This window comes from Photobacterium angustum, from assembly GCF_003026365.1.
GTDB lineage: Bacteria > Pseudomonadota > Gammaproteobacteria > Enterobacterales > Vibrionaceae > Photobacterium > Photobacterium angustum.
The window spans coordinates 1-57,671 of sequence record NZ_PYOM01000027.1 but is presented as its reverse complement, the minus strand read 5'-3'; the positions used below and the strand labels follow the sequence as shown (position 1 = coordinate 57,671).

General features: G+C 42.3%; 55 protein-coding genes and 2 tRNA genes (1 of these 57 running past the window's edge). 19 read left to right on the top strand and 38 right to left on the bottom strand.

Translation table 11 applies throughout. From position 1 onward, the window contains the following. The 4 genes in view from CTN01_RS21175 to cysG are tightly spaced (at most 13 nt apart) and all read right to left on the bottom strand, a layout consistent with a single transcriptional unit that may run on beyond the window. A protein-coding gene (locus CTN01_RS21175) for an SLC13 family permease (RefSeq protein ID WP_045150529.1) crosses the window boundary here: on the bottom strand, positions 1 to 712 show its start. It extends 1,016 nt beyond the left edge of the window; 712 of the gene's 1,728 nt are visible here — the first part of the coding sequence; the start codon lies at positions 710 to 712; its stop codon lies beyond the left edge, outside the window. A 4-nt stretch (positions 713 to 716) separates the two neighbouring features. After that, entirely contained in the window at positions 717 to 2,141 is a 1,425-nt protein-coding gene (gene cysN / locus CTN01_RS21170; RefSeq protein ID WP_045150528.1) for a sulfate adenylyltransferase subunit CysN, read from the bottom strand. Positions 2,142 to 2,151: 10 nt separating this feature from the next. After that, positions 2,152 to 3,060, bottom strand: coding sequence for a sulfate adenylyltransferase subunit CysD (cysD, locus tag CTN01_RS21165; RefSeq protein WP_005372727.1), 909 nt, complete (start codon positions 3,058 to 3,060; stop codon positions 2,152 to 2,154). A 13-nt stretch (positions 3,061 to 3,073) separates the two neighbouring features. Continuing rightward, the gene (gene cysG, locus CTN01_RS21160; protein ID WP_045150527.1) at positions 3,074 to 4,486 is read right to left on the bottom strand and encodes a siroheme synthase CysG; all 1,413 of its coding nucleotides are present in this window, start codon (positions 4,484 to 4,486) and stop codon (positions 3,074 to 3,076) included. A 417-nt stretch (positions 4,487 to 4,903) separates the two neighbouring features. On the opposite strand from cysG, the gene CTN01_RS21155 reads away from it, so the two are divergent. The 4 genes from CTN01_RS21155 to CTN01_RS21140 all read left to right on the top strand — a co-directional run bounded on the left by CTN01_RS21155 (position 4,904) and on the right by CTN01_RS21140 (position 8,947). Beyond that, positions 4,904 to 6,871 (top strand): bifunctional 2',3'-cyclic-nucleotide 2'-phosphodiesterase/3'-nucleotidase, encoded by a 1,968-nt coding sequence (locus tag CTN01_RS21155; protein WP_045150526.1) that lies wholly within the window; start codon positions 4,904 to 4,906, stop codon positions 6,869 to 6,871. A 72-nt stretch (positions 6,872 to 6,943) separates the two neighbouring features. Continuing rightward, positions 6,944 to 7,528, top strand: coding sequence for a Crp/Fnr family transcriptional regulator (locus CTN01_RS21150; protein WP_045129271.1), 585 nt, complete (start codon positions 6,944 to 6,946; stop codon positions 7,526 to 7,528). Between the two features lie 91 nt (positions 7,529 to 7,619). Further along, a complete protein-coding gene (locus CTN01_RS21145; RefSeq protein WP_039872913.1) occupies positions 7,620 to 8,081 on the top strand; it encodes a GNAT family N-acetyltransferase in 462 nt (153 codons plus the stop codon). Then, on the top strand, positions 8,081 to 8,947 hold the full coding sequence (locus tag CTN01_RS21140) for a DMT family transporter (protein ID WP_107131400.1): 867 nt from the start codon (positions 8,081 to 8,083) through the stop codon (positions 8,945 to 8,947). The genes CTN01_RS21145 and CTN01_RS21140 overlap by 1 nt, the downstream gene beginning before the upstream one ends. 95 nt (positions 8,948 to 9,042) lie before the next feature. Here CTN01_RS21140 and CTN01_RS21135 read toward each other — a convergent pair whose 3' ends face one another. After that, on the bottom strand, positions 9,043 to 9,894 hold the full coding sequence (locus CTN01_RS21135; protein ID WP_341844136.1) for a LysM-like peptidoglycan-binding domain-containing protein: 852 nt from the start codon (positions 9,892 to 9,894) through the stop codon (positions 9,043 to 9,045). Between the two features lie 136 nt (positions 9,895 to 10,030). On the opposite strand from CTN01_RS21135, the gene bamJ reads away from it, so the two are divergent. Both bamJ and CTN01_RS21125 read left to right on the top strand, forming a co-directional pair. Then, a complete protein-coding gene (gene bamJ, locus CTN01_RS21130; RefSeq protein ID WP_005372738.1) occupies positions 10,031 to 10,651 on the top strand; it encodes a BamJ family beta-barrel-assembly machinery protein in 621 nt (206 codons plus the stop codon). 187 nt (positions 10,652 to 10,838) lie between these two features. Further along, entirely contained in the window at positions 10,839 to 11,345 is a 507-nt protein-coding gene (locus CTN01_RS21125; protein WP_005372739.1) for a DUF2780 domain-containing protein, read from the top strand. A gap of 89 nt (positions 11,346 to 11,434) precedes the next feature. Here the strand turns inward: CTN01_RS21125 and CTN01_RS21120 are convergent, their stop codons facing one another. The 7 genes from CTN01_RS21120 to dusA all read right to left on the bottom strand — a co-directional run bounded on the left by CTN01_RS21120 (position 11,435) and on the right by dusA (position 18,595). Then, positions 11,435 to 12,199, bottom strand: coding sequence for a phosphoadenylyl-sulfate reductase (locus CTN01_RS21120; RefSeq protein WP_045150524.1), 765 nt, complete (start codon positions 12,197 to 12,199; stop codon positions 11,435 to 11,437). Next, positions 12,192 to 13,883, bottom strand: coding sequence for an assimilatory sulfite reductase (NADPH) hemoprotein subunit (gene cysI / locus CTN01_RS21115; RefSeq protein WP_107188525.1), 1,692 nt, complete (start codon positions 13,881 to 13,883; stop codon positions 12,192 to 12,194). Before cysI ends, CTN01_RS21120 begins: the two co-directional genes overlap by 8 nt. Beyond that, the gene (locus CTN01_RS21110; RefSeq protein WP_107188524.1) at positions 13,883 to 15,700 is read right to left on the bottom strand and encodes an assimilatory sulfite reductase (NADPH) flavoprotein subunit; all 1,818 of its coding nucleotides are present in this window, start codon (positions 15,698 to 15,700) and stop codon (positions 13,883 to 13,885) included. The genes cysI and CTN01_RS21110 overlap by 1 nt, the downstream gene beginning before the upstream one ends. Before the next feature lie 188 nt (positions 15,701 to 15,888). Next, positions 15,889 to 16,119, bottom strand: a complete 231-nt coding sequence (locus CTN01_RS21105; protein ID WP_005372743.1) for a hypothetical protein — start codon at positions 16,117 to 16,119, stop codon at positions 15,889 to 15,891. A gap of 148 nt (positions 16,120 to 16,267) precedes the next feature. Beyond that, positions 16,268 to 16,897: a TIGR04219 family outer membrane beta-barrel protein gene (locus CTN01_RS21100; RefSeq protein ID WP_045082520.1), complete on the bottom strand. Its 630-nt coding sequence runs from the start codon at positions 16,895 to 16,897 to the stop codon at positions 16,268 to 16,270. Positions 16,898 to 17,070: 173 nt separating this feature from the next. Continuing rightward, positions 17,071 to 17,313, bottom strand: a complete 243-nt coding sequence (gene pspG, locus CTN01_RS21095; RefSeq protein ID WP_045131095.1) for an envelope stress response protein PspG — start codon at positions 17,311 to 17,313, stop codon at positions 17,071 to 17,073. Positions 17,314 to 17,578: 265 nt separating this feature from the next. Continuing rightward, complete coding sequence (gene dusA, locus CTN01_RS21090) at positions 17,579 to 18,595, bottom strand: tRNA dihydrouridine(20/20a) synthase DusA (protein WP_086000659.1); 1,017 nt, start codon at positions 18,593 to 18,595, stop codon at positions 17,579 to 17,581. 574 nt (positions 18,596 to 19,169) lie between these two features. On the opposite strand from dusA, the gene cspE reads away from it, so the two are divergent. From cspE to CTN01_RS21060, 6 genes are all read left to right on the top strand, one after another. Continuing rightward, entirely contained in the window at positions 19,170 to 19,382 is a 213-nt protein-coding gene (cspE, locus tag CTN01_RS21085; RefSeq protein WP_005372751.1) for a transcription antiterminator/RNA stability regulator CspE, read from the top strand. 335 nt (positions 19,383 to 19,717) lie between these two features. Beyond that, positions 19,718 to 19,960: a hypothetical protein gene (locus CTN01_RS21080; RefSeq protein ID WP_045085049.1), complete on the top strand. Its 243-nt coding sequence runs from the start codon at positions 19,718 to 19,720 to the stop codon at positions 19,958 to 19,960. 240 nt (positions 19,961 to 20,200) lie between these two features. Next, the gene (locus CTN01_RS21075; RefSeq protein ID WP_045150649.1) at positions 20,201 to 21,352 is read left to right on the top strand and encodes an iron-containing alcohol dehydrogenase; all 1,152 of its coding nucleotides are present in this window, start codon (positions 20,201 to 20,203) and stop codon (positions 21,350 to 21,352) included. A 118-nt stretch (positions 21,353 to 21,470) separates the two neighbouring features. Continuing rightward, on the top strand, positions 21,471 to 21,734 hold the full coding sequence (locus CTN01_RS21070; protein ID WP_045084868.1) for a hypothetical protein: 264 nt from the start codon (positions 21,471 to 21,473) through the stop codon (positions 21,732 to 21,734). A gap of 216 nt (positions 21,735 to 21,950) precedes the next feature. Further along, a complete protein-coding gene (locus CTN01_RS21065) occupies positions 21,951 to 22,658 on the top strand; it encodes a S24 family peptidase (RefSeq protein ID WP_005372765.1) in 708 nt (235 codons plus the stop codon). After that, entirely contained in the window at positions 22,655 to 23,773 is a 1,119-nt protein-coding gene (locus CTN01_RS21060) for a Y-family DNA polymerase (RefSeq protein WP_249033687.1), read from the top strand. Before CTN01_RS21065 ends, CTN01_RS21060 begins: the two co-directional genes overlap by 4 nt. A 1,545-nt stretch (positions 23,774 to 25,318) precedes the next feature. On the opposite strand, the gene CTN01_RS22835 is transcribed toward CTN01_RS21060, so the two are convergent. After that, a complete protein-coding gene (locus CTN01_RS22835) occupies positions 25,319 to 25,471 on the bottom strand; it encodes a hypothetical protein (RefSeq protein ID WP_162184268.1) in 153 nt (50 codons plus the stop codon). Positions 25,472 to 25,866: 395 nt separating this feature from the next. Here CTN01_RS22835 and zur point away from each other — a divergent pair, with 395 nt between their 5' ends. The 3 genes from zur to CTN01_RS21045 all read left to right on the top strand — a co-directional run bounded on the left by zur (position 25,867) and on the right by CTN01_RS21045 (position 27,239). Then, positions 25,867 to 26,322, top strand: a complete 456-nt coding sequence (zur, locus tag CTN01_RS21055; protein WP_005372775.1) for a zinc uptake transcriptional repressor Zur — start codon at positions 25,867 to 25,869, stop codon at positions 26,320 to 26,322. Positions 26,323 to 26,346: 24 nt separating this feature from the next. Next, the gene (locus CTN01_RS21050) at positions 26,347 to 26,808 is read left to right on the top strand and encodes a chemotaxis protein CheX (RefSeq protein WP_005372777.1); all 462 of its coding nucleotides are present in this window, start codon (positions 26,347 to 26,349) and stop codon (positions 26,806 to 26,808) included. Positions 26,809 to 27,032: 224 nt separating this feature from the next. Next, positions 27,033 to 27,239, top strand: a complete 207-nt coding sequence (locus tag CTN01_RS21045) for a cold-shock protein (protein WP_005372779.1) — start codon at positions 27,033 to 27,035, stop codon at positions 27,237 to 27,239. 85 nt (positions 27,240 to 27,324) lie between these two features. Here the strand turns inward: CTN01_RS21045 and pgi are convergent, their stop codons facing one another. Beyond that, entirely contained in the window at positions 27,325 to 28,977 is a 1,653-nt protein-coding gene (gene pgi / locus CTN01_RS21040; RefSeq protein WP_045150460.1) for a glucose-6-phosphate isomerase, read from the bottom strand. A gap of 255 nt (positions 28,978 to 29,232) precedes the next feature. On the opposite strand from pgi, the gene CTN01_RS21035 reads away from it, so the two are divergent. After that, positions 29,233 to 29,652, top strand: coding sequence for a secondary thiamine-phosphate synthase enzyme YjbQ (locus CTN01_RS21035; RefSeq protein ID WP_045150459.1), 420 nt, complete (start codon positions 29,233 to 29,235; stop codon positions 29,650 to 29,652). 196 nt (positions 29,653 to 29,848) lie between these two features. Here the strand turns inward: CTN01_RS21035 and CTN01_RS21030 are convergent, their stop codons facing one another. The 3 genes from CTN01_RS21030 to CTN01_RS21020 form a co-directional block, all read right to left on the bottom strand. Further along, on the bottom strand, positions 29,849 to 31,321 hold the full coding sequence (locus CTN01_RS21030; protein WP_045150458.1) for a C69 family dipeptidase: 1,473 nt from the start codon (positions 31,319 to 31,321) through the stop codon (positions 29,849 to 29,851). 203 nt (positions 31,322 to 31,524) lie between these two features. Further along, a complete protein-coding gene (gene alr, locus CTN01_RS21025) occupies positions 31,525 to 32,604 on the bottom strand; it encodes an alanine racemase (RefSeq protein WP_045084862.1) in 1,080 nt (359 codons plus the stop codon). A 27-nt stretch (positions 32,605 to 32,631) separates the two neighbouring features. Next, on the bottom strand, positions 32,632 to 34,029 hold the full coding sequence (locus CTN01_RS21020) for a replicative DNA helicase (protein ID WP_045186663.1): 1,398 nt from the start codon (positions 34,027 to 34,029) through the stop codon (positions 32,632 to 32,634). 249 nt (positions 34,030 to 34,278) lie between these two features. On the opposite strand from CTN01_RS21020, the gene CTN01_RS21015 reads away from it, so the two are divergent. After that, positions 34,279 to 35,037: a DUF481 domain-containing protein gene (locus CTN01_RS21015; protein ID WP_045150457.1), complete on the top strand. Its 759-nt coding sequence runs from the start codon at positions 34,279 to 34,281 to the stop codon at positions 35,035 to 35,037. A gap of 94 nt (positions 35,038 to 35,131) precedes the next feature. Here the strand turns inward: CTN01_RS21015 and rplI are convergent, their stop codons facing one another. The 7 genes from rplI to nsrR form a co-directional block, all read right to left on the bottom strand. Further along, the gene (gene rplI, locus CTN01_RS21010) at positions 35,132 to 35,584 is read right to left on the bottom strand and encodes a 50S ribosomal protein L9 (protein WP_005372794.1); all 453 of its coding nucleotides are present in this window, start codon (positions 35,582 to 35,584) and stop codon (positions 35,132 to 35,134) included. A 38-nt stretch (positions 35,585 to 35,622) separates the two neighbouring features. Then, a complete protein-coding gene (gene rpsR / locus CTN01_RS21005) occupies positions 35,623 to 35,850 on the bottom strand; it encodes a 30S ribosomal protein S18 (RefSeq protein ID WP_002539422.1) in 228 nt (75 codons plus the stop codon). Between the two features lie 15 nt (positions 35,851 to 35,865). After that, positions 35,866 to 36,168, bottom strand: a complete 303-nt coding sequence (gene priB, locus CTN01_RS21000) for a primosomal replication protein N (RefSeq protein ID WP_045150456.1) — start codon at positions 36,166 to 36,168, stop codon at positions 35,866 to 35,868. Between the two features lie 9 nt (positions 36,169 to 36,177). Next, positions 36,178 to 36,567, bottom strand: a complete 390-nt coding sequence (gene rpsF / locus CTN01_RS20995) for a 30S ribosomal protein S6 (RefSeq protein WP_005372798.1) — start codon at positions 36,565 to 36,567, stop codon at positions 36,178 to 36,180. 290 nt (positions 36,568 to 36,857) lie between these two features. Beyond that, complete coding sequence (gene rlmB, locus CTN01_RS20990; protein ID WP_005372799.1) at positions 36,858 to 37,592, bottom strand: 23S rRNA (guanosine(2251)-2'-O)-methyltransferase RlmB; 735 nt, start codon at positions 37,590 to 37,592, stop codon at positions 36,858 to 36,860. A gap of 3 nt (positions 37,593 to 37,595) precedes the next feature. Then, the gene (rnr, locus tag CTN01_RS20985; RefSeq protein WP_045150454.1) at positions 37,596 to 40,154 is read right to left on the bottom strand and encodes a ribonuclease R; all 2,559 of its coding nucleotides are present in this window, start codon (positions 40,152 to 40,154) and stop codon (positions 37,596 to 37,598) included. Between the two features lie 139 nt (positions 40,155 to 40,293). Then, entirely contained in the window at positions 40,294 to 40,728 is a 435-nt protein-coding gene (gene nsrR, locus CTN01_RS20980) for a nitric oxide-sensing transcriptional repressor NsrR (protein WP_045084859.1), read from the bottom strand. Between the two features lie 103 nt (positions 40,729 to 40,831). Between nsrR and hmpA the strand changes: the two genes are divergently transcribed. Further along, positions 40,832 to 42,034, top strand: a complete 1,203-nt coding sequence (hmpA, locus tag CTN01_RS20975; RefSeq protein WP_045150453.1) for an NO-inducible flavohemoprotein — start codon at positions 40,832 to 40,834, stop codon at positions 42,032 to 42,034. A 77-nt stretch (positions 42,035 to 42,111) separates the two neighbouring features. Here hmpA and motX read toward each other — a convergent pair whose 3' ends face one another. The 12 genes from motX to CTN01_RS20915 all read right to left on the bottom strand — a co-directional run bounded on the left by motX (position 42,112) and on the right by CTN01_RS20915 (position 55,349). Further along, entirely contained in the window at positions 42,112 to 42,738 is a 627-nt protein-coding gene (motX, locus tag CTN01_RS20970) for a flagellar protein MotX (RefSeq protein ID WP_045150462.1), read from the bottom strand. Between the two features lie 194 nt (positions 42,739 to 42,932). Further along, the gene (locus CTN01_RS20965) at positions 42,933 to 44,249 is read right to left on the bottom strand and encodes an adenylosuccinate synthase (protein WP_005372810.1); all 1,317 of its coding nucleotides are present in this window, start codon (positions 44,247 to 44,249) and stop codon (positions 42,933 to 42,935) included. 122 nt (positions 44,250 to 44,371) lie between these two features. After that, a complete protein-coding gene (locus CTN01_RS20960) occupies positions 44,372 to 44,566 on the bottom strand; it encodes a DUF2065 domain-containing protein (protein ID WP_005372812.1) in 195 nt (64 codons plus the stop codon). 73 nt (positions 44,567 to 44,639) lie between these two features. Further along, positions 44,640 to 45,641, bottom strand: coding sequence for a protease modulator HflC (gene hflC, locus CTN01_RS20955; RefSeq protein WP_045084856.1), 1,002 nt, complete (start codon positions 45,639 to 45,641; stop codon positions 44,640 to 44,642). Positions 45,642 to 45,643: 2 nt separating this feature from the next. Then, the gene (gene hflK, locus CTN01_RS20950; protein ID WP_045084855.1) at positions 45,644 to 46,810 is read right to left on the bottom strand and encodes an FtsH protease activity modulator HflK; all 1,167 of its coding nucleotides are present in this window, start codon (positions 46,808 to 46,810) and stop codon (positions 45,644 to 45,646) included. A 54-nt stretch (positions 46,811 to 46,864) separates the two neighbouring features. Beyond that, positions 46,865 to 48,154: a ribosome rescue GTPase HflX gene (gene hflX, locus CTN01_RS20945; protein ID WP_005372817.1), complete on the bottom strand. Its 1,290-nt coding sequence runs from the start codon at positions 48,152 to 48,154 to the stop codon at positions 46,865 to 46,867. A gap of 28 nt (positions 48,155 to 48,182) precedes the next feature. Then, complete coding sequence (gene hfq, locus CTN01_RS20940) at positions 48,183 to 48,449, bottom strand: RNA chaperone Hfq (RefSeq protein WP_005372819.1); 267 nt, start codon at positions 48,447 to 48,449, stop codon at positions 48,183 to 48,185. 86 nt (positions 48,450 to 48,535) lie between these two features. Further along, on the bottom strand, positions 48,536 to 49,471 hold the full coding sequence (miaA, locus tag CTN01_RS20935) for a tRNA (adenosine(37)-N6)-dimethylallyltransferase MiaA (protein ID WP_045150461.1): 936 nt from the start codon (positions 49,469 to 49,471) through the stop codon (positions 48,536 to 48,538). A 2-nt stretch (positions 49,472 to 49,473) separates the two neighbouring features. After that, positions 49,474 to 51,645 (bottom strand): DNA mismatch repair endonuclease MutL, encoded by a 2,172-nt coding sequence (mutL, locus tag CTN01_RS20930; protein WP_045150452.1) that lies wholly within the window; start codon positions 51,643 to 51,645, stop codon positions 49,474 to 49,476. Positions 51,646 to 51,647: 2 nt separating this feature from the next. Continuing rightward, positions 51,648 to 53,390: a LysM peptidoglycan-binding domain-containing protein gene (locus CTN01_RS20925; protein WP_181318113.1), complete on the bottom strand. Its 1,743-nt coding sequence runs from the start codon at positions 53,388 to 53,390 to the stop codon at positions 51,648 to 51,650. A gap of 5 nt (positions 53,391 to 53,395) precedes the next feature. Beyond that, positions 53,396 to 53,860, bottom strand: a complete 465-nt coding sequence (gene tsaE, locus CTN01_RS20920; RefSeq protein WP_005372826.1) for a tRNA (adenosine(37)-N6)-threonylcarbamoyltransferase complex ATPase subunit type 1 TsaE — start codon at positions 53,858 to 53,860, stop codon at positions 53,396 to 53,398. A gap of 4 nt (positions 53,861 to 53,864) precedes the next feature. Further along, on the bottom strand, positions 53,865 to 55,349 hold the full coding sequence (locus tag CTN01_RS20915; RefSeq protein ID WP_045150450.1) for a bifunctional ADP-dependent NAD(P)H-hydrate dehydratase/NAD(P)H-hydrate epimerase: 1,485 nt from the start codon (positions 55,347 to 55,349) through the stop codon (positions 53,865 to 53,867). A 200-nt stretch (positions 55,350 to 55,549) separates the two neighbouring features. Between CTN01_RS20915 and queG the strand changes: the two genes are divergently transcribed. After that, positions 55,550 to 56,683 (top strand): tRNA epoxyqueuosine(34) reductase QueG, encoded by a 1,134-nt coding sequence (gene queG, locus CTN01_RS20910; protein WP_045129173.1) that lies wholly within the window; start codon positions 55,550 to 55,552, stop codon positions 56,681 to 56,683. Between the two features lie 747 nt (positions 56,684 to 57,430). On the opposite strand, the gene CTN01_RS20905 is transcribed toward queG, so the two are convergent. Further along, positions 57,431 to 57,506: transfer RNA gene (locus CTN01_RS20905), tRNA-Gly, on the bottom strand. A gap of 52 nt (positions 57,507 to 57,558) precedes the next feature. Continuing rightward, positions 57,559 to 57,634, bottom strand: a tRNA-Gly gene (locus CTN01_RS20900). Between the last annotated feature and the right edge of the window lie 37 nt (positions 57,635 to 57,671).

The following is a 57,671-nucleotide window of genomic DNA, read 5'->3' as shown; positions in this document are numbered from 1 at the left end:
CTAAAAATAAACGGCGTAGGGCACGCAAACCATTTTCGGCAACGGTTTTTCCTACCAATGGAGATCTAGCTTCTACACGTGCTTCAAGGAAATAAGGGAGTTGATCATCAGCATGATCATCATAACTGGGTAATAGATGACTAAGCGGGATAAGAATAACTAAACCAACAACCAATACCGCTAAACCAATCATACTCGGTGCAAAAAAGCCTAAACTAGGTAGACCCGCATCTTCAACGAAACTATTTATAATTAAGTTCGTCGATGTTCCTATTAACGTTAACGTTCCACCTAAAATAGCGGTATACGACAACGGTAATAATAATTTAGATGGTGCGTGGCGTTGGTTACGCTTAATCGCACCAATTAATGACACGACAACCGCTGTGTTATTTGTAAAAGATGATAATAATGCGGTTGATAAGCCGAGTTTTGTTACCACAGCCGTTTGGCCTCCCTGTGATATTTGTCGCCCAACCCAACTAATCAACCGTGTTTTTTCTAAAGCAATGGAAACAAGGATCAACAACACTAATGTCAGTAATGACGAATTAGTGAAATTGCCAGCCAATGTCGGTAAATCGATCATTCCAGACTGGTAACCAATAAATGCTGCACCTGCAAATAAGTAAGGCGGTTTTATTTTGGTTGCCAGTAAGCAGAGAATAATCACCACCAACATAGCTAAGACAATCGCTTGCTCCCATCCCATAGAATTACCCTAGCAACTTGCTAAGATCTTTAGCATCCCAGTGTGGGAAGTGCTTGCGGATCAGGGCATTTAATTCAACTTCAAATGCTGAGTATTGCGCAGTATTTTGTTTAGCATCTAATGCTTCACGTACCATACCCGCACCAACCGTCACATTCGTTAAGCGATCAATAATTATAAAACCGCCAGTATCTTTACATGCTTGATAGCTATCAACAGCAATAGCTTCATTTAAGCTCACTTCGCATACGCCAATACCATTAAGCGGTAAAGCATCAGTTTCAAACGTTTCAAGGTTATTAATATCAACTTGGTGGCGAATAGCATCAACACTACCGACCGTTTTCTTACCCGCTACTTTGATGTCGTACTGGCGACCCGTTTCTAACGCTGACTCGCCCATCCAAACAATATCAGCAAGTAAATTATTACTCAGTGGCACTGTTTCATCAGCAGCCACTAACGTATCACCACGGCTAATATCAATTTCATCAGCCAAGGTTACTGTTACCGCTAAACCCGGTGTTGCAACTTCTAAATCACCATCAAATGTTACGATGCGATCAACGGTCGAGGTTTTACCCGATGGTAACGCACGTACTTTTTGACCCACTCGTAATTCACCTGAGGCTAATGTGCCAGCGAAACCACGGAAATCAAGATTTGGACGATTCACATATTGCACAGGGAAACGTAGATCTGTCGACGCTTGATCTTGAGTAAGATCCACTTTTTCAAGCAACGTCAGTAATGAATCACCGTCATACCAAGGCGTTTGATCGCTAAGGCCAACAACGTTATCCCCTTCTAATGCTGATAACGGCACTAAGCTAATGTTGATATCACTGTTCAGTTTTTTCGAGAACGCTAAATATTCTTCACGGATTGAATCAAAACGCGCTTGGTCAAATCCCACTAAGTCCATTTTGTTAATCGCAACAATAAAGTGACGAATACCCAATAGACTTGCAATGTAAGAGTGACGACGAGTTTGATCCAATACGCCTTTACGCGCATCAATCAAGATCACCGCGACATCACAGGTCGATGCTCCTGTTGCCATGTTACGGGTGTACTGCTCATGCCCTGGTGTATCGGCAATGATGAACTTACGCGCTTTGGTTGAGAAATAACGGTAAGCAACATCAATCGTGATCCCTTGCTCACGCTCAGCCTGCAATCCATCAACCAATAACGCTAGGTCAGGCTTATCGCCTGTTGTACCGACTTTTTGACTGTCGGTATGAATTGCCGCTAATTGATCTTCATAAATTTGGTGAGAGTCATGCAGTAGTCGACCAATTAAAGTACTTTTACCGTCATCTACTGAGCCACAGGTTAAAAATCGCAGTAGAGATTTATTATGGTGTTGGTCAAGATAAGCTTCGATACCGAGCTCAGCGACCTGTTGTTCAATCACGCTATTCATTATTCTCTCCTTAGAAGTAACCTTGGCGTTTTTTCAATTCCATTGAACCCGACTGATCATGGTCAATCGCTCGACCTTGTCGTTCACTCGATGTAGCCACCAGCATTTCTTCAATGATGCCCGGTAGTGTATCGGCTGTAGATTCAATCGCTCCCGTTAGTGGGTAACAACCTAAGGTTCTAAAGCGCACACTCTTTTGTTCGATTTTCTCACCCGGTTGAAGCTCCATACGCTCATCATCAACCATGATCAGCATGCCGTCACGATCAACCACAGGGCGTACTTCAGATAGGTACAGTGGAACAATCTCGATACCTTCTAAATAGATGTACTGCCAGATATCAAGCTCAGTCCAGTTTGAAAGAGGGAAAACACGAATGCTCTCGCCCTTGTTGATTTGACCGTTGTAAGTCTTCCATAACTCAGGACGCTGATTTTTCGGATCCCAAGTGTGGTTCTTGTCACGGAATGAATAGACACGCTCTTTTGCACGTGATTTTTCTTCATCACGACGTGCGCCACCAAAAGCGGCATCAAAACCATACTTGTCCAGTGCCTGCTTTAGACCCTGAGTTTTCATAATATCGGTGTGCTTTGACGAACCGTGCGTGAATGGGCCAACGCCCATTGCGAGACCTTCAGGGTTCTTATGTACCAATAAATCAAAGCCGTATTTTTCTGCTGTACGATCACGGAAATCGATCATCTCGCGGAATTTCCAATCGGTATCAACGTGCAGCAATGGGAACGGGATCTTACCCGGATAGAATGCTTTACGTGCTAGGTGTAACATTACCGATGAATCTTTACCGATAGAGTACATCATTACCGGATTATCAAACTCAGCCGCTACTTCACGGATAATGTGGATACTTTCCGCTTCTAACTGCTTGAGGTGGGTTAAACGTTTCGGGTCCATCTCTCTCTCCATACTATGCCAGCTTAACTACCGCATCTTGCTGCTGTAGCGACTGTTCCTGTTTTGTGAACCAATCTAATTTCGTCGATAGATTAACTACCTCTCCTACTACTATCAGCGATGGAGAAGCAGCATGTTTTGCTAATTCAGCCAGCTCGCTTAGCTGACCTTTTAAAACTTTTTGGGTTTTCTGGGTGCCACGTTCAATAATGGCGATAGGGGTATCAGCACCACGACCGTGCTCTAACAGCTGTTGCTGAATATGACTCGATTTCATCAAGCCCATATAAATCACTAAGGTTTGTTTTCCACGCGCAAGTGTTAACCAATCCAAAGTATCGCCATCAGGCTTTAAATGCCCCGTTACAAACATGGCGGTTTGGGCGTAATCACGGTGAGTTAATGGAATGCCAGCATAGGCAGTAGCACCTGCTGCAGCCGTTATACCCGGTACAACTTGGAATGGAATATCCGCATCAAATAGCACTTCAAGCTCTTCACCACCACGACCAAACACAAATGGGTCGCCACCTTTTAATCGCACCACTCGTTTGCCTTGCTGGGCGTAGTGAACAATTAATCGATTGATTTCTTCTTGAGGGACACTATGAAAACCGGCTTTTTTACCCACGCATACTAATTCGGCATCACGGCGGACTAAGTCCATCACTTCATCAGACACCAAGTAGTCATACAGCACGACATCAGCTTGCTGCATCAGCTGTAATGCACGAAGGGTCAATAAGCCTGCATCACCTGGGCCTGCGCCAATTAATGCAACTTGTCCTTGCGGTGGTGCTTGTTGAGTCAATGCCACCAGCTCTTGCTCTGCTTCTTGTTCACGTCCCGATGCCACTAAGTCACCAAAACGTCCGTTGAAGGCTTGCTCCCAAAAATAACGACGAGCAGAAAATGAAGAGACGGTTTGTGATAAACGCTGACGGAAGTTACCTGCAATCGTCGCCATACGTCCTAAGTGTTGTGGTAATAACGCTTCAAGCTTTTCACGTAATAAACGAGCCAGTACTGGCGCCTTACCTGATGACGAGATCGCGACAATGATGGGTGAACGATCAACAATAGAGGGAATAATAAAACTGCAACGCTGAGTATCATCAACGACATTGACTAATACTTGGCGTTGATTGGCCGATTGATAGACCAGAGCATTAATCGCTTTACGCTCAGTTGCGGCAATGGCTAAGAAAATACCATCAAGATCTGATGGTGAAAAATGTTCACCGACCAATTTGATCTGTTGAGAAGCTAATGCAGCAGTAAAGTCAGCATTTAAACGTGGTGCGATAACACGAACATCTGCACCTGCTTTTAGTAGCATACGGGTTTTACGCCACGCGCTATCACCACCACCGACAACCAAACATGGTCGGCGCTTTAAATCTGCAAAAATTGGCAAGTAATCCATCATTAGCCCTCTTTTTAATCCCTAGATGCACTATAGAGGGGGCTTGATATTACTTGAAATTCTAAAATTTCATTTTTTATTCCAAAAAGTTTAGCCACAACATGCAGACAACACTTAATGACAAGATGCAGCGACTTACACTATAGATAATGCATTCTATAGTGATAAATCTCACGATTAAGGCAAACGATAGCGCAGAGCACAGCAAATAAAAGCTTATGTTATGCCTTTTATGTCTAGATTATGACGAATCACTCTTCTATTAAGACGAGAAAAACGGCGTAATTTTCGATCTCGCTAACAATTGATCAAAAAAAACGAGATAGAGAGCACAATAGTGCGACATAGATAACAGCCTTTCTCAGTACATTTGATACCTTACGCCAGCTTTCTTTGCCTACCCGTTTGGAGATATTCATGAAGTTATCAGCTAAGCCTTTATCAATCGCGATATTAGGCGGTTTACTTACGCTTGCAGGTCCAGCAACAGCAGACACCATCAAACTACGTATTTTAGAAACTACGGATATCCATACTAATGTAATGGATTACGATTACTACAAAGATGCGCCAACCGAGAAAACAGGCTTAGTACGTACTGCAACGTTAGTAGAAAAAGCTCGTGGCGAAGTCACCAATAGTGTCTTAGTTGATAACGGTGATTTACTGCAAGGTAGCCCAATGGGTGACTACATGGCAGCAAAAGGGATCAAGCATGGTGAAGTTCACCCTGTTTATAAAGTCATGAACCAACTTGATTACGATGTTGGTAATATTGGTAACCACGAATTCAACTATGGCTTAGATTTCCTTGATACCAGCATTGAAGGTGCTGACTTCCCTTACATCAATGCCAACGTCTATGACTTAAAAACAGGTAAGAACTTATTCTCTCCTTATCTGATCAAAGAATACACATTTAAAGATAACAACGGTAATAACCAACAAGTGAAGATTGGTTATATCGGTTTTGTTCCGCCACAAATCATGGTGTGGGATAAGAAGAACCTAGAAGGTAAGGTAGAAGCCAAAGATATTAAGCAAACTGCTGAGAAATTCATTCCACAAATGAAAGCAGAAGGCGCTGATATTATTGTCGCAATCCCACACTCAGGCGTTTCAACCGATCCACATAAAGTGGGTGCTGAAAACTCGGTATACTATTTAACGCAAGTTGAAGGTATTGACGCGATTGCATTCGGTCACTCACACTCGGTTTTCCCAAGCAAAGAGTTTGCAAATCTACCAGGTGCTGATATTGAAAAAGGGACCATTAATGGTATTCCAGCAGTAATGCCGGGACGCTGGGGCGATCATGTTGGCATCATGGATTTAGTATTAGATAAAGAGGGGAACAGCTGGAAAGTTACCTCTGCTCAAACTGAAGCTCGCCCTATTTTTGATAAAGCAACGCAAAAACCCATTGTTGATGCTGATCCTAAATTAGTAGCGGCGGTTAAAGTTGATCACAACGCGACCCGTGATTTCGTTAATCAGCCAATTGGTAAAGCAAGTGACGTTATGTACAGCTACTTAGCACTGGTACAAGACGATCCAACCGTGCAAATCGTAAACCTTGCACAAAAAGATTATGTTGAACGCTTTATTCAAGGTGATCCCGATCTCGATGGTATTCCAGTACTTTCAGCAGCCGCACCATTTAAAGCTGGCGGTCGTGGTAACGATGCAACCAACTTTACTGAAGTTGAATCAGGTCAACTGACTTTCCGTAACGCGGCTGACTTATACTTGTACCCAAATACCCTTGTTGCGATGAAAGTAACAGGTAAAGAAGTGAAAGAGTGGCTGGAATGTTCTGCAGGCCAATTTAATCAAATTGATGTCAACAGTGATAAGCCACAAGGCTTGATCAACTGGGATGGTTTCCGTACTTATAACTTCGATGTGATTGATGGCGTCACTTACAACATCGATATTTCACAACCGGCGAAATACGACGGTGAATGTAAAGTTATTAACCCAACAGCAAGTCGTATTAAAGATCTTAGCTTTAACGGCAAAGCTGTAAAAGACGATCAGAAATTCATCATCGCAACCAATAACTACCGTGCTTACAGTGGTAAATTTGCCGGTACTGGCGAGAAGTTTGTTGCCTTTGCTGCACCAGATGAAAACCGTACCGTTCTTTCTGACTACATTAGCCGTGTAAGTAAAGAGAAAGGTCAAGTAGTACCAAGTGCAGATAACAACTGGCACTTCACGCCACTAAAAAGTGATAAGAAATTAGATATTCGCTTTGAAACAGCCAATAGTGAAAAAGCGGCGAAGTTCATTAAAGACAAAGGTCAGTACCCAATGACCAAAGTTGAAACAACGCCAACTGGCTTTGCGATTTACCAATTGGATTTACAACACGCGAAATAATCGTCGCAATAAAGTAAGCTAGATACCGCAGCTGGTCTGCGGTATTTTTTTATGATTAAAAAGAGAGTCGTCATGAAGCCTTCCGCACAACTTTCTCAACTCGCCGAATTTCTTCAACAATTTGGCGCCGAGCAAACTACGATTGATGAAGCATTAAGCCAAGCACAAGTATTAGCGTTACCCACTCGTCATATACTGCTTCATCAAGGGCAACAAGCAGAGCAGTTCTACTTCTTACTTAATGGGATTTGCCATGCTTGCTATCTCACTGACAGTGGTAAGCAATTCAGTAAAGAGTTCTACTGGGATCAAGATACCTTGATTGGCTTTGAAGCGCTGATCACTCAATCACCTTCACCTTTTCTCTTAGAAACCTTGTCTGCTAGCGAGCTCATTGCCCTACCTATTGAGCTAATTGAAACTTGGCGTTCACAAGGGTTAGCGCTATATCAACACTTATTAGAACGTCAGTTAGTATTTAAAGAAAACAAAGAACGCTTCATGTTGATGTACAGCCCTGAAGAGCGATATCAGCTATTCACCCAAAGTTTTGCAGAGCTCAACGTTAAACTCACGGACTATCAAATTGCCTCATACCTTGGAATCACCCCAATCAGCCTCAGCCGAATAAAAAAAAGACAAAACGAGCCACAATAATGAAACGATATTAACAATGGTTAATGAGGCAGTGAAAAACGCAGGTTACTATGAGGGTGACTTTGACTATCACAGAAAAAGAGAACACGTGATGATTACTTGGCAATGCCTTTCTTTTGCACAACTGACGACCCACCAGCTTTATGACGCACTAAAGCTACGCGCTGATATTTTTGTGGTAGAGCAAGACTGCGTTTACCCTGATCTTGACGATAATGATCGTGCTGATGATGTTTACCATTTATTAGGCTATCAAGATGGCAAACTGATCGCCTACCTTCGCCTACTCAATGCAGGACTCACTTACGACAATGTCAGTATTGGTCGAGTTGTTACGGCACAAGAAACACGTGGAAGCGGTATCGGTCATCAACTACTCAAACAAGGACTCGAAAACGCCGCTCGCATTTGGCCTAATGCGACCATCGAGATTGGAGCGCAAGAGCACTTGATCGGCTTTTACTCTCAGTACGGTTTTAAACAAACCTCTGATATGTACCTTGAAGACGGCATTCCACATGTTGATATGGTGCTAACACAAGGCGATAACTAATGAAGCAAACTGCCGTGTCATTGGGGATCCTATTACTGATATTCGGTAATTTATCCGCTTCTCTGTCTGATGTCGCAGTTAAATTACTCAATGGCGAAGTCCATCCCTTGCAATACATGTTTCTTCGCCAAGTAATAAGTTTAATTATTATTTTGCCTTTTTGGTTGTCCCAGACTAAACCGCAACGTGAGGTAGGTAGTTGGAAGATCAATACCATCCGTGCTTATTTAGTATTAGCGGGAAGCTCAATGTTGTTAGTGGCGCTGACATATTTGCCCCTCGCGACGGCCAATGCATTATTTTATGCCGCTCCCTTATTGATGATCCCACTTTCAATAGTGCTATTAGGTGAATACCCTACAAAAGGGAAAGTCATTGCGACAGCAATTGGATTTATCGGTATTTTAATTGTTTTACGTCCTACCCAATTTCACTGGGCTGCAATTGCTGCACTGGGTACTGCAACCACATTAGCACTCTACAATGTATTAGTACGTAAACTGCCACAATCACAAACCGTATCATCAACGCTCTTTTGGACAAGTGTATTATCACTGCCTGTAGCGACCCCTTTGGCATGGTACTTCTGGCAACCAATCTCACTTGAAAACCTTGGGCTTATTGCTGCCAGTGCGCTATTTACCTTAGGCTATCAAGGGTGTGTGGTATTGGCATATCGTCAAAGTGAAACCCATAAAATTGGGTTAGCAGAATATTCAGGGCTTATTTTTGTCGCCCTCTTTGGTTGGATTTGGTTTAACGAAAGTTTAGATACCTTAACGCTTATCGGTATTTTATTGATCGTTCTACCTATGATGCCAAGGCCCAAACGAAAAAAATTCACCACTCAGATCGACATACAGTGATGAAATAGTAACGTCTGCGGTAACACATAAAAAGAAAGAACAAAAAAGCCCACTTAGGTTATAAGTGGGCTTTTTCATATTTATTTCATCAAGAGTTATTTACGATAATAACTACCGTTACTGCTTCGATAATAAGCCGCTGAAATACCATTACCTTCAATCTTCAAACCATCTATTTGGCCATTGCTATTTACACGATATTTTAGCGTTTGACCGGCCTGTACATTACTGATCGGCTTACCCGCACCTTCAATATTGGCAATTTTGTATAAATCCGATAACGGTAACGAGCGATCTCTAAACACATTCGCTAAGGTTTCACCGGCTGGAACTTTATAACTGACCCATTGCCCAGCATCGCTTGATGCAACCTTGGTCGTGTTTGCTGTCGTTGTTGTATTAGTTGTTTTCGGTTTATCCGTCGCTTTGGTTACCACCGCCGCTTCTTTTGACAGATCAACGGTATACGCCTTACCGCCATCTAACGGATAAATTTTCTGAATCATCGGTTTCTTTTCAGGTGCCGGACCATTATCTTCCGTTCCCCCAATTGCTTTCATCTTGCTGTCTTCACGAATATCTGCCGTGTCTAAGACAATATCTGTACGCTTACGAGTTACAGTATTTGATGATGTCGTTCCTGTTTTCCCTACCGCTTGAGTAGTACTCGTTGAACCGCCAAGGTTAAGAGAGATATTACGACGAACACCACTATCAGCATTTTGTTCTTGTTCTAATTGTTTCGGTGATGGCAACATTAATACAGCGACAAAAATAGGCACAAGGATCATCAGTGCCCTTCGATGAAAACGTGGAAAATGTGTCCATGTATAACAAATTCCTACTTTAATCTGACGACATTTGTCAAAGAGCCCTGACAAACTAAAATTGACTGATGATCGTTTTGACGCATGTTTTGTTCTCGAACGGCGTTTGGCCTGTCCCATATACAGCACTCCAGAGCTTCATATGTCACGCAATTTGCGAATAATGATTACAAATATTTACCCATGAGTTTACCCATGAGGGGCGAAACTGTTATCCTGCTTGCTTTAATTCATTCTACATTAAGAGATGACGATAATGTCTGACGTTAAACTAGATACAGTTGAGACTAAAGCAAGTTACGGTATTGGTCTACAAATGGGCCAACAACTAGCACAAAGCGGTCTTGAAGGCCTAAACGTAGCAGCAATTGCGAAAGGTATCGCAGCTTCTCTTGCTGGCGAAATGCCAGAAATCGAAGTTGATGAAATCAACAATGCACTACGTGAACTTCACACTGCAGCAGACGCTGCACGTCAAGAGCAAGCTAAACTAGCTGCTGCTGAAGGCGAAGCATTCCTAGCTGAAAACGCAAAGCGTGCAGAAGTTACAGTAACTGATTCTGGTCTTCAATACGAAGTACTAGTTGAAGGTAACGGCGAAATCCCAACTTCTGACAAGCAAGTACGTGTTCATTACCACGGTATGCTAACAGACGGCACTGTTTTTGACAGCTCTGTTTCTCGCGGTCAACCTGCTGAATTCCCTGTAACTGGCGTTATCGCTGGTTGGGTTGAAGCACTACAAATGATGCCTGTAGGTTCTAAGTGGAAACTATCTATTCCACAAAACCTAGCATACGGTGAGCGCGGCGCAGGTGCTGCAATTCCTCCATATGCAGCACTAGTATTTGAAGTTGAGCTACTAGATATCCTATAAGATATTGCTCTCTTCTTAAAAACGGCGCTCCGGCGCCGTTTTTTTATGGTCAAAAAATACGCTCTATTCTCTCAAATTAATAAATCCTGCTAGTTAAATCGTCAGCTATCGTGTTTTATAAATAAAATGTATTACAAAAATAAATATCTACACTAGGATAGATAATAGTTAAATTAAGGAGAACCCCATGGAAAAGCGTCATATCTTAACTACACTGACCGCCGTTGCTTTATTATCATCAAGTGCAATGAGCCATGCATTCAGCCTATCTGATGTCGCAAGTGCTTTTGGGGGAGAAAAAAGTGATCAAGTTGCTACACAGATTGCAGAAAACCCATTAACAAAAGCACTCGTATCTGATCTTGGTGTAAAACCAGAACAAGCGGCAGGCGGTGCTGGTGCATTACTGGCAATGGCAACCAGTGAGCTAACAGGCCCACAAGGTAAAGAGTTAACTCAATTAATTCCAGGCGCAGAAAAGCTAACAGACTCATTACCACTCGGTTTAGGCCAGCTATTAGGCAGTAAAGAAAATATCGATAAAGTCTTTTCTTTATTAGGTATGAAACCTGAAATGGTTAACCAATTCGTACCTGTTGTTACGCAATTTTTAGGTGAACAAGGCGCAAGTAATGAACTTCTTGGTGCCCTTTCTAACATTTGGTCACCTGCCGCACCTGTTGCCACAAAATAATTTGTTACTGCTCAAAGCATCGACAAAATAAAAGGGCGAGATCATCGATCTCGCCCTTTTCTATTACACTAGTTCTGATTTGCTATCCGTTAAATTCCTGAACCATCCGCTTCTGTGTCGCTGTCTTCGTGTAAACCACACTCACGTTTTAGGCCAAAGAATCTTGTTTCTTCTTCTTTCATCCCCGGTTGCCACTTAACTGTTGTATGGACATCACCGACAGAAAGATAGTCTTGCTCTTTTAATGGGTGATAAGGCAAATCATGCTGTTGTAAATACAGATCGATTTGCTCATTACTCCAATCAATTAATGGCAGGAACTTAAAGCGCCCATTTTGGATCGCTAATACTGGTAATGTTGCACGTGAGCTTGATTGTTCACGACGTAGCCCAGAAAACCATGTTTTCACTTGTAGTTCATCTAATGCTCGGCGCATTGGCTCAACTTTATTAAGCAAATTATATTGCTTAATACCATCAACCCCTTGCAACCACAGTTGGCCATAACGTGCTTCTTGCCATGCGGCGCTTTGTTTTGCGCTGTAAACATGAAGATTAAGCTCTAATCGTTTGGTTAAGCTATCAATAAACTGATACGTTTCAGGAAATAAATACCCCGTATCGGTTAATACCACAGGAATATCTGGTTTTACTGTTGTGACTAAATGCAACATCACAGCAGATTGAATACCAAAACTTGATGCTAATGCAAACCCACCTTCAAGGTTGTCGATAGCCCAGCTTACTCGCTGCTCTGCCGTCATATCCTCCAGCTCGGCATTGATTTCAGCCAGCTGAATAATTTGACTCACTTTAGGCAGCTCAAGTAACTCAGCCAGTTGAAATTTAGCCATAAAAATCTCTCTTTGATACTTTTACTTCATCAATAATGCCTGCGCGAATAGTGAAATCACCAAAGTCTTCACTCTCTTGACGCTCTGTAGACCAACGACCCACTAAGCTATCAATTTCATCCATGATCTGCGCAACAGTAATATTTTCACGGTACATCTTAGGTACACGTGTTCCGTTACGGTTACCGCCTAAATGTAAGTTATAACGACCCGGCGCTTTACCTACGAGGCCAATTTCCGCCAACATCGCACGACCACAGCCATTTGGACAACCCGTGACACGAAGAATGATATTTTCATCATCGTCTAAGCCGTGTTTTTCTAAAATGCCTTCAACATCGGTAACAAATTCAGGTAAGAAACGCTCTGCTTCTGCCATTGCTAACGGACAGGTTGGTAGTGATACACAGGCCATTGAGTTTTTACGCTGCTCACTGACACCATCATCAATCAAGCCATGATCGCGCGCGATCTTCTCGATCTTCTTTTTGTCTTTAGCTAACACACCCGCAACAATTAAGTTTTGGTTAGCCGTCATACGGAAATCACCTTTGTGTACTTTAGCAATTTCAGCAACACCGGTTTTTAACGGCTTGTTTGGGTAATCAAGTAAACGACCGTTTTCAATAAATAGTGCTAGGTGATGCTTACCGTCGATACCTTCAACCCAACCAATGCGATCACCACGATCGGTAAACTCATAAGGTCGGCTGTCTTCAAATTTCACACCCGCACGTTTTTCAACTTCTGCTTTAAATACATCACTACCTACACGGTCTAGCGTATACTTGGTTTTGGCATTCTTACGGTTTGAACGGTTACCCCAATCGCGCTGAGTGGTGACAACTGCCGCTGCCACATCTAATGTTTTCTCTAATGGAATAAAACCAAAGTCATCGGCACGACGAGGATAGGTTGAGTGATCGCCGTGAGTCATTGCTAAGCCACCACCCACTAATACGTTGAAGCCTACTAACTTGCCGTTGTCTGCAATCGCGATAAAGTTAAGATCATTGGCATGCACATCCACATCATTTTGAGGTGGGATCACAACCGTAGTTTTAAATTTACGCGGTAGGTAATTGCTACCTAAAATTGGCTCTTCATCAGTCGTTTCTACCTTTTCACCATCTAACCAAATTTCCGCATAGGCACGGGTTTTAGGTAGCAAGTGCTCACTGATCTTTTTCGCCCACTCATATGCTTCTTGGTGAAGTTCTGATTCTACTGGGTTGGTCGTACATAGAACGTTTCGGTTAACATCACCCGCTGTAGCAATTGAATCGATACCAATACTATTTAGCGTTTGGTGCATCAACTTGATATTAGGTTTTAGTACACCGTGGAACTGGAACGTCTGACGGGTAGTTAAACGAATACTGCCATAAGAAGTATGCTCATCGGCAAACTTATCAATTTCCAACCACTGTTTAGGGGTAATAATACCGCCAGGCATACGTGCACGTAGCATCACGTTATGTAGTGGTTCGAGTTTTTGCTTTGCGCGCTCAGCACGGATATCACGATCATCTTGCTGGTACATACCGTGGAAACGGATCAACTGGAAGTTATCTGCAGTAAAACCACCGGTCATACGATCGCCAAGATCCTGCTCAATAGTTCCGCGAAGAAAATTACTCTCGCGCTTTAGACGTTCGTTATCTGATAATTTTTGATCTGTCATTAGTACACATCCCTTTGATAGCGCTTATCCTTACGCAGATCGTTAAGATACTGCTCAGCCTGCTCGCGCGTTTTATTCCCTTGTTGCTCAATCACTGTGATCAGCGCTTGATGAACATCTTTTGCCATTTGATTAGCATCACCACACACATAAACATGTGCGCCGTCTTGCAGCCACTGCCATACTTGCGCAGCTTGTTCTAAGATCCGGTGCTGAACGTAAACTTTCTCAGCTTGGTCGCGGCTAAATGCCACATCAATCTGATTAACAACCCCATCTTTTAAGTATTTTTGCCACTCAACTTGGTATAAGAAATCTTCTGTGAAGGTACGGTCGCCAAAGAATAACCAGTTTTTACCTTGTGCTTCACGATTATCACGCTCTTGAACAAAGGCGCGGAATGGAGCAATACCAGTACCCGGCCCCACCATGATCACTGGAGTATTATCGTCAGCTGGTAACTTAAAGTTATTGTTAGTTTCAACAAAGACCTTAACTTCAGCGCCTTCTTCTAAACGCTGAGCTAAGAAGCTTGATGCGCCACCTTGACGTTGTTCCTCACCTTGCGCGTATTCAACCACCCCAACAGTTAAGTGAACTTCTTCACCCACTTCTTCTTGGCTTGAAGCAATAGAATATAAACGTGGTGTTAAACGACGAAGTAGACCGATTAATTGCTCTGCGGTTAATGCTGTTTTCTTTTCTGCTAAGACATCAATAATTTGTGTTTTCGCAGAATACTCACGTAGCTTTTCACGATCCGCCACCAGCTTTTCAAGCTTTTTACTACCTGATAACTCAGCGTATTTGGTCACAAACTGTGGATTTGATGCAGTAATTTCATACTTGCTAATCAGCGCATCACGTAGACTTAATGCAGCACCATCAACGTCAACAGAAGTGTCCGCGTCTAAGCCAAGTTTCGCTAAAATAGCATCCACTAATTGTGGGTCATTTTCAAACCACACACCTAGTGCATCGCCCGCTTGATACGTTAAGCCTGAATCTTCTAAATCGATTTCAATATGGCGAACATCTTTACCTGAATCACGGCCAGTAATTTTTTGACTAACCAATAAACTCGCGGTGTAAGGGTTCTGTTTATTGTATGCAGAAACTGCTGCTGGCTTTTGACCAACAGGAAGTTGAACAACTTCAGCTTCACCCGTTGATAAGGTTTCTTTGGTTTTCGCTAATGCTTGTGCACGCCATTCAGAAGCTGGTGCTTCATAATCAACGTCACAATCTAAACGTTCAAGCATTGGCTGCGCGCCAAGTTTAGCTAAGTAGTTATCAAAGTCTTTCGCGGTTTGACAGAAGAACTCATAGCTTGAGTCACCTAAACCAATCACGGCATAGTTAAGATCTGCCAGTTTAGGGGCTTTCTTAGATTGTAAAAATTCATGTAATTCAATAGCATCATCAGGTGCTTCACCTTCGCCATGGGTTGATGCCACGATAATCACGTGGGTTTCCTTAGCGAGGTTTTTACCTTTATAGTCGCCGGCAGAAAACACCTGAACAGCAATATCAGCCGCTTGTGCTTCTTCTTTTAACGCTTCAGCAACACCTTTGGCATTACCGGTTTGCGAGGCATAAATGATGGTGAGTTTACCGGCTGGTTTTGCGGCAGCCAGTACATTATTTTGGGCTGCAGGATCTGCAGCTGATTGAGACTGGGTTTGGCTTAATCCCCAAAAGTAGCCACTGATCCACGCAAGCTGTTGTGGCGATGATTCTGCCGCAGCTTGCTTCAGTTGATCTATTTGCTGATCATTAAGTGGACTGGCTAAAGCCGATAATTCCTTCACTAACATGACACGACGATCCCTATTCATTGCGTACTGTTAGATTAGCCATTTCATTTAATAACAAGAAAGAATAGATAAGAATGTTTTATAACCTTTTTAAAGGTTAAGAAGAAAAGTGAATGCGAAATAATCGTTATTTTACCGTCTAACAATAAGGATTATCTCGCCTTTATTGGTAGGAAATATGATTGGTTTTAGTATTCATCAGCAATTCTAACTTGATGAAATCCAACTTCAAAAGCTTGTTGAGTTGCGCTATCAATATCACTATAGCAACGTTCACTGCCAGCCCCGTCAGTTAAAGGGACTAAGCCACCTCGACGGTGACGAAATTCAACGATATAACCATCACCAATTGAAGGCTCAACCACAGCCTCAACCAGTTCTTGGCTAACATAAAGGTGTTGTAGCTCAGTCAGTGTCATAACCTTACTCCCTATCCTTTGTCACTTTTATTAGCTCAGCATAAAAGATGGAATGTATACACTTAAAAATGGTACAAAAACCTAGAAACAGCCAATAAAAAACCACGACAGTGTCGTGGTTTTTATTAATTCGTTAGCTTAAGAAGGCTTAGAAATCGACTTCAACACCTGCGAACCAACCATTTAGATCAACATCGCCAGTATTCTTCGCTTTATCGAAATCGTAATCCATCATGCGGTAACCACCACGGATGTTTAGATCTGCCGCCACTAAACCGATTGTGTATTTCACACCAGCTTGACCGTCAAATAAACGAGTACCATCATATTTACCCGCATTTGCTTGAGCAAATACTGTTAATGGTGTTGCTGGAATACCGATTTCCGCATTACCGTAAATAGTTGGCTGCCAGTCACTAAAACGATCATCACTGTTTAGCTTCACACTGCCAAATTTAGTCGCAGTAAGACCAAGATCAAGAGAAACTAGATCGTTATCTAGAATTTCGTAGTACGCTGTAAAATCACTTTGTTCAAATGCAACAGTACCAGTATCGATATTGTTGTAACGAACCATAAAGTTAGGAACTAGAGGAATAAAGTGTTCAAAAGATGCGTAGTAAGATGCTGATGTATCATCGCTTTTGTGACCATCAACTTTCGCATTTGCAAACCATGCATCTGCGCCTACTTTAACACCTAAAAGGGTATCTGCCTGTGCTGGAATAGCAGCAGTCATTGCCACTGCCGCTGCTACTGAAAGCATTACTTTTTTCATGTCGAGTCTCCGCTCTTCATTATTAATAATTTTTAAACGGAGAAACTATACCAGAAACCCTAAAAAAACACTGCTCTTATCTATTTACATGGTGGTTTTTAACTAATTTTGCCAGAAATAACCTACTATTATATTTATTGATAATGTTTCATTTAAATACATTTATCAGCAGATTAATAACGACGTGTACGAGATAGACGATCTTTGTATTCTTGTACTTTTTTGTTATCTCTCACCAACCAAATCGCAATAGCAATTAACACGATCCATGGTAATAACTTAATCACTAAACCCAACATGCCAACCACAGCCATGATCGCAAAACCAGCCGCAACAGCTATCATCATGCCAATAATACTCACGCCCGTAAAAACTAACACTAATGCAAACGTCAGCAAAAATAGAAACTCAAACATAACCCTCTCCTTAACCAAGTATTACCTTTCAACGATAAGCTTTTTTATCAAGTTCACAATATAAACCGACAAAGCATGTTGAAAGTGATCCTATTCAATATCGCTATTAAATCTAATTGCACAAATCAAGCCAAGTGGAATAAAAAACAATCACTTTATTTTCAATTAGATACAAAAAAGGCTAACCCGCACGGATTAGCCTTTTGTCTCTGCATTAGCCAAATTCACTTATTTATCGTGAATCTCGCCAACAACAATTTAGCAATTAAACATCTAAGTGCGCAGGAATTTTATCTAACGCCTGCTGAACAACTTCAATGCCAGCACCAGGTTTATGAGCATTTTCACTGATATGTCGACGCCACTGACGTGCACCCGGCATACTTTGGAATAAGCCCAGCATATGACGTGTAATATGTCCTAAGTAAGAACCGTTAGCGAGTTGCTTTTCAATGTATGGATACATAGCTTCAACCACTTCACGACGCTTCATCACAGGGCGTTCACTACCAAATAAACGCTGATCCACTTCCGCCATTAAGTATGGGCTTTGGTACGCTTCACGACCGACCATCACACCATCCATATGTTTCAGGTGTTCTTCCATTTCTTCAAACGTTTTAATGCCACCATTGATTGCCATGGTTAAATGCGCAAAATCTTGCTTTAGTTGGTAAACACGTGGGTAGTCTAGTGGCGGAATTTCACGGTTTTCTTTCGGGCTTAAACCACTAAGCCATGCTTTACGCGCGTGAATAGTAAAGTTATCACAACCGCCTTTCTCTGATACCACGTGGATAAAATCTTTTAAAAACTCGTAAGAATCTTGATCATCAATACCAATACGGGTTTTTACCGTCACAGGAATATCAACCACATCACGCATCGCAGTGACACACTGCGCTACCAACTCGGCTTCACCCATTAGACAAGCACCAAACATACCGTTTTGTACACGATCAGACGGGCAGCCCACGTTTAGGTTAATTTCATCGTAGCCACGCTCTTGCGCTAACTTAGCACAACGCGCCAAATCAATCGGGTTTGAACCACCCAGTTGAAGCGCCAATGGATGCTCTTCTTCGTTATACGCTAAGAAATCGCCCTTACCGTGAATAATCGCGCCTGTTGTCACCATCTCGGTATACAACAATGCTTCTTTACTCATTAAACGGTGAAAGTAGCGACAATGACGATCAGTCCAATCCAGCATCGGTGCGACAGAAAAACGCTGCATTGGAAAATCGCCTGTAACACTTTGAGTTGACAAGTTATTTTTCATTGTCTCGTCTACAACATTTGTCATATTAATACCTTGTTTGGATTGGTTTACGTTTAAATTCAGAACTTTACTCCCCTCACTACGTAATATCTAAAAGATACGATCGCTAAATACTTAACTGATGTGGCTTGAGGTATATTCTGAAGAAAGCGGATTCTACATTAAAACGTAGTTAAGCCAAAGCAGAAGCATTAGAGTGAAAGCCAGAACGTACTCACACCGTGCTCGTATACCTTTATTTCAAAGCATTCTAGAAAAGTAGCTCCGTGTTTTTTCATAAATATTATGTAAAAACTCTTCTTTCTCTTATCTATATAGCAGTATCCAATAATCTATTTCGAATATATCGACAAAAAAGACTGTACAAAAAGTAAACACCTGTTATTATCCGTCTCGCTCTGTTGTTTAGAGAGTTATTAAATGCGGCACCAAGTCACAGTTAAACCTTCAGCTACATCAACGTTTTCGTTTTGTACTTCAGTGTTTCCCTTGTTTTGGCAGTATCATTAATAATTTAACCACTTAGCACATCGCATTTTAGCGGTTAATTAATCACATTTATAAGGGGCATCACATGTCTAACAAAACTACTGGTTTAGTAAAATGGTTTAACGAAGAGAAAGGTTTTGGTTTCATTACTCAAGACAACGGCGGTGCTGACGTATTCGTTCACTTCCGTGCTATCGCTTCTGAAGGTTTCAAAACTCTTGCTGAAGGCCAAAAAGTGTCTTTTGAAGTAGAGCAAGGCCAAAAAGGTCTTCAAGCTGCAAACGTTGTAGCTCTATAATTTATCTTTTTTGATAAATGAAAAAATGCTGGCTAAGGCCGGCATTTTTTATACCTGCAATTTAACAACCCTCGCTAACATCTCCCTACTATCCCCAACTTCTGATATACCTCTGAATAACTACACCCAAATCCAAGAAAAGCTCGGTTAAAGCCACAGCAATAGTATTTACTCTCCCTTCTTTTCTTACCTTTATCTTGCACTCTTAATTATTACCAATTAGTAATAATCTTTTGTGTTTTATAGCATTGTTGCTTTTGGTGTAATTATTAATAATACATCCATCGAAACGCACAAGGCGTTTACAAACATAAAGACACAAGGTTTTATTACTCATGAAAACAGTTATTAAAGCAACTATCGCAGCCGCTATCATCGCTATGTCTTACAACGCTTCAGCTAAAGATGGTGCGTTCACAGGTAATGTTCAATTTCAAAAAGCAGCGGCTAGCACTATGAATGCAGCTCACTACCAAAAACAAGGTACTGCAGAGCGTTCACACTCAGGAGTGGTATTCACACAATCAGCATCACAACTTACCTTTGCTGAAAAGCTACTGTCTGCTGCTGATAAATAAGCCGCTGATATCGGCAAGTAACATCCCATTTTAATTATTACGTTTACGTAATAGTGGTTAACTTTTCATTTTATTGTTTATTTCCGGTAAGTGAGCTGTTGTTGGCATCAACACCAACAATAACCATAAAGATTTGGTGCCGATAACACTCACTTTGCTATTCACACTCTGTAAAAAATTCCGGCTTATGGCGCACGCGGTAAGCCAACATAAATTACTTAATATTATCGGAGCTTTATTATGAGCAATGTCTTCTACATGCCACCTGTAACACTAATGGGTCCTAATGCTATTCAATCTTTAGGTGCTGAACTTGCCTCAAAAGAGCTGAAAAAAGCCCTAATCGTGACAGACAGTGTATTAGTTGAAGTGGGTTTAGTGAGCAAACTAACTGACGAGCTTACTGCGCACGGCCTTGATTACACTATTTACGGTGGTGTGCAACCAAACCCAACTGAGAAAAACATTGAAGATGGCCTAGCGCTACTCGCAAGCAGCCATTCTGATTTTGTGATTTCATTCGGTGGTGGTTCATCACACGATACCGCTAAAGGTATTGCATTGGTGGCAGCAAACGGTGGTCACATTCGTGATTACTCGAAAGGTGTACACCTTTCTAAAAAGCCACAGCTTCCATTGGTAACCGTGAACACAACAGCAGGTACTGCTTCAGAAATGACCGTATTTGCGATCATCACTAACCAAGAAGATGAAACCAAATACCCAGTGGTTGATAAGCACTTCACGCCAATTATTGCAGTGAACGATTCAGAGCTAATGGTCGCAATGCCTAAGTTCCTAACTGCTGCAACCGGTATGGATGCATTAACGCACGCCGTTGAAGCCTATGTTTCAACAGCTGCTACACCCATCACTGATGCATCTGCCATTAAAGCGATTGAGCTGATTGTAAACAACCTAGAAACCGCTGTTAACGACGGTCAAAACCGCGAAGCACGTGATGCAATGCAGTACGGCGAGTACCTTGCTGGTATGGCATTTTCAAATGCATCTTTAGGTTACGTTCACTCAATGGCGCACCAATTAGGTGGTGTTTACGACCTGGCTCACGGCCTATGTAACGCGATTCTATTGGCAGAAGTTTCGCGCTTTAACGCCAAACAAGTACCAGAGCGTTTTGTTGATATTGCGAAAGCAATGGGTATCGACACAGCAGCAATGACCCAAGAGCAAGCAGTAAATGCAGCCCTTGAAGCGATTGATGCACTTTCTGAAAAAGTAGGTACTAAGCAACGCCTAGCAGATTTAGGTGTAACTGAAGACAAGCTAGCGTTCATGGCGCAAAACGCCCTAAACGATGCATGTTCTTTAACTAACCCACGCAAAGCGAGCCTAGAAGAAATCGTAGAAATCTTTAAAGCACGCATGTAATTAGCAACAGCTATAAAAAGGCTGGGAGATCCCAGCCTTTTTTATAACGAATAACGAAAAAGCTAACCGCTGAACGACGCTGGCTTTTTGTTAACTCATCTATTTCGAGAGTAAAGAAATGACAGAAAATATTATCGTTGAGATCAGTAATCACAGAAGTTCGCCAAAGAAAGTCTCCGTAAAAGCCTATTGCAATGACAATCAGAAATTACCAAGTGCGGTGATCATTTCATTAGAACAATATGAATCTGCCGGATTAACTCAATCTTTAACGCAGCTTCTTAATAAGAGCAAAAGCCAAAATATTATGGATAAGTGCAAAGCCTTACTTAGCTATATTGCCGATGGTGCAACCATTCGAATGAATTGCTATAGCAGATAAAAAGACCGCCTTGATGAGCGGTCTTTCCGTGTATTCACGAGCAACACACCAACCCTAACTTCTGCAGTATCTCTGAGTAACTACGCCCGAGGTTTAACAGCACCCGACTATCTTAATATCGTGACTCATTCACACACCAGCCACGATACTTACCACCTTGCCACCCACCCAAAACCCCTCTAAAATAAACTGTATATATATACAGTATTTTTGGCCATGATTACACTTAACACTTACGTACAGGCGGGGATCACCGGCTTTGAAAACCCCACTATCCGCTTTCGCAAAAAATCGCTAAACCTACAAACCATGTTTGTACACAGCCATTCATCTATGCGGATAATGAGCGCCGATAACACCTACAAAAAGCTAGGGATCGCAAAAGGCGATTGGCTACTCATAGACAGTGCCTTACAACCCCTAAACAGCGATCTTGTTGTATTTGAACAACACGGTGACAACCATATCGCACGTTGGAACCTGCTATGCCAACACATTGCCGCATCAGGCAAAGAGTGGGACGACTTACACGTAATAGGCGTGATCACCCTTTCTATCCATCACTTCAGGCAACCGCCGTTATTACCATGGCACCATGACTTAACCGAACTCGACCTACACCAACTGGTGATCACCCAAGAGCATTCCACCATCTTGTGCCGTGCGGCTGGGCTTTCAATGCTGCCCTACATTTGGGACCACGACATACTGGTATTAGAGCGCCACCTAAACCCCGAGAACGAAGACGTTATCGTACTTTCATTAAACAACGATCTTGTTGTAAAGCGCGTAAACCTACACAGCAGAACCCTGTATTCAGATAACCCCAGCTTTAAGCCACAAAAAATAAACCAAGACGACTACACCCGCTTACACGGCGTAGTGCGTTACAGCCTACGATTACACCGCCCTGTTACCTTATGATTTGCTTACTTGATGGCACCCGCTTTTACGCCGAATCTTGCATTACCTACAAGCCAGCCCTGAGAAATACCCCGTTATTAGTAACAGCAGGCCAAGGGATCTCCATTGCCGCTAACCGTGCTTGCACTAACATCGGGATTTCAAAATTCACCCCGATATGGGAAGAAATAGACCGCTTACGGGTACACAAAGGCATTGTGTATAAAGCCAACTTCAACACCTTTTCTCACCATTCAGATCGCTTTATGACAGCCCTTGAAAAACACATACAAGGTGCCCGTTCCATGCGCTACAGCGTTGATGAAGTGTTTTACGATGTGAGCCACCTACACCAAATCAACGTCGATCTGAATAAACACGTAAAAGCCTTACGCAAAGCCATTTACAAAGAAACCGGTGTACCGACAGGCGCTGGTGTAGGCAAAACCCTGACCTTGGCCAAAGTCGCCTCGTGGGCGGCGAAGAACTGCCAACCTTACCAGGGACAATGTGTATTAATAAGCGAGAAAGAAACCGATGCGGTTTTAAAACAAATGCCCGTAGGTAAACTTTGGAACATAGGCAGACAACTGAATAAACACCTGACACAAGAAGGCATTTTAACCGCCTACCAACTAAAACAATGTGACACAAAAACCTATCACAAACGGTATTCCATCAACGTGGCTAACGTGATTTCAGAGCTTAATGGCATCGCCTGTTTAGACATTTCCGTTGAGCGAGAAAAGAAAAAACAGATATGGTCTACCGCTTCCTACCGTGATCGCCTACACCACCGAGACGACCTTTTTGCCGAATTGGCTCACCACTGCGCAGAAGTGATGCGCAAAATACGCGATCAAAAAAGCGAGATGAAAACCCTTTCCGTATTTGTCAGCACCTCAAAATACGACCGTTGCCCACCGTTTTATCGCCGTGGTGAACTGACACTCGAAAACGGCCTGACCGATACTAGTTTTGCCCTGCAACAATTGCGCGCCTTATTCGATGATTTGATCCCCGACAACCTTGCCAAGCAACCGATATACAAAGTGGGCGTAGGAGCCCCAAACCTGATTGATGCCGAAGTAAAACAGTTCGAGTTATTTAACCGCTTTGATAACAAGACACCTTAAACAACACCCTAGACCAACTAAGCGATCGCTTTGGTAAAGGCGTGATCGGTTTTGCATGCCAGCAACGCAGCTACCACGAACGACAGGGAGAAATAGAAATGTTAGAGCTAGAGAACTACTACACCGACATTAAAGACATTGTGGTGGTGAAGTGTGTTTAGTGGGAAGGATATACAATTTATTACAAATGACAGTTAAAAGACTGCCATGGTGGGCGGTCTTTTTGTATCTTGGCGTTACCGCATATCGGTTCGATTTAGATACATAATTTTGATCATGATGAAAAACGTAAAGCTTACCTGTAAATATCCAGTTCACTTTAGATTCATGAATAGTGTTGTCTAATAGACTACGAGAGATTTTCCTCCTTTATCTCTCTACCCGCCAGCCTAGGATGGGCGGTGGGTTTGCTTTTCTATGCCACACTACGAAAAAGCCGCCTAATTTAAGGCGGTATTTTCGTTAAATAACTTCATACGGTACGTATAGAATTATCGCTATTACAGATGTTACGGAGCTGACATTTTTGGTCATTACTCATTCCTTTTAAAAAGATATTCATCGTAACCACCATAATCCACCTAATATATCTCCAAAACTTCCCGGAAATTTAACGTTCATACGTACGCATAATTTTCACATGTGAAAATTTCGTATGCGAAGCTCGAAACGTCACAAGTAGTTGCATCGCGGCTTTACACACGAAAGCGCTTTAACGTAAGGGTATTGTCGCAACACAAAATTAAGCGTATTCACCATATCCAACACGCTTGGATTGCATTCACGTAGTTGGGTATAGAGTTGATGCAGACGTTTATCAATAAAGTAATCGCGTGCTCTCATTAAACAAGCCCGAATCTCACACGCTTACAATAGACCATCAGTTATTTATGAAGTCATAAATACAAAGAACTATTTCAGCAATGATTTTGAAGTCGCCAATATAATAATTACCGAACTATCATAAAATCAGGGTTGTGGCTTAGCGAGTGTTACTCTGAGATCCTTCTGCGTTTTGGTAGCTTTTGGTAGCTTTTGGTAAAAGACTTACCAAAAGCTACCAAAGAGTATATTTGAGTTATCTCTTTACCAAATAGCAAAAGGGCGTTGAAGTTTCCTTCAACGCCCTTTTTTAAATTCTTTAAACACTTATTTGATTTGCGCTTTGTACATAGAAGCGAAAACAGGAGTGTATAAGCTAACAACTTTGTTAATGATACGTGACATTGTGAATTCCTTAATAAAGCAAGTTTTTTATAATGTACAACCTTGCCTAAACACAGTATTTATAAGGCGTAGGTCGCGTTTCGATGTGGGGCATTATAGGAGTTTAATCGGCTTTTAAAAGTGAGAAATAATATTATTTTTGATTAGTTTTTCTAATGCAAAAGTTACATAAAAAAACCAGTGATAACCATTCATTAAATCCGAATAAATCCTCATTAATTGCTCTTGTTTATGGGTGGTTGAGTAACGTCGGCAGAGAACAGAATAATGTCGCCTACTTCAGCAAAGTATTTGTTGCCGATATCTACGGCTTATTTATCAGCGGCAGACAGTAACTTTCCAGCAAAGGTAAGTTGTGATGCTGATTGTGTAAACACCACACCTGAGTGTGAACGCACCATCTTTAGCTGAAGCGTTGTAAGACATAACGATGATAGCGGCTGCGATAGTTGCTTTAATAACTGTTTTCATGAGTAATAAAACCTTGTGTCTTTATGTTTGTGAACGCCTTGTGCGTTTCGATGGGTGTATTATTGATAATTACAAAAAAACAACAATACAGAAAAAAAACAAAAGATTATTACTATATGGTAACTATAAGTAGGCAAACTTAATCAGTCCTCCATCTTTGTGCTTAACTCCACTATTCCTTGCTGCGTATAAACGATGATTAACACTTAAAAGGAATGTTTCGAGTCACCGCAAGCATCAATGAAAAAAATCAGTGCTAACTGATTCTTATTGCTATTATTACGTGATCCTCTACACGAAACACTACAGCTTATTGCAGCTTAATTGCTAAGTTACGATATGTTTCAAATAGGCTGTGATAAAATAAAACGGTTATTGTAGTTTTTTGAGGTTTTATGGCGGATCAAGCCCAATTATTAACAAAGGCGCAGCGACTCTGTGAAGAGCGAGGCGTTCGACTTACGCCACAGCGCTTAAAAGTATTGGCGTTGATCATTGAGCACCATAGCTCAATCAGCGCTTATGAGTTATTGGATCAACTCAAAATTTCAGAACCACAAGCAAAGCCGCCAACGATTTACCGAGCTTTAGATTTTCTCTTAGCACAAGGTTTTGTTCACAAAGTGGAGTCCACAAATAGCTATATTGCTTGCTGTGTACTAGGACATGCCGATCACTGTTCGCAGTTATTGATTTGTGATGAGTGTGGCAGTGTTGAAGAGTGTCATGATGATGAGTTAGCCAAACTGCTTCGTCAAAAATCAGAAAAACTTGGTTTTAAGATTAATCATCATGTTGTTGAAAGCCATGGTATTTGTGAAAAATGCCAAGGTAATAAACCTATTATTTAACCTACAACGAAAAGTCTTACAATTATGCGCGCAGAATTTATAAACCCTTTTCTTGCATCTCTGATTAATGTGCTTAACACCATGGCATCGATGCCAATGACACCACAAAAGCCAAGACTAAAGAAAGATGAAATTGCGCGTGGTGATGTATCTGGCTTAATAGGTATGATTGGCCCAAAAACTAAAGGGTCAATGTCAATCACGTTTGAGCAAGATCTAGCTCTTGAAATCATGCAACGCATGCTCGGTGAACGTCCAGCAGGCATTAATGAAGATGTAACTGATATGGTTGGTGAAATTACTAATATGGTAACAGGTGGTGCAAAACGTGCGTTGGCTGAAAATGGCTATGACTTTGATATGGCAACACCTGCAGTTGTTTCTGGTAAAGGCCATACCATTACCCATAAATGTGATAATGCGATCATCTTAATGCCATTTGATTCTGATTATGGCAAAGCCTATATCGAAATTTGTTTCGATTGATATCGTCTTTTCCAATGAAACTATACCGTTAATTACACGATAAATTCTTTGCTTTTCTTAACGCTATCTATTTCTTTATTAAGTCTTTTATTAATAATCCTATTCTTAAATAAAAGACTACTCTCCGCTCTTTTTTCGATCTAGACTAGTTCACGTCATACGCATCACGTTACTTATAATTGCGGGATGACTGTATATTATTTGTCTAAAAGGGAAAGACGTACATGAGTAAACTGACTGGAACCGTAAAATGGTTCAACGATGACAAAGGCTTTGGTTTCATTTCTGGAACGGATGGCAAAGATGTGTTTGTACACTTCAGTGCTATTCAAGCTCAAGGGCGCCGCACCTTACGTGAAGGCCAAAGTGTTGAGTTTATCGTTACGGATGGTCAGAAAGGCCCACAAGCTAGCGAAGTTATTGCACTGTAATAACCATCACTGAAAAGATAAAAAAACGCCGCTATTTAGCGGCGTTTTTATTATCAAACATATGACTTAGTACATTAGCCTAAGATTATGCTCGCCATTGTTTAAATGCATTGATCAAACCATTAGTCGAGCTATCGTGGCTTGATACCTCTTCTTTATTGTTTAGCTCTGGCAGGATTTGGTTAGCCAGTTGCTTACCAAGCTCTACGCCCCACTGATCAAAGCTAAAGATATTCCAAATAACACCTTGAGTGAAAATCTTGTGCTCATAAAGCGCAATCAATGCACCTAGTGTATAAGGCGTAATTTCTTTCACTAAGATTGAGTTCGTTGGGCGGTTGCCTTCGAATACTTTAAATTCTGCTAGTTCGTTCACTTCTTCTTGTGATTTACCCGCAGCAAAGAATTCTGCTTCAACTTTCTCACGGCTCTTACCAAATGCTAGTGCTTCAGTTTGCGCGAAGAAGTTCGCCATTAATTTTGGATGGTGATCGCCTAATGGGTTATGGCTAATCGCAGGAGCAATGAAATCACATGGGATCAATTTCGTGCCTTGGTGGATCAACTGGTAGAAAGCATGTTGACCATTAGTACCAGGTTCACCCCAAATAATTGGACCTGTTTGGTAATCCACTGGGTTACCGCCACGATCAACGTACTTACCGTTTGATTCCATGTTACCTTGCTGGAAGTACGCTGCAAAACGGTGCATGTACTGATCATAAGGAAGAATCGCTTCTGTTTCTGCACCGTGGAAGTTGTTGTACCAGATACCGATAAGCGCAAGGATAACTGGTAGTTTTTGCTCTAATGGTGCTTCTGCAAAGTGTTTGTCCATTGCATGACCGCCATCAAGTAGCGCAACAAAGTTATCAAAACCTACTGACAAGCAGATTGATAGACCGATTGCAGACCATAGTGAATAACGGCCGCCAACCCAATCCCAGAACTCGAACATGTTGTCAGTATCAATACCAAACTCAGCAACCGCTTCACCGTTTGTTGAAAGCGCAGCAAAGTGTTTCGCTACATGTGCTTTATCTTCTGCTTTTGCTAAGAACCAGTCACGTGCTGATAGCGCGTTAGTCATGGTTTCTTGAGTCGTGAAGGTTTTTGATGCGATCAAGAACAACGTTGTTTCTGGGTTAAGATCTTTTAGCGTTTCAGCAATGTGCGTGCCATCAACGTTCGAAACAAAGTGCATGTTTAGGCGCGTTTTATAAGCACCTAGCGCTTCTGACACCATGTAAGGACCAAGATCTGAGCCACCGATACCGATGTTCACGATATCGGTAATTTCTTTACCAGTGTAACCTTTCCATTCACCGCTAATGATGCGCTCAGAGAAAGACTTCATCTTCTCAAGTACGGCATTCACAGCAGGCATCACATCTTCGCCATCAACCATAATTGGTGTGTTACTACGGTTACGTAGTGCTACGTGAAGTACTGCGCGATCTTCTGTACGGTTAATTTTCTCGCCACTGAACATATCTGCAATAGCAGCATCTAGCTCTGTCTCTTTTGCAAGAGCAAACAGCTTAGTTAGTGTTTCTTCGGTGATAAGGTTTTTAGAGTAATCAAGTAGGATATCTGAGCCAAATTGCGCAGAAAACTTAGAGAAGCGAGCGTTATCATTAGCAAATAAGTCTCTTAATTGGAAATCTTGAGCTTGTTCAAAGTGTGCGGTTAGATCTTGCCACGCTTGAGTTTGCGTTGGGTTGATGTTCTTCAACATAAAAATATCCTAATTTTGTTATGTTTATCTTTCGCACCAATACACTGTCTGCGAAAGATCCCCGATTTTGCTCATTAGCCTATGATGGCAGGCTTATTTATAATTTTGATCACTTGTGATGATGCCGCGAAAAGAAAAAGATCGTCATTGCGGTAAATCACGAAAACTTGGAATGCATCATACCTGTATTTCGCATCAATGTAATAATGCGAATAACTAATCAAACTAAAAGGTTAAACCTATAGGTAAATAGCCATGTGGTATCAAAAAACAATTAATCTTACTCCTCAAAAGCGCGGTTTTCACCTTATCACTGAGGAAATAGCGCAACATTTACATGAGATCCGACCTTTAAGCGTTGGATTAGTCCACTGTTTTCTCCAACACACCTCGGCAAGCTTAACCATTAATGAAAATGCCGATCCTACGGTACGTCATGATATGGAGAAACATTTTAATCATTTTGTACCAGAACGTGCGCCTTATTATCGACATACCTATGAAGGAGATGATGATATGCCAGCACATATTAAAAATTCATTGTTAGGTAATAGTATCTCGATCCCTATTTCACAAGGACGTTTAGCATTAGGTATATGGCAAGGTATTTATTTAGGTGAGCACCGTGATCATGGCAGCTCTCGCCAAGTCGTGATCACTATTCAAGGCGAATAGCATACTGAGTAAAAAAGCACCGGGCGTGATTAATAACACCCGGTACTCGTCACCGATTACTTCCCCTAATAGCAATTAAATAAGCTTATTCACCTAGGGATTACAGTAGAGCTTCACTCGATATTTTGTAAAGCTTAACGCTATATTCAGCATGTAGACGCTTAGAACATCTTGAACCTTAAATACCAAATGATATTTAAGCCCCAGAAAAGTTGTATAACTTATCCACATTAACTGTTAAACGAGTAAATAATTCATTAGTTAACTCTTCAGTCAGTGCTAACGCTAAGGCTACAACCTCATGCTCAAAAGCATTAATAAGCGCAACAGCTTGCTCTGGGTGAGTCGTATACAATGCTATGTATTCAGCTTCCATTAGCTTTTGTTTATGCGCAGTTTGTTGTTCAAAGTCATGATAAGCCTGCTGCACAATCGGAGAAAACTGATTCCAATCCATCATTGCTAATGTTTGTAACTTACGAAATTTCCAATATGCAGAGTGACTATCCGCTTTATTATCACCTAACGTCAACGCTTTAGGAACAGAGGTCATTCCCTGATAAAATGGTAAATAGACACTCAAGGCTGTCATACCATAAGCGATATATTGAATTTCACCGATAGCAATAGGTAGCTCAGGACGGAGCTGTAAAACATGCGAATGCTCTGTTCGAAAGACTGAAATTGGGCGATAAGGGTCGTTCGGGTTACTATGTGAATAAGGATCATGCTCTGTTGCTTGATAATGGTTACGCAAGCCTTGCATCACATCATAAACACTTAGCTTATTTTTAGGTGTTAGGTAAACCGGAAATGATTCACCCTGATCAATTTCCGTTTTAAGCCCATCGCTATACATATGTTGTAATGTCCATACGCGTGGGTAGTTATATGTTTTATCGTGCTCTACATCTTGTGAATAAGCACGATGAAAATTAAAACTATCGCTATTTTCAGCAGAGGGTAAGTGATGTTTTTGGGCAAATTCAACCAAGCCTTCCGAGGCCATAAAGTCAGGATGATTAGCGATATAATCAACTAATCGCCCCTGATTAGCAGAGACAAAATATTTATCCGTAGGTATTTTTGCAGCCATCCAATGGTGGCCACTCCCCGTTTCTAGATACCAAATTCCCTCTTTATCCATAAACGCAACCCCGAATCCCTCCGCTGTGCCTTGGGTTTCAATAATATGCCCTAACAAAGCCACTCCCTCTTTAGCACTGCGCACACGAGGTAAAATAACATTCACAATAGCATCTTCACCGATACCTGTTTTTGTTACATAAGGATCAATAGCAAGTACCTGTGCGTTGTTAAAGATTGTTTCTGTCGCAGTGATACCCACTCCAGCAGAATTAAATCCAGCAGCACCAAAACTGGTACCTTCAGTATCAAAATCAGAATTTGAAGTATATTGAAGGGCATTTTTTGCAGCGGGATATGTAAAATCATTTCCCATTGCCCCTATAGAATGAAAATCACTTAATTGTGCATCTTCTGCAGGGTGGAAGTTAAATCGTTTAGCATTAATCGCTTCATGATCTTCATTACGAGCAATGATAAACGATCCATCAACCGTTACTTGATTGCCGACAAGTATCGTCGTACAAGCGCTAGCGGCAATTTCAGAACACTCTGCTTTACTCTCGGAATAATAGTTTTTCATGAGAAGTACCTTTAAATAAAAATCTAACTAAAGGTATACGGTGAAAACAGCTTATTTTTGTGACGCATGTCACGTATTTTTATTGTTAATTTAGTCACTGCGTTTTAACGGCTCACGGCGAGCGCTACTTAACGAAGAAAGCCGCAGCATCCGCTACGGCTTTCGCTTTATTCCATTAAGACTCGTCATCCAATATCAATTCATCACGTATATGCCATCGCAACCCGTGGTGTTAATTTCGTCACCAACTCATAAGCAATTGTGCCTATGTGCTCTGCTACAACTTCAGCTGGAAGTCCCTCACCCCATAAGATAGCGGTATCACCCACTTTATCTTGAGCATCGGGCCCTAAATCAACCGTTAGCATGTCCATCGATACACGCCCTGCCATAGGTACAATACGACCATTAACAAGCACTGGCGTGCCGTTGGGTGCGGTACGTGGATAACCATCGCCATAACCAATTGCAATTACACCGACTTTGGTATCTCGCTCACTTGTCCAAATACCGCCGTAACCGACTTTTTCGCCTTTTTTGACATCACGTACAGCAATCAGGCTAGATGTTAATGTCATCACTGGCTTTAAATCATAAGCCGAAGCAAAACGTTCAGACTCATTAAATGGTGAAACACCATACATAATGATCCCTGGGCGAATCCATTCTAGCTGGCTATCAGGCCACGCTAAAATCCCCGCAGAAGCGGCTAATGAACGTTCACCTTGATAATCTTGAGTCAAATCTAAAAAGGTATCTAACTGCTTTAACGTAATATCAGAGCTTAAATCATCAGCATTACCAAAGTGGCTAATAAAGCGTAATGGTTTTGCGACATTTTCACAGGCATTTAAACGCACCATAAAATCCGTCAGATCTTCTGGACGTACACCTAAGCGGTGCATACCGGTATCAATTTTTACCCAGACTTGCACCGGGTTATCAAGCTCTGTTTGTTCTAGTGCTTCCAATTGCTCAATAGAGTGAACCACGGTATGAATATTATTGGTCACTAATACTGGAAGATCGCTCGGTGCATAAAACCCTTCTAATAATAAGAGAGGTTTTACAATCCCACCAGCACGTAAAATTAATGCTTCTTCAATACGAGCAACACCATACGCGTCAACATTCGTCAGCGTTTGAGCAACACGAAGTAAGCCATGCCCATAAGCATTCGCTTTAACCACCGCCAAAACTTTACTATTTGGTGCGTGTTGACGGATCAACCCCAAATTGTGGGCTAATGCTTCAGTATCTATATGTGCGGTTGCAGCTTTCATCCAAAATCCTAAATAATATTCTTACGCTTACTCTTCATCGTAGGCAGGACCTGCATAATTATCAAAGCGAGAGAACTGGCCTTGGAAGGTTAAACGGACGGTACCGATAGGACCATTACGTTGCTTACCTAAGATGATTTCAGCGATCCCTTTCAGGGCACTATCTTCGTGATAAACCTCATCACGATAAATAAACATAATTAAATCGGCATCCTGCTCGATCGCACCGGATTCACGTAAATCTGAGTTAACAGGGCGTTTATCGGCACGTTGCTCCAACGATCGGTTAAGCTGCGATAAGGCAACAACCGGTACGTTTAATTCTTTTGCCAGCGCTTTTAACGAGCGGGAAATCTCAGCGATCTCTAATGTACGGTTATCTTGTAGACCCGGCACTCGCATTAATTGCAAGTAGTCAATCATTATAAGGCTTAAGCCGCCATTATCGCGGGCAATACGACGAGCACGTGAACGGACTTCCGTTGGTGTTAAACCAGAACTATCATCAATGAACATATTCTTCTTTTCCATAAGAATACCCATTGTTGATGAAATACGTGCCCAGTCTTCATCATCGAGTTGACCGGTACGAATTTTAGTTTGGTCAACACGCGAAAGTGACGCCAACATACGCATCATGATCTGTTCAGCTGGCATCTCTAACGAGAAAATAAGTACAGGTTTTTCCTGCTCCATTGCTGCGTTTTCACATAAGTTCATCGCAAAGGTAGTTTTACCCATCGATGGACGTGCCGCAACAATGATTAAGTCAGAGCCTTGAAGGCCGGCAGTTTTTTTATTGAGATCGGTAAAACCTGTCGATACGCCTGTCACACCATCTTGTGGCGATTGGTATAAAATCTCGATACGTTCTAAGGTCTTTTCTAAGATCGTATCAACGTTTTGTGGACCTTCTTTATCGTTGGTACGTTGCTCTGCAATAGCAAAGACTTTACTTTCAGCCATATCCAGTAAGTCTTCACTGGTACGGCCCTGTGGATCATAACCGGCATCGGCAATTTCATTTGCCACACCAATCATGTCACGAATAAGTGCACGCTCTCGGACAATATCAGCATACGCTAAGATATTTGCCGCTGATGGCGTATTTTTTGCCAGTTCAGCTAAGTAAGCAAAACCGCCTACATCATCAAGTGTGCTTGATTGCTCAAGGTTTTCAGACAGGGTGATCAAATCTAGCGGCTGACCCGCTTCCAATAGTGCCGCTGTCGCCTGAAAAATAATCCGGTGTGGACGACTGTAGAAATCATTGGCAACGACTTTTTCAGCCACCATGTCCCACTTTTCGTTATCCAGCATCAAACCACCAAGAACAGATTGCTCAGCCTCTAAAGAGTGAGGCGGCATCTTAATGGCGTCCATTTGATTATCTTTTGGTTTTTTCGGTTTACTATTATCTGCCATAGAAATTGCGTATTAGCCAAGAACAAGAATGAAGCATAGTAGTATACCCCATACATTCGGTTCTGAGCAGTCATAAACTTACGACTCGCATCAAACCTAATGGTTATTTAATTATGCGCCTTTTTAAATTATCTGACAGTCAAGGTTAAGGATTCCTAACCAAAAGCTGACAAATTTGAGTTAGAATGCGGGCGCATAATATTTATTATCAATAACACTTAATTTACGACACCTGCCGTGGGAGGAACTTTGGCAAGATACCTACTGACATTATTGCTGCTTGCCAATACTGCAGCCTATGCTGCTGACGATCAAGATATCGAAGAAGATGTCTCGCCTTCTCACTTTACCAGTGAGGTGGGGCTTGGGTTTACAGCACTTGCTGGTAATTCAGATTCACAGACGCTAAACGCTAATTATGATCTGCAATATATCAAAGGTCGTTATAAAACTAACGCAGATACTAGCCTACTAATGGCGAAGAAAAATGGCGAAGAAGATAAACGTAAGATTTCAGCCAATTTGAAAACACAAATGCTGATCCGTGATGGCTATTACTTATATGGTAGCGGCAGCTATATTGATGATCGCTATGGTCCATATTATGTTGATTCACTCGCTTCTGCTGGTATCGGTTATCGTCTCTTTAGCTATGAAACGTTTCAAACCTTGGTCGATATTGGTCCTGGCTTTCGTCACCAAGATCCAAACCTAGATGAAATTGATGATGATATAGTCAAACCAGAAGTAGTGAATGAAGCTGTTTTACAAAGCTCATTAACCATGACATGGAAACCGCTTAAAACACTTTCTGTGGAAAATAAAACCAATATTGTGGCTGGTAATAGTAACACTACGATCCAAAATGATTTATCACTGACCAACTCGATCACCGATAACATCGCATTGAGTATTGGCTTTAACTATACCTATTACACCTGGGTACCTAACAATATGAAAAACTTCGATTCTAGTACTATTGTTAGCCTGATTTACAGTATGAAGTAAAGCTAAGGATTGACGCTAACGGTTTTCCTTCTCAAATTTCAGACATAAAAAAACCAGCCCGAAGGCTGGTTTTTTCTATTAAAGCTAAAAGCGATTACTCTGCAGCAACAACGTTTAGTTTAACAGTTGCGAATACATCTGAATTTAGCTGAACGCTAACTTCGAATTCGCCAGTAGTACGTAGTGCACCTTCAGGTAGACGTACTTCGCTCTTAACAAGTGCAACGCCAGCAGCAGTTACTGCATCAGCGATGTCACGAGTACCGATAGAACCGAATAGTTTACCTTCGTCACCAGCTTTAGAAGCAATTACTACTGCTTCTAGTGCGTTTAGTGCTTCAGCACGAGCTTGAGCAGCAGCTTGTTGCTCAGCAACTTTAGCTTCTAGCTCTGCACGACGTGCTTCGAACATTTCAACGTTAGCTTTAGTTGCCATTACTGCCTTAGCTTGTGGGATAAGGAAGTTACGAGCGTAGCCAGCTTTAACGTTAACTTGGTCGCCAAGGCTACCTAGGTTAGCGATTTTATCAAGTAGAATAACTTGCATTATCTTGTCCTCTATAAAAGTCTAAAAACTACTACCGATTACTGATGCTTGTCAGTGTACGGTAGAAGTGCTAGGTAACGAGAACGCTTGATAGCGCGAGCTAGCTGACGCTGGTATTTAGCGCGAGTACCAGTGATACGGCTAGGTACGATTTTACCAGCTTCAGTGATGTAGTTTTTTAGAGTTGCTACGTCTTTGTAGTCAATCTCTTGTACGCCTTCTGCAGTGAAACGGCAGAATTTACGACGACGGAAGAAACGAGCCATGGGCTATCTCCTGATCTAAATTATGTCAATGTGATCGGCGTGCAATACTAATTTACCAATGCCGTTACGGCCGGTTTGATAAGAGATAAACCCTCTTACCTTAACATTGCTTCCGATAACTAAATCTTGAGTGAGTACTTGTTGACCTTTGCCACTGACTACCACGTTAATATAACAATATACTTGGCGTGGTAGGCCTGCTTCCTGTTGGATCGAGCGATGCTCAAGCACAAAGTGACAATGAGGAATGCCCGCAGGAGACTGGCTTCGTTTGGGTTGTTTAGCAATAGTGCCAACTAACTCCAGACGATTGGTCATTTATACAAATTACTCAGCAGCTGCTTCGCCTTCAGATTGTGCAGTTTCTGCACGATCTTCACGCTTAGTGAAACGCTCTTCTTTAGCCTTCATCATTGGAGATGGCTCAGTAACAGCGTTCTTAGTACGCATGATCATGTTACGGATCACTGCATCGTTGAAGCGGAAGTTTGACTCAAGCTCGTCAACTACAGACTGCTCAGCTTCAACGTTCATTAGAACGTAGTGTGCTTTGTGCAGTTTGTTGATTGGGTAAGCCATTTGACGACGGCCCCAATCTTCTAGACGGTGAATCTGACCACCAGAATCTTTGATAGCAGCAGTGTAACGCTCGATCATGCCAGCAACTTGCTCGCTTTGATCAGGGTGCACCATGAATACGATTTCGTAATGACGCATTGGTTGCTCCTTACGGATTATTCAGCTTCCCTTGTCGGCTCGGTTATCCTGGGGAAGCAAGGAACTAAAAAAAGAACCGAGAATTTGGACGATGGATAGTACAGAGAATGATCAATTGAAGCAAGAAAATTCTGTGCTCTACACCAAGGTTTTTCCTGCCCACTGGCAAGTTATCTTGACTGTTTGTCTATCTTAATAAAAACACCCTTATCCAGTTAAACCGAATAAGGGTGTGGGATTACTGACACACGGTTAAATGTGTAACATGCTTTAGTGTTGTCAGTAACATATTAGCTACGTTGACGTACCGCTTCAAACAAACAGATACCTGTTGCTACTGATACGTTTAAGCTTGATACCGAACCTGCCATTGGAATTTTAATCAAATCATCACAGGTTTCACGAGTTAAACGACGCATACCTTCGCCTTCTGCCCCCATCACAATCGCTAATGGACCAGTCAGCTTACTTTGGTAAATATCATGCGTTGCTTCACCAGCCGTACCTACAATCCATACGCCTTTATCTTGCAGTGCACGCATGGTACGCGCCAAGTTAGTCACTCGTACTAACGGCATTATTTCAGCCGCGCCACAGGCAACTTTACTTGCCGTAGCGTTCAGTTGTGCAGAACGATCTTTCGGGACGATAACAGCAACCGCACCCGCTGCATCCGCATTACGTAGACATGCGCCTAAGTTATGCGGATCAGTCACACCATCTAAAATCAATAATAGTGGGTTTTCTTTACCCACTAATAAATCATCGAGATCGTTCTCATTATATTGCTTACCCGGACGAACACGCGCAACGATACCTTGGTGAGAAGCACCTTTTACTTTGTCATCAAGTGCTTTACGCCCTGCTTCTTGGATCGTGATACCTAGTGACTGCAGCTCCGTTACTAGCGGCAGTAAGCGATCATCTTCTCGTCCTTTCAGTACAAATACTTCAATAAAACGAACTGGATCAGATGCCAGCACTGCTTTCACGGCATGGATGCCAAAAATCATATCATTACTCATGGTTTAACTCTTCTTTGCTGCGCGTTCGGCTTTTCCCGCACGTTGCTTTTTCTTTTTGCGAGATTTCGGTTTCTTTTTAGTCTCAGCTTTCGGTTTTTCATCCGTCGGCTTACGGCGTTTCTTTGGCTTCGGTTTTTTCTTCTCGTCTGCCAGTGGAATTGCGCCTTCTTTTAGCTTTTTACGTACCGAAGAGCGTTCACGTTTTGATTCACTGCGCTCTTCTTGTTTTGCCACGCCATCTTCTGATTTGTACACTTTCAGGCTTTGACGACGTAGGCCATCGGCTTTACGTAAACGCTGTTTTTTCTCATGGCTCTTAGCCGTTTTACCTGCACCACGTTGCTTGCGCTCAGAGCCAACAATATCAAAGTCAATCTGACGATCGTTTAAGTTAATCGATGCCACTTTCACTTTCACGGTATCGCCTAAACGGTATACCACACCAGAGCTATCACCTACCAAGCGTTGACCTACTGGATCAAACTGGTAGTAGTCATTAGCTAGGTTTGAAATATGAACTAAACCATCGATGTTCAATTCGTTTAAGCGAACAAAGAAGCCAAAACCTGTCACATTAGCAATCACACCGTCGAACTCATCGCCTAAGTGATCTTGCATGTATTCACATTTAAGCCAATCAGAGACATCACGCGTTGCGTCATCAGCACGGCGTTCAGTCATTGAACATTGCTCACCTAATGCATCAATTTCATCAAATGAGTAATGGAAACCACCCGTTGGTGTTGTATTACCACTGTTACCAGCTTGCTTCGCAACTAAATATTTAATCGCGCGGTGCAGCGTTAAATCAGGGTAACGACGAATTGGCGAGGTAAAGTGCGCATATTCAGTTAATGCCAAGCCGAAGTGACCAATATTGTCACCTTGGTATACCGCCTGCTTCATTGAGCGTAGCAGCATGGTTTGGATTAACTCGCGATCTTTTCGAGTTTGAATTGCATTGGCTAGCTCTGCATAATCTTTTGGCGTTGGCTCTAACCCACCGCCAAGGTGTAAGCTTAGCTCACCTAAGAAATCACGGAAGCCCTGAAGGCGCTCTTCACCTGGGGTATCGTGAACTCGGTACAGTGCTGGCTCTTTCGCACTTTCAACAAAACGTGCAGAAGCAATGTTAGCTAAAATCATACATTCTTCGATGATCTTATGCGCTTCATTACGCACAGCCGGCACAATACGGTCAATCTTACGATCCGCATTGAAAATGAACTGGGTTTCAACCGTTTCAAATTCAATCGCACCACGCTCTTCACGTGCAGCTTTCAGCACTTTGAACATGCTGTAAAGCTCTTCTAAATGCGGAACAAGTGGTTCATAACGCTGACGAAGTTCTTCATCGCCTTCAAGCATTTTACTTACTTTGGTGTAAGTCAAACGAGCGTGAGAATTCATGACCGCTTCGTAGTGTTTGTAACCTGTTAACTCACCGGTGTCAGAAATGGTCATTTCACACACCATACACAAGCGATCAACTTGCGGGTTCAGTGAACATAATCCATTAGAAAGCACTTCCGGCAACATTGGGATCACTTGTGCAGGGAAGTAAACCGAGTTACCACGCTTAACGGCTTCGTTATCAAGTGCTGATTTATGACGGACGTAATAACTCACATCGGCAATCGCAACCCATAAACGCCAGCCACCTGATGTAGTACGCTCACAGTGAACCGCATCATCAAAGTCGCGAGCATCTTCGCCATCAATGGTGACCAGTGGTAATTGACGTAAATCTACACGGCCTTTTTTCGCCTCTTCTGGCACTTCTTCTGTCAAATGTTGAATTTCTTTATCAACTTCTGATGGCCATACGTGCGGAATATCATGGGTGCGTAACGCAATATCAATCTCCATACCCGGCGCCATATTTTCGCCCAGTACTTCGACAATACGACCAACAGCATTGTGCTGACGTGTTGCACGTTGATTGATTTCGACAACCACAACATTACCCATGCGTGCACCTTGGCGAACGTCTTGTGGGATAATGATATCTTGAGCAATGCGCGAATCGTCTGGCACCACATAGCCCATGCCATCTTCAAGGAAAAAGCGACCAACAATCTGTGCTGTGCTTTCTTTTAATACGCGTACCACACGCGCTTCTTTACGACCACGCTTATCTTCACCGCCCGCTTGCGCCAAAATGTAATCACCGTGGATCACACTACGCATTTGGTGATGAGGTAATAACAAATCATTGTCTTTACCTAGCGAGCCCTCTGGACGTAAAAAACCAAAGCCGTCACGGTGACCCATAACGTAACCTTTGATCAAATCTAAACGTTCAGGCAACGCATAACATTGACGACGAGTGAAAATTAACTGGCCATCACGCTCCATCGCACGTAAACGACGGCGTAAGCCTTCATAGTGATCATCGCCTTCTAGCTTTAGCTCAGCAAATAACTGATCACGACTCACCGGTGTACTAAAACCACGAATCACTTCAAGTAAGTGTTCACGGCTTGGGATCGGGTTTTCATAATTAGATGCTTCGCGATCGCGAAAAGGGTCGACCGGTAAATCGGTAGTACCTTTAGACATTATATTTTTCCTGTAGGCCAACCTATACCTGAGGTATATCTGGCTTTTAGGTGATCAGACGGGAGCAGCGCTATAAAGACTGCTGCTCCACTAAATTTTGGGAGGAATATGCTAATTAAACGTATAACCAAATGATGTTTTATAACTTGTTAGGGTTGCTTAATAAATTCAGCAACGGCGCATTATCTTCAACTAAGGTTAACAAGGTATATTTATCTAGCTCAGCCAAAAATGCTTCTCTTGCATCAGCAAGCACACCTTTTAATCGGCAAGCTGGCGTTATATGGCAAAATTCAAGGCTACAATTAACAATCTGTAACGGTTCTATTGCACGTACGACATCGCCAATAATAATAGATTCAGCTGACTTACCTAAACGAATGCCGCCATTTTTTCCGCGCACCGTTTCGATATAGCCTAACTGACCTAATTTATTGATTATTTTAACCATATGGTTACGTGACACATTATATATTTCTGTCACTTTCGTAATACTTGTTAGCTCACCTTCTGGTAGCGACGCAAGATATATCAGAGCTCGTAAGCCGTAATCGGTAAAACTAGTTAACTGCACAATGGCCCCTCCTGTTGTTATTTTAATCTTCTTCTTGACTAAAAGATACAGATCAGATACAACTTATAACATATATTATAAATACATCTTTTAGGAAGTGCTCATGCTTAGTCAAAAAACGATCGATATTGTTAAAACAACAGCTCCTGTCATTGCAGAAGCAGGCCCTATGGTTACCCAACATTTCTATCAGCGTATGTTTAGTCACAACCCTGAGTTAAAAGATGTTTTTAACATGAGCCACCAAAAAAATGGGGCAAATAATCAACCTTCTAGCCAACAAGAAGCGTTATTTAATGCCATTTGCGCTTATGCCAATAATATCGAAAATCTTGCTGTGCTTTTACCTGCAGTAGAAAAGATTGCTCACAAACATACCAGTTTTATGATCACCGCAGAGCAATACAATATTGTTGGCTCTCACCTTATCGCAACCATTGATGAATTATTAGCGCCAGGACAAGATGTATTAGACGCTTGGGCGGAAGCTTATGGATTGCTGGCTAATATTTTCATCAATCGTGAAGAAGAAATCTATCAAGAAAATGCGAATAAAGTTGGTGGATGGCGTGGCACTCGTGAGTTCGTCGTAATCAACAAGCAACAAGACAGCGAATTTATCACGAGCTTTACCTTTAAGCCTACTGATGGCGGTAAGGTCGCAAGCTATAAACCTGGGCAATATCTGGGGATCTACCTTAATGCTGACGAATTAGAGAACCAAGAAATCCGTCAATATAGCTTATCTTCAGCACCACAAGATGATCAGTACCGTATTTCAGTAAAACGTGAATCTCACGGTAAAGTTTCAAACTACTTACATAACAATATCAATATTGGCGATAAAGTAATGCTTGCAGCTCCTGCAGGTGACTTCTTCTTAGATGTAGAAGCAAACACACCTGTCACATTACTTTCCGCAGGTGTGGGTTTAACGCCAACGCTTTCAATGCTTGAATCACTGACTGAACACCAAGCATCTGTTAACTGGCTACATGCAACAGAAAATGGCGCACATCATGCCTACAAGAAACAGGTAAAAGCACTCGCGCAGCAGCACAATCACATTCAAGATATCACTTGGTATAACACGCCGCTTGATAGCGATCTTCCTGCCGAAGATTATGACTACCAAGGCTTAATGGATCTCAGCACAATAGCACCACAGCTAACAGATGAAAACATGCACTTTTACTTCTGTGGCCCTGTTGCCTTCATGCAATATATCGCTAAACAGCTATTAGCATTAGGTGTATCTGAAGATCGTATTCACTACGAATGTTTCGGCCCACACAAAGTCCTATAACTTAGCGCAGCTAATACAACAAAGCACAGCGAAATGCTGTGCTTTTTTAATCAGTTTACTGGGTTATTTGGGACAAGTTACCATAAACTGGAACGTTGTTTTGCCCGAGCAATAATATTTTCAGGCATACGTAATTCTAATTTTCGACGTAACGTACTCAGTTGGTTATATAACGATTTATTCGCCGCCGTGGTTTGATACAGCCAGCGATAAGCATCTTCGTAATCGAGTGGACTACCATGATCTGACACTAATAGTTCAGCTAGCTGAAGGCGCGCTTTAATATTTCCAAGCGCCGCAGCTTCTCGTAAATACGGGATCGCACGCTCTTTATCTTGCTGCAATAACACCCCTTGTGCGTAATAACGCCCTAATTGTTCAAGCGCTACCGGTAAGCCTTGCTGCGCAGCCGCTCGCATATAATACAAGCCTTGTTCAACATCTTTATCAACACACACGCCCCAAGCTAACATATCACCATATAAGAACTGATAAGAAGGTGACTCTACTCGCTCTGCACGCGCTTTAATATCTTGCACAAGCTGGCAATCATCAGTTTTTACTTTTTTTAGATGCTGATTCTCTTCAAAAAGTTGTATCAGTTCATCATCGCTATAAATGGGAACAGCATCTCCCACATTGTCCAATGCGTAAGCGGAAGAAATAAATAACTGGCTAATCAATAATAAGATAGGAAGCTTCATCATCATTGGTTCTCAGACTAGGGATAGTCTTTTATCGACATTATCTCTAAAGACTTTAGCTAACTTTCTCTGACTGAGTGATGATTTGCTTTTCAGTGTGTTTATAGTTCGAGAATATGGCTGGATTCACTTTATCAAAATATAAAAAAACCAGCCCGAAAGCTGGTTTTTAAATCAATTCGCATCAGCGATAATTATTCACCGTATGGGTGAACTTTGATGATTGTCTCGTTACGGTCAGGGCCTGTAGAGATAATATCAATTGGAACGCCAGTTAGCTCTTCGATACGTGCGATGTAATCTAATGCTGCTTGTGGAAGCGCGTCTAGTGACTTAGCACCAAATGTAGTTTCGCTCCAACCCGGCATAGTTTCATAAACAAGCTCTAGATCTTCGTACTCGTCAGCAGCCATTGGTGAAACTTCTAAGATTTCACCGCTCTTAGTTTTGTACGCAGTACAGATTTTTAGCTCTTTTAAGCCATCTAGTACATCTAATTTAGTTAGACAGAAGCCAGAGATAGAGTTGATTTGTACCGCACGACGCATAGCTACGGCATCGAACCAACCTGTACGACGTAGACGACCTGTTGTCGCACCAAACTCGTGGCCAACATCACCTAAGTGCTTACCTACAGGATCTTGCTTGTCTAGACCATCGTATAGCTCTGTAGGGAAAGGACCTGCACCAACACGCGTACAGTAAGCTTTCGCAATACCAAGAATGTAACCTAGGTGACGAGGACCAAAGCCAGAACCTGCAGCAACACCACCAGCAGTCGTGTTAGAAGAGGTTACGTATGGGTAAGTACCGTGATCGATATCTAGTAGCGTACCTTGCGCGCCTTCGAACATGATCTTGTCGCCACGTAGACGAGCGTCATCAAGCTCTTTAGTTACGTCGATAACCATAGACGTTAGGATATCAGCTTGAGAAAGTACTTTTTCTAGCACTTCTTCGTAGTTTACAGGCTCAGCATTGTAGTAATGCTCAAGCTGGAAGTTGTGGTAAGCCATAACTTCTTTAAGCTTTTCAGCAAATGCTTCTTTATTGAAAAGATCGCCAACGCGTAGACCGCGACGTGCAACTTTATCTTCGTAAGCAGGACCGATACCACGACCAGTCGTACCGATTGCTTTTTTACCACGAGCAGCTTCACGCGCTTGGTCAAGAGCAATGTGGTAAGGAAGAATTAACGGACAAGCTTCTGACAGGAATAAACGCTCACGAACAGGAATACCACGTGCTTCTAGTGGACCCATTTCATTCATTAACGCATCAGGAGAAAGCACCACACCGTTGCCGATGATGCATTTAACATTGTCACGTAGGATACCTGATGGGATCAGGTGAAGAACTGTTTTCTCACCGTCAATAACTAGGGTGTGACCTGCATTATGACCGCCTTGGTAGCGAACCACATATTTTGCATCTTCGGTCAGTAGGTCAACGATTTTACCTTTACCTTCGTCACCCCATTGGGTGCCAAGAACGACTACATTATTTGCCATCTTTCTTCATCTATCAGTAGTTAAAAAAGGATTCTAGCACCTTAACATTCAGCTTGCAGTCATTTTTTAGCCGAGTAGAACATTTCTGCAAGCTAATTGTCACGATTGTGTGCTTATGTATTTTACATCTGTCTATACATCATATACGCAATAACCGCACCGGCAACAACCAAACAGCCACCAATACGACGCAAATTATTATCATTTTGTTGACTTAATTGGCTAACCATTTCTCGCCATCCGCGAGGTGCAAGTAATGGCCCTAAGCCTTCAACCACTAATACTAAGCCTAGTGCCATCCAAATTGAATGTGACATTTTTCTTTTCCCCATAAAAAAAGACAAGGCCGAGGCCTTGTCTTTACGATAACAGATGTCTGTTGTTATTGGTTTAGTTTGCTTTAAGTTCTGAATGATTCATGTACTTAAAGAATTCATTGTTAGGATCAACAACCAATACATCATTTTTAGAGTTGAAGCTCTTCTCGTAGGCTTTAAGCGAACGCCAGAAGCTGTAGAACTCTGGGTTTTGGTTATAAGCTTTTGAGTAAATCTCTGCTGCTTTTGCATCCGCGTCACCACGAATAACCTGTGCTTTACGTGTTGCTTCTGAAAGAACGGTGGCTACTTCAAGCTCAGAACGTGCACGTAACTCTTCAGCACGTTGACGACCTTGCGAACGGTAACTACGCGCTACTGATTCACGCTCAGCACGCATTCGACGGTAGATAGACTCACTGATTTCATCTGGTAGGTTAATTTTCTTAATTCGGAAATCAACCACTTCAATACCTAAATCTTTCGCACTTTCACGCGTTTCTTCAAGTACATCAGCCATGATTTTATCACGCTGGCCTTCAACTTTCTTCACCGGTACCACACCTTCAATTACAGCTAGAGCAGCTTTAGCCGCTTTAGTTTGTGCAACATCAGACTCTGTAGTTGGTGTTGAAGTGCTGTCTTCTCCAGATACGATCTGCTTAATTTCTTTCGAACCGATTTCAGCACGTAGGCTATCGACTACTTTACGCTTTAATAACGCTTCAGCAGTTGATGTATTACCACCACCTGTTGCTAGGTAGTACTTACCAAAATCTTTGATCCGCCATTTCACATAGGTATCAATGATTACGTCTTTCTTCTCAGCTGTTAAGAAACGATCAGCCTGATCATCCATGGTTTGAATACGCGCATCTAAATCATGAACACGGTCAAACACTGGTACTTTAAAATGTAGGCCGGGCTCATAAATACGGGCAATTTCAGTATTGTTATCTTTTAAGATACGACCGAAACGCACCACAATACCACGCTCACCTTCTTTTACGACAAACACTGACATCAATAATAAAGCAATAAAAATCACTACTACTGGGATCATTAACTTACGCATAATTAATATCTCCCTTGACGGCCAGTATCAGCACGAGGAGCAGGTGCAACTGGAGTTGGAGTTTCTACTTTTTCTAATTCAATACCGCTTAAACGACCTGAATTATCGGATTTCTTATCAGCTTGATTTGACTGAGACATCAGCTTGTCAAGTGGTAAGTACATCATATTATTACTACTACCTGATTTAGTATCAATTAACACTTTGCTGGTGTTACTGTACACCTTCTCCATGGTATCTAGATACAAACGCTCACGTGTTACGTCTTTCGCCGCTAGGTATTGTGGCAACAATTTATCAAACTGTGCAACATCACCCAATGCGCCGTTAACGACACGCTCAGAGTAACCTTCAGCCTCGTTTTTCAGACGCTCAGCACGACCCGTTGCTTTTGGCAAAATATCATTACTGTAAGCTTCTGCTTCACGAACATAACGCTCTTCATCTTCTCGCGCTGCGATTGCATCATCAAATGCATCTTTCACCGCTTCAGGTGGACGAGCTGACTGGAAGTTCACATCAACAACACGGACGCCCATGTCGTATTTTGCAATAATTTTATCAATTGCCGCTTGTGTATTCGCACGAATAGCCTGACGACCTGTCGTCAATGCCTGATCCATGGTTGAATCACCAATCACGGCACGAAGTGCAGAGTCGGTTGCCTGACGCAAACTATCATCAGCATTCGTTACGCTAAATAAGTACTTCTCAGCGTTATCAACACGGTACTGAACATCCATTTCAACTTTCAGGACGTTTTCATCTTTCGTTAACATCAATCCAGATGCACGAAGAGAACGAATCGCTTGAATGTTGACAGGGATAACTTCATCAATAAACGTTGGTTTCCAGTTCAGACCTGGCTTTACAACTTGATCGAACTTACCAAAACGCAGCACAACGCCTTGCTCTGCTTCGCCAATGGTGTAAAAACCAGAAAAACCCCAAACCGCCGCAGCTAATACGGCAACAGCCCCCAAGCCAACAGCGCTCCCGCTGCCACTCGGCCCTTTTTTATTTCCAAACACACCACCAACTTTACGACTTAGTTTTGAAAAAACCTCATCGAGATCTGGTGGCCCTTGTTCACGTCCACCGCGATTATTATTACCCCAAGGGTCTTTATCATCACGGCCGCCGTTGTTTCCAGGCTCATTCCACGCCATTATAGAACTCCATCAATATGATATGACGACAGTTTTTATCACTCTAGTAATCCATTAAGCAACGATAAAGTCATCTAACGAAGTACTTTCTCTTTTTTGTAATCGAGACCATTCCGCCAAAGGCAAACGAATATCAATCATCAAATAACCGTCTGATTCGTATTCTTCTTGTAAAATACATCCCAGCTGATAAAACTTGCTACGGATACGCCCAATCATTTCAGGGGGTACACGTAAGGTATGCGCTACCATCGTACCGGAGAGGCGTTCAGTTAGTGCTTGGAATAACAAGTCAATGCCTTGCCCTTCCATCGCTGAAACCCAAACGCGACGAGGAACTCCCTCTTCATCTCGTTCAATGCGAGGTTCTGCATGCTCTAAATTATCAATTTTATTCATGATAATTAAAGTAGGCACTTCACCTGCATCAATTTCTTCTAGTACTGTTTCAACAGCTTCAATGTTTTCACGGAAGCGATCATCACTTGCATCAACCACATGAAGTAAAAGATCAGCCTCTTGTGTTTCTTTAAGGGTAGCTTTAAATGCTGCCACCAGATCGTGGGGAAGATGTCGAATAAATCCAACGGTATCAGCTAAAATAGCGGTACCTACATCAGCCACTGCAATTTTACGTAGTGTAGGATCTAGAGTTGCAAACAGTTGATCGGCGGCGTAAACCCCCGCATCGGTGATCCGATTAAAGAGTGTGGATTTACCAGCATTGGTATACCCCACTAATGAGATCGTTGGAATTTCTGCACGATTTCGCGCGCGTCTACCTTGATCACGCTGTTTAGCCACTTTATCTAAACGACGTAGAATTGTTTTAATTCGATCGCGCAATAAACGTCTATCTGTTTCAAGCTGCGTTTCACCAGGTCCACGCAGACCGATCCCCCCTTTCTGTCGCTCAAGGTGAGTCCAACCACGAATCAATCGGGTTGAGATATGACGTAACTGTGCAAGCTCAACTTGCAACTTACCTTCGTGGGTACGTGCGCGTTGAGCAAATATATCTAAGATCAAACCTGTTCTGTCGAGTACACGACACTGACAAATTTGCTCCAAGTTACGCTCTTGAGCGGGAGACAAGGAGTGGTTAAAGATAACGATATCAGCTTCCGCTGTTCTTACCGCGTCGGCAATTTCTTGTGCCTTACCTTCTCCAACGTAATATTTAGGGTGCGGAGTCTTACGACTGCCTGTGACAACATGCAATGTATTGACGCCCGCTGAGGAGACCAGCATTTCAAATTCGCTAAGATCTTCCCATTCCCCATCTTGCGTGAAGTTAATATGAACAAGAATCGCCTGTTCACCGGCTTCATAACGGTCAAACAAGCCACTAACTCCTTAATGGAAGAATAAATTATTCTTCAGTTTTTTCTGGACGTTCAGTACCTGCTGGACGATCACCTGCGTGGTGATGGTTCACTGGACGAGCAGGAACTACCGTTGAAATAGCATGCTTATATACCATTTGGTTTACAGTGTTTTTTAATAGGATCACAAATTGGTCAAAAGACTCAATTTGTCCCTGTAGTTTGATACCGTTTACCAAGTAAATTGAGACCGGAATTCGTTCACGACGCAGCGCATTTAAAAACGGGTCTTGCAGAGATTGCCCCTTAGCCATTATTTCTTTTCCTTATTTGTTTGTAGTTGTATTAGCAACGAACAAAAACTAAAAATACGCAAAGCAGTTCAGAGTATACACGTTAATCAAACATCACATCTAACTGAGTTTGTGACTGTTTGTAACGCGGAATCCACATCACTACTATCCAACCAGGTCAAATCTTTCCAACCGCGAAGCCAGGTGATTTGACGCTTTGCCAATTGACGGGTAGCACAGATACCACGGAAAACCGCTTCATCTAAGTCATAATTCCCGTCCAAATATTCCCACATCTGACGATAACCAACGCAACGTATAGAAGGAAGCTCAAGGTGAAGATCACCACGCTCGTGCAACGCACGTACTTCCTGCTCAAAACCTGCCTCGATCATTTTATTGAACCTAAGCTCAATTCGCTGATGCAGTACAGCCCTATCCATGGGAGTTATTGCAAATTGATGAACTTTGTAAGGTAAAGATTCACCTTGAGTTTTTGTTAACTCAGTTAAAGTTTTACCCGAAATTCGGAAAACTTCCAATGCACGAGATAATCGCTGTGGATCATTGGGATGAATTCTTGCCCCAGCTACGGGATCAATACTTACTAATTCATCATGCAATGCTTGCCACCCATGTTCAGCAGCATCTCGTTCAATCCCTGCGCGAACCTCAAGATCTGCAGCAGGTAAAGGCGATAAACCTTCCAATAAAGCCTTGTAGTACAACATAGTACCACCAACTAATAAAGGAATTCGCCCTGCTGCAACTATATCAGCCATTTCTTTCAGTGCATCAGCACGAAAGTCTGCAGCCGAATAACTTTGCGCTGGATCACGAATATCGATCAAACGATGCGGTGCTAATGCAAGTTCATGCGCATCTGGCTTTGCTGTACCGATATCCATTCCCTTATAAATAAGGGCAGAATCAACACTAATCAACTCAACAGGCAGTTGCTTTCGTAAACGAATTGCAAGATCGGTTTTACCCGAAGCTGTTGGTCCCATTAAAAAAATGGCTTGAGGTTGTGGCTTAGTTATCATTATTTAAATGCTTCTATTGCTGCTTGCATATCTACCGGGCGAAGTAAGTGGCTTTCATGATCTGCCAAGTTCTCTCCCCATAGCTGCTCTAATTCAGAGACTAGCTGAATGGCTTGCGACAAGCTATAACTTGTCACTGTACCAACACATTGTTCAGCTAACCAATATAATAATTTATCCCACCCTTGTGCTTCTGGATCATCACAAGCTGAAAGTAGGTAGGTTAACAAATTCGGAATTAACTGTTGTAAGTTTTGTTGTCTTAATGGCATACATACTGACATGATTATTATGCCATTTCTCCCTTTCGCTTTCAGTTGAATCCCTAATTGTTTAAGTAACATCGCATGTTGTTCAGCACAGGCAATTAAATCGCTCTCTACAGGTACCGATAGTGGGATCAAAAGCGGTTGAGGTTTTAACCCTTCCGTTTGTGCTAAACGCAATTGTCCAACATAACGTAGTAATTCTGCATGATCTAAATTCAGTAAAGCAATATCAGTTTCTTGCTGCATCAATAAATAACGTTCAGCCACTAAACATAAGGCTTTACCAAGCCCCATGGCTTTGCCCGCTATCGCATGTTGTTTAACTACCGCCGTTGAAGGCATTGCTTGCCACTCTCTACGCGGCTCGGCAATGCGCTCTATCGGTTGTTCGGCTAAAACATGTTCTGTCGGCGATTCCGTTTGTAACAGCTTTTGGTATGCCTTGATCTCAGCCGCCGTAGGCCCTTCCGGTTTAGGAGAACGTGAGGCTCCAGATGAAGCATCAGAAGTTCTCGTTGTATTTATTGTTTGATTACTGCCTTGTCGCTCACAAGGGCTACGATCATACTGACTCTGCTCTCTATTCTTTGTGCTTGGTGAAGCAGAATAAGAAGACGGTATACTATGCTCAGACGCTTCACTTACCTCATATTCAGCTGATACTGCTAAGCCACGCATATCACTATCAATGGGTGCTCTTGCTGAATGTGACGGTGTCGACGCAGACTTATTCCATTCCGATGACGGTGATTTATGAGGATACTCTGGCGTCGCATCTATCGCTTGAGCGACCCTCTGCGTCACAGAGTTTGTTGGTTCAATCACGACACCATCTTCATCGACTTCAATACTATGAGCGCTCGCTCTTATCGGTGATTGATACTGGTGCTGCTCTTCTTCTAATGCCCCTTGCTGTAATGCACTTTGTAAGGCTTGGTAAATAAAATCATGTACCAAACGTGCTTGATGGAAACGTACTTCATGTTTTGCAGGGTGAACATTCACATCAACTTGGTGAGGATCGACATCAATATACAATACGTAAGCTGCATACTGATCGGATCGTAAACTCGTTTCATAAGCCTGACGAATTGCATGATTGATCAGCTTATCTTTCATCATCCGCCCATTGACATAACAATACTGAATATCATTTTGTGCACGAGCGCCTTGAGAGCTGCATACCCAACCGGATAATTTCAAATCCCCGTGCGCTAATTCAACCACCAATGCATGTTGTAAAAAGCCTGAACCGCATGCCGTTGCTAATCGACGCTCTTTTTGAATCGGCGTTTGTGCCGTTCGGTACTGTCGAATGATCTTACCGTTATGGCGCAAAGTAATAGCAACATCAAAGCGGCTTAACGCAATACGTTTGATCAACTCATCAATATGGTTAAATTCTGTTTTTTCTGTCCGTAAGAACTTACGACGCGCAGGTGTATTAAAGAAAAGATCAAGAACTTCTAGCGTTGTACCTACCGGATGGGCTGCCGGTTTTAACTGGACGTCCATATCTCGACCTTCAGCATACGCTGACCACGCTTCTTCTTGCGCTTGGGTGCGAGAGGTTAACGTTAAACGAGAGACGGAGCTGATACTGGCAAGCGCTTCACCACGAAAGCCAAGACTGACTATCGCTTCAAGATCATCTAGGGTAGTAATTTTTGAGGTCGCATGACGGCTAAGGGCGAGAGCAAGCTCATCTTTGGGGATCCCTTTTCCATTATCACGAATACGAATGAGCCGGCTGCCACCTTTTTCGATATCAATATCGATTCGAGTAGCACCGGCATCAAGACTATTTTCAACAAGCTCTTTGACTACAGAAGCTGGGCGTTCAACAACTTCACCCGCTGCAATCTGGTTAGCCAGCCGAGCGGGTAAAATCTGAATCGGCATAATTAACTTCTTGGTATGATTAGCGTCTGTCCTACAGCTAGTTTATCAGAACGTAGCTTATTCGTAGCACGAATACTTGCAACTGATACACCATATTTATCAGCAATCTTACTCAAAAACTCACCACGCTTCACTTTATGTTGAACATATTTCGGCGCAGGAACGGCAACTTTTAATTTTTGCCCAAGCATTACATTGTCTGATTTTAGGTGGTTAAGTTGACGGATGCTGCTCATGGTAACACCATATTTTGCTGCAATCTTACCTAAATAGTCACCACGAACGACTTTATGCACAATCACCTTGGTAGAGGCAACAGGTTTCACTGTAGCACGGCTCGATGGAGTGCTCACCGCTTTCGTTGACGTCGAAGCCGACGCTGTCTTAATGTTACCTGGAATAATCAACACTTGACCGATATTCACTGAGTCTGATTTCAGATTATTCGCCGCTTTGATTGATGCCATCGACACGCCATACTTCTGGGCAATACCGCTTAATGACTGACCCGATGTCACTTTATGCTTACTGCCACGTCCTTTCAAACGAGAAGCAAACAAAGTACCTTCAGGTGGATTTGCTTCAAAATACTGCAACACCCCTTTGTAAACCGCATTCGCCAATTGGTTTTGGTGTGATGTCGTATTAAGTAATCTCTCTTCTGTTGGATTGGTAATAAAACCAGTTTCAACCAATAGTGATGGAATATCAGGTGATTTCAATACAGCTAAACTTGCGTATTGCGGAACCGTTTTATGCAAACGTGCCACTTTACGTAACTCATGCAATACACGAGTGGCAACATCGTAGCCTTCTTTTTGTGAGTAACTAAATTGAAGATCTAATACCGCACGACCAAGATATTTATCATTCGTGTTACTCGATAAAACATCACCACCGCCTAATAGCTCAGATTGTTTCTCACTTTGCTCCAACCAACGACCTATTTCAGTATTCGCACGGCGTGTGTTTAACACCCATACAGAAGCACCACGAGGTTGCGGTTTTGTAAAGCCATCAGCATGGATAGAAACTAAAAGAAGGGCTTTATTCTTACGCGCAATTTCTGAACGCTTACCCAATGGAACAAAGTAGTCACCGCGGCGAGTTAGTACTGCACGCATACCCGTTGTTGCATTGATCTTAGCAGCCAGTTTTTTCGCAACCGCTAGTGTGACATTTTTTTCATATTTACGCGTTGGACCAATAGAGCCAGGATCATCACCACCGTGACCTGCATCCACCGCTACCACGATATCAGCGGTACCTGATGGCATTTTCGCTAAGTTATTTGCCGTCGCTTTTTCTTCTGCTTGCTCTTCTTTAGCACCAACGGTTTTAGACGTTCCATTCGGCAAGTCTAAAACTAAACGGTAACCATAACTGCCCGTTGGTGATAACGAGAATATTGTTGGCGTTACACCACGCTTAACTTCAAACACCAGTCGTGTTGTACCTTTTGCAGGCGCTGTACTGGTGCGAACTTTGGTTAAAATATCACTTTTCTGAACCGCAATAGGAAGTTTAGTTTTGATCTTAGTATCTTTAAGATCAACCACTAAACGAGAAGGTCCTGCTAATGAGAAGTGAGAATAGTCTGCTTTACTTTGCAGATCTAATACTACGCGAGTTTCATCTGGCGCCGGCCAGATTCTCACTCCTTTGAGTTCATTTGCCCAAGAGGCAGCAGAACTCACTAATCCTGCTCCTACTATCAGGAGCTTTAAATACGTCCGTAACGCCATCCTAATTAACTCAACTCCAAATGATTGATCAATGTTGCACCATATTCCGTATTGGCGCGGATCAATACTTTTCTCTGCTCACCGTGATAACACATTTCTAATTCAAGATCGGGTTGAGGTAATAACCCATCACCTTTCTCTGGCCATTCCACTAAGCAAATAGCATCCTGGGTAAAATAATCACGAATTCCCATAAATTCTAATTCTTCAGGATCTGCAAGGCGATAGAGATCAAAATGATACACTTGCCAAGGAGCAAGATCATAAGGTTCAACTAAGGTATATGTCGGACTCTTAACATTCCCTTGATGGCCTAGTGCACGAATAAAACCACGACTAAACGTTGTTTTTCCGGCTCCCAAATCGCCGTGAAGATAAATCGTTGTTTGTTGCGTACAGGCTTTAGCTAATTTAAGGCCTAAATCTACTGTTGCCTGCTCATCAGCAAGAAAGGTTTCAAATGTTTGCATGTTTTTATCTTGGATTGACTAATTGACGAATAAACGGAAAGAGATCTGATGCCAGCATACCACGCTCTCCGCTTTGCGCACACAAATCTGCGGCTCGGCTATGGATCCAGACTCCAGCATAGGCCGCTTCAACTAACGCTAAGCCTTGGCCGAGTAAAGCACCAATAATGCCTGATAATACGTCACCCATCCCCCCTGTCGCCATTCCAGGATTGCCGCAAGTACAAATCCATAATGTCTTACCATCATAAATTAAACTGCCAGCCCCTTTTAAAACAACAACACCGCCATAATTTTGCTGTAAGCGCTGAATCGCGGCAAACCGATCTGCTTCAATCTCATCAATAGAGACATTCAACAATCGCGCCGCCTCACCGGGATGTGGTGTAATAATTCGATTATCTCGGTAGTCAGGTGCTTTTGCCAGTAAATTAAGGCCATCAGCATCAACGACACAAGGTTTATCAATATGATGACACTGCGCAAAGAGAGATTGCCCCCAATCACAGGTTCCAAGCCCAGGCCCTAATACAACCACATCTGACCAAGCAAGCTTATCAACAAGTATGTTTGAAGAGTCCTGCCAACCAATGGCCATTATCTCAGGTCTCATCATCACAATTGACAGTGCATTGTCAGGTCGTGTTATCACCGACGTTAAGCCAGCACCTGCACGGGCACAGGCTTCTGACGATAATCGAATAGCTCCCGTCATTCCCAGATCACCACCAATACAAAGCACTCGCCCAAAACACCCTTTATGAGCAATACGTGAGCGCGGAAAAAGTAATGACTGTACCTGCGCTTCTGTAATGTGTAACGCTGATGGTTTCATAATTTGCGCAAATTGCAGATCAAATCCTAGGGCTGAAAAATAACGTTCCCCACAATATTCTGCTGCTTGCCCTGTTGTCAGCCCTTGTTTAAAGCCAATAAAAGAGAGCGTTTGTGAGGCCTTAATAACAGTACCAAAGGTTGCACCAGTATCTGCACATAGTCCTGAAGGCACATCCACTGCAATCACAGGCGTCATTTGATGGTTGATCCAACGAATACGATCAGCCATTTCTGAACGTACTTGACCTTTAATCCCAATCCCTAATAACGCATCAATAATTAACTCATAACTTGTGGTTGGCGTATCAGTGATCGTTTTACCATTACATTGCAACCAGTGAGAACGAGCGCATCGGGCATCTATAGGTAAACGTTTAACATTCGGTGATTCCCACACAGTAACATCAATACCCTGATCATGTGCTAAACGAGCCACTACATAGCCATCACCACCATTATTACCTTCACCACAGCACACTAACAGTTTTTTGCATTGAGGATACCGCAGATCCATAAGATCAAACGTTGCTTTTCCAGCACGTTCCATTAAGTGATAAAGCGTGAGACTATTTTGCTGCTCTGTGAGTAATTGTTCACCTTGCCTTATTTGTTCCGAGGTATAGAGAAATAAGGGGATATCATGAGTGATCATAGGTAAAGGTCCTCTATAAACGTGCAACAACTATAACTAATCAAAATGCGCAGTGTTAATTTTATGCGTTTATAATCGCAACGTCAGAGACCATTATCGCAGCCTATTCTTAGCAATCCACATTCTCACCGCTATGATCAAAACAAGAATATGCTAGAATGCGCCCCCTTTCATTTAGCGCAATATAAAAGAGTTCGGTTATGACTATCGATTACCATCAACTTGCTGAGCAGATCAAAACTTGGGGACAAGAGCTGGGCTTTCAACAAGTGGGTATCACTGATATTGATTTGTCACAACACGAAGCTGAATTGCAACGCTGGCTTGATGCTGGCTATCACGGTGATATGGACTGGATGGCACGTCATGGCATGATGCGTGCGCGCCCTGCTGAACTGCTACCCGGCACTATCCGCGTGATCAGCGTAAGAATGAATTACCTTCCTCCGCACGCTGAATTTGCCCAAACACTTAAGCAGCCTCAAAAAGCATTTATTAGTCGCTATTCACTCGGTCGTGATTACCACAAGCTGATCCGTAATCGACTGAAACAATTAGGGCAACGTATTGAGCAAGTCGTCGGGCAATTTGGTTGCCGACCTTTTGTTGACTCAGCGCCTATCCTAGAACGTCCTTTGGCACAAAAAGCTGGGCTTGGTTGGACAGGCAAACATTCACTCATTTTAAATGAACAAGCAGGCTCTTGGTTCTTTTTAGGTGAACTATTAGTTGATATTCCACTGCCAATTGATAAACCAAGCAGTGATCAATGTGGTAAATGTGTCGCGTGTATAACGAGCTGTCCAACAGGTGCTATTGTTGAAGAAGGGATCGTGGATGCTCGTCGCTGTATCTCATACTTAACGATTGAATTTGATGGTGTGATCCCAGAGCAATACCGCAGTGCTATCGGTAACCGTATCTATGGTTGCGATGACTGCCAATTAGTTTGCCCAATTAACAGACATGGCCAATTAACAGAAGAGCACGATTACCACTGTCGTGACAGCTTATACCAACAAGATTTGCTGACTCTTTATGCTTGGGATGAAGCGACATTCTTAAAAAATACTGAAGGCTCTGCTATTCGCCGAATAGGCCACATTCAATGGCTAAGAAATATCACTATTGCACTGGGTAATGCCCCCTATCAAATAGAAATTGTTGAAGCACTTCAGCAACGTCAAGGGATCTCTGAATTACTTGATACACATATCGATTGGGCGCTATTGCAACAACAACAAAGAAAAGATCAACTCGCTCTCGAAATTTTACCGACTAAAACAAAACGTTTAGTACGGATTATTGAGAAAGGCTTACCTCGAGATGCATAAGTCACTCGGGGGATATGTGGAAAACTTTTTAAAGTTAGGTTTTTTCTTGGGGATAGGTAAAGATTAAACACAGGGGGTGTATAACATAATCAAGATAGTTATCCCGAAGAAGAGTATGACCTAGTAACTGTTGAAAAATAGGTATAAAACCCAACATTTACATTATAAAACATGAGGTTAAGTAAAGTAAAAACACCTGTGGATAACGGTAATTAAACACCATTCAAATAAAATTTCAAAGTTACTCACATAGCATCAGCACATCTAATCAACCAACTTACCCACAGTACATGTAGTGTGGATAACTCTGTTAATTTCATTGTGATCTAACGGTGAAATACTATTATAAAAATAATGTGTTAGCGCTATCTGCAATGTTATTCGCTCAGATAGCACAGCTTTATGTACTACTGTTACGATAGATAAACATTACTAAGAAAAGAGCGTACGCGTTAGTTATATCGCGCCAATACAGCAGTATTGATGTTACAACATGACCCCCCTGTATTGCTGAGACAGCAAAAACAACCCTTAAAGGTTGCTTTATACAAAGTGAGTTATGTTGTCGAAGCCGATCGCTTCTAAGTGGGCTTCGTAGCTAAGCTAGAAACACTTGAAGCAGTACACTGATGATATCGGTAATCGAATACCTCAGGAATACTACATTAGGACTATTACTTCACAGCAATAGTTCATCGATAAGTTCGATGATAACTCTGTTTATCTACAATGAAATAAACAATAATTTGGAGCGACACACGAGGTTCGAACTCGTGACCTCAACCTTGGCAAGGTTGCGCTCTACCAGCTGAGCTAGTGTCGCATAGCTAGGTCTTTCACCTAACGTTCATCACTTTCGTTATGAACTATCAAATTGGAGCGACACACGAGGTTCGAACTCGTGACCTCAACCTTGGCAAGGTTGCGCTCTACCAGCTGAGCTAGTGTCGCATAGCTAGGTCTTTCACCTAACGTTCATCGCTTTCGC

Excerpts from the sequence above, each read along its gene's own strand:
- zur (WP_005372775.1), top strand. The coding sequence starts at position 25,867 with ATGGCGGATCAAGCCCAATTATTAACAAAGGCGCAGCGACTCTGTGAA.
- queG (WP_045129173.1), top strand. The coding sequence starts at position 55,550 with ATGACTATCGATTACCATCAACTTGCTGAGCAGATCAAAACTTGGGGA.
- CTN01_RS21080 (WP_045085049.1), top strand. The coding sequence starts at position 19,718 with ATGAAAACAGTTATTAAAGCAACTATCGCAGCCGCTATCATCGCTATG.
- mutL (WP_045150452.1), bottom strand. The coding sequence starts at position 51,645 with ATGCCGATTCAGATTTTACCCGCTCGGCTGGCTAACCAGATTGCAGCG.
- cysI (WP_107188525.1), bottom strand. The coding sequence starts at position 13,883 with ATGACAGATCAAAAATTATCAGATAACGAACGTCTAAAGCGCGAGAGT.
- rplI (WP_005372794.1), bottom strand. The coding sequence starts at position 35,584 with ATGCAAGTTATTCTACTTGATAAAATCGCTAACCTAGGTAGCCTTGGC.
- hflK (WP_045084855.1), bottom strand. The coding sequence starts at position 46,810 with ATGGCGTGGAATGAGCCTGGAAACAACGGCGGCCGTGATGATAAAGAC.
- hfq (WP_005372819.1), bottom strand. The coding sequence starts at position 48,449 with ATGGCTAAGGGGCAATCTCTGCAAGACCCGTTTTTAAATGCGCTGCGT.
- CTN01_RS21020 (WP_045186663.1), bottom strand. The coding sequence starts at position 34,029 with ATGGCAGATAATAGTAAACCGAAAAAACCAAAAGATAATCAAATGGAC.
- CTN01_RS21070 (WP_045084868.1), top strand. The coding sequence starts at position 21,471 with ATGACAGAAAATATTATCGTTGAGATCAGTAATCACAGAAGTTCGCCA.
- CTN01_RS20925 (WP_181318113.1), bottom strand. The coding sequence starts at position 53,390 with ATGGCGTTACGGACGTATTTAAAGCTCCTGATAGTAGGAGCAGGATTA.
- CTN01_RS21060 (WP_249033687.1), top strand. The coding sequence starts at position 22,655 with ATGATTTGCTTACTTGATGGCACCCGCTTTTACGCCGAATCTTGCATT.
- CTN01_RS21110 (WP_107188524.1), bottom strand. The coding sequence starts at position 15,700 with ATGTTAGTGAAGGAATTATCGGCTTTAGCCAGTCCACTTAATGATCAG.
- CTN01_RS21135 (WP_341844136.1), bottom strand. The coding sequence starts at position 9,894 with ATGGGACAGGCCAAACGCCGTTCGAGAACAAAACATGCGTCAAAACGA.
- cysG (WP_045150527.1), bottom strand. The coding sequence starts at position 4,486 with ATGGATTACTTGCCAATTTTTGCAGATTTAAAGCGCCGACCATGTTTG.
- CTN01_RS21155 (WP_045150526.1), top strand. The coding sequence starts at position 4,904 with ATGAAGTTATCAGCTAAGCCTTTATCAATCGCGATATTAGGCGGTTTA.
- motX (WP_045150462.1), bottom strand. The coding sequence starts at position 42,738 with ATGAAGCTTCCTATCTTATTATTGATTAGCCAGTTATTTATTTCTTCC.
- cysD (WP_005372727.1), bottom strand. The coding sequence starts at position 3,060 with ATGGACCCGAAACGTTTAACCCACCTCAAGCAGTTAGAAGCGGAAAGT.
- pgi (WP_045150460.1), bottom strand. The coding sequence starts at position 28,977 with ATGTTGAAGAACATCAACCCAACGCAAACTCAAGCGTGGCAAGATCTA.
- hmpA (WP_045150453.1), top strand. The coding sequence starts at position 40,832 with ATGCTTAGTCAAAAAACGATCGATATTGTTAAAACAACAGCTCCTGTC.
- cysN (WP_045150528.1), bottom strand. The coding sequence starts at position 2,141 with ATGAATAGCGTGATTGAACAACAGGTCGCTGAGCTCGGTATCGAAGCT.
- hflC (WP_045084856.1), bottom strand. The coding sequence starts at position 45,641 with ATGCGTAAGTTAATGATCCCAGTAGTAGTGATTTTTATTGCTTTATTA.
- rlmB (WP_005372799.1), bottom strand. The coding sequence starts at position 37,592 with ATGAGTAATGATATGATTTTTGGCATCCATGCCGTGAAAGCAGTGCTG.
- CTN01_RS21075 (WP_045150649.1), top strand. The coding sequence starts at position 20,201 with ATGAGCAATGTCTTCTACATGCCACCTGTAACACTAATGGGTCCTAAT.
- rpsF (WP_005372798.1), bottom strand. The coding sequence starts at position 36,567 with ATGCGTCATTACGAAATCGTATTCATGGTGCACCCTGATCAAAGCGAG.
- pspG (WP_045131095.1), bottom strand. The coding sequence starts at position 17,313 with ATGTTTGAGTTTCTATTTTTGCTGACGTTTGCATTAGTGTTAGTTTTT.
- bamJ (WP_005372738.1), top strand. The coding sequence starts at position 10,031 with ATGTCTGACGTTAAACTAGATACAGTTGAGACTAAAGCAAGTTACGGT.
- CTN01_RS20960 (WP_005372812.1), bottom strand. The coding sequence starts at position 44,566 with ATGTCACATTCAATTTGGATGGCACTAGGCTTAGTATTAGTGGTTGAA.
- CTN01_RS21100 (WP_045082520.1), bottom strand. The coding sequence starts at position 16,897 with ATGAAAAAAGTAATGCTTTCAGTAGCAGCGGCAGTGGCAATGACTGCT.
- CTN01_RS20965 (WP_005372810.1), bottom strand. The coding sequence starts at position 44,249 with ATGGCAAATAATGTAGTCGTTCTTGGCACCCAATGGGGTGACGAAGGT.
- CTN01_RS21145 (WP_039872913.1), top strand. The coding sequence starts at position 7,620 with ATGATTACTTGGCAATGCCTTTCTTTTGCACAACTGACGACCCACCAG.
- CTN01_RS21050 (WP_005372777.1), top strand. The coding sequence starts at position 26,347 with ATGCGCGCAGAATTTATAAACCCTTTTCTTGCATCTCTGATTAATGTG.
- CTN01_RS21105 (WP_005372743.1), bottom strand. The coding sequence starts at position 16,119 with ATGACACTGACTGAGCTACAACACCTTTATGTTAGCCAAGAACTGGTT.
- CTN01_RS21140 (WP_107131400.1), top strand. The coding sequence starts at position 8,081 with ATGAAGCAAACTGCCGTGTCATTGGGGATCCTATTACTGATATTCGGT.
- dusA (WP_086000659.1), bottom strand. The coding sequence starts at position 18,595 with ATGAAAAATAACTTGTCAACTCAAAGTGTTACAGGCGATTTTCCAATG.
- CTN01_RS21150 (WP_045129271.1), top strand. The coding sequence starts at position 6,944 with ATGAAGCCTTCCGCACAACTTTCTCAACTCGCCGAATTTCTTCAACAA.
- CTN01_RS22835 (WP_162184268.1), bottom strand. The coding sequence starts at position 25,471 with ATGAAAACAGTTATTAAAGCAACTATCGCAGCCGCTATCATCGTTATG.
- alr (WP_045084862.1), bottom strand. The coding sequence starts at position 32,604 with ATGAAAGCTGCAACCGCACATATAGATACTGAAGCATTAGCCCACAAT.
- CTN01_RS21120 (WP_045150524.1), bottom strand. The coding sequence starts at position 12,199 with ATGGCTAAATTTCAACTGGCTGAGTTACTTGAGCTGCCTAAAGTGAGT.
- rpsR (WP_002539422.1), bottom strand. The coding sequence starts at position 35,850 with ATGGCTCGTTTCTTCCGTCGTCGTAAATTCTGCCGTTTCACTGCAGAA.
- CTN01_RS21045 (WP_005372779.1), top strand. The coding sequence starts at position 27,033 with ATGAGTAAACTGACTGGAACCGTAAAATGGTTCAACGATGACAAAGGC.
- CTN01_RS21030 (WP_045150458.1), bottom strand. The coding sequence starts at position 31,321 with ATGAAAAACTATTATTCCGAGAGTAAAGCAGAGTGTTCTGAAATTGCC.
- priB (WP_045150456.1), bottom strand. The coding sequence starts at position 36,168 with ATGACCAATCGTCTGGAGTTAGTTGGCACTATTGCTAAACAACCCAAA.
- rnr (WP_045150454.1), bottom strand. The coding sequence starts at position 40,154 with ATGTCTAAAGGTACTACCGATTTACCGGTCGACCCTTTTCGCGATCGC.
- CTN01_RS20915 (WP_045150450.1), bottom strand. The coding sequence starts at position 55,349 with ATGATCACTCATGATATCCCCTTATTTCTCTATACCTCGGAACAAATA.
- tsaE (WP_005372826.1), bottom strand. The coding sequence starts at position 53,860 with ATGCAAACATTTGAAACCTTTCTTGCTGATGAGCAGGCAACAGTAGAT.
- CTN01_RS21125 (WP_005372739.1), top strand. The coding sequence starts at position 10,839 with ATGGAAAAGCGTCATATCTTAACTACACTGACCGCCGTTGCTTTATTA.
- cspE (WP_005372751.1), top strand. The coding sequence starts at position 19,170 with ATGTCTAACAAAACTACTGGTTTAGTAAAATGGTTTAACGAAGAGAAA.
- CTN01_RS21035 (WP_045150459.1), top strand. The coding sequence starts at position 29,233 with ATGTGGTATCAAAAAACAATTAATCTTACTCCTCAAAAGCGCGGTTTT.
- CTN01_RS21065 (WP_005372765.1), top strand. The coding sequence starts at position 21,951 with ATGATTACACTTAACACTTACGTACAGGCGGGGATCACCGGCTTTGAA.